The following is a 57,110-nucleotide window of genomic DNA, read 5'->3' as shown; positions in this document are numbered from 1 at the left end:
GACGGACAACTACGCCGCAGACCGACTTATCCCGAGTTTGAAGGAAAGCCTGCATAAGCTGCGCACCGACTATCTGGACTTGACGCTGATCCATTGGCCGTCACCGGGCAATGCAGTACCTGTGGTTGAATTCATGGGTGCGCTGGCGCAGGCACAGGATGAGGGGCTGACCCGCCAAGTTGGCGTATCCAACTTCACCATTGCGCTGTTGCGTCAAGCCATTGAGGCAGTAGGCGCCGGGCACATTGCCACCAACCAGATCGAATTGCATCCGTACCTGCAAAACAGGCAAGTGGTGGCGTTCGCGCGCCAAAATGATATTGCTATTACTTCCTATATGACGCTTGGCTATGGCAAGGTGTTGCATGACCCGGTGGTACACGCCATTGCGCAACGCCTGCAAGCCACCCCCGCCCAAGTGGTGCTGGCGTGGGCCATGCATAGCGGTTTTGCCGTTATCCCGTCGTCTACCAAACACGCACATCTGCAAAGCAATCTTGCTGCACAACAACTGCAGTTAGCCCAAGCAGATATGACGGCAATTGCAGCACTTGACCGCAATGAACGGATTACCAGCCCCGATAGCCTGGCGCCTGAGTGGGACGACTGAGCATATGCAAAAGGCTGGCGTTCTGATGACCAACTCCGACGATCTGCTGACGTTTGTTACCGTCATTGACAGCGGCTCCATCAGTGCGGCAGCCGAGCAACTGAACCTGACACCGTCAGCGGTCAGTCGGACCTTGTCCCGGCTTGAACAAAGCCTGGAGACCACCTTGCTTAACCGCACCACCCGTCGCATGCACCTGACCGAGGAGGGGCGTTTCCTGCTGGAGCATGCCCGGATCATTGTTGCGCGGATGCAGGCCATGCAGGAGACCCTTGCCACCAGGCGACAATCCCCGGCCGGACGGTTGCGGGTGAACGCCGCCTCGCCGTTCATGCTGCATATGATCGTGCCGTATATTGGCGCATTTCGGCAGCACTATCCGCATATCCAATTGCAGCTCAATACTCATGACCTGAATATTGATCTGCTGGAGCAAAGCACGGATGTTGCCATCCGGATTGGCACGCTGCAAAACTCGACGCTCCACGCCCGACCTCTGGGCAGCAGCGCGCTCAACCTGCTGGCCAGTCCTGATTATTTATCCCGCTGCGGAATGCCCCAGACAGTATCAGCGCTGGACGGGCACACCCTGCTGGGCTTTACTCAACCGGATAGTCTGAACCTATGGCCGGTGCGTCGTGCCGACGCTGCCGACAGACTGATGATTACACCGGACGTTGCCGCTTCCAGTGGCGAAACGTTGCGTCAATTGGCGCTGGCCGGACAGGGCATTGTCTGCCTGTCCAAATTCATGACGTATGAGGATATCCGCGATGGGCGCCTGGTACCGATTCTGCCCATGTTGACAGAAAAGCAGGTACAGCCGATTCATGCTGTGTATTACAGGAACTCGCCGCTGGCCCTGCGGATTCAAAGCTTCATCGATTTCATGCAGCAGACGCTGGCGGCACAACCCTGGAACCGCCGGTAAACGTGTCGTTATCCAATGGCAAGCGACAATTGCGCGCGCGGCCTGTCAGTGGCGAATGATCGTTCTGATACGGCCGGAACGCATACGCTGAGTCTGGCCACCTTTGATAACAGACGTTTTCTGGATACGGCCAATGCCAGCCGCACCCTGGCCGGTCAGCGGGTTGACTGCATAATTGTTATAGCGGATCTCGTAATGCAAATGTGCCCCGGTCACTTTGCCCGTATCGCCCAAATGACCAATGACTTCACCTTTGTCGACAACCCGGCCTGCAGCCAGGCGCGGGGCAAATTTCTGCAAATGCGCGTATAGCGTTGCATAACCCGAACCATGCTCCACGATCACGGTATTGCCGTAGCCGCCTTTGGCGCCCACGAACGATACCTTGCCGCCCAGCGTCGTTTTGACCTGGCTGCCTACCGGCGCCACCAGATCCACGCCAGCGTGAAAACGCAACTGGTTGTATATGGGATGCATGCGCAAGCCAAAACGTGAGGAGACATAACTCTTGTCTAGTGGCGAAGACAAAAAGCCCATGATCTTCAGGTCCAGTTTCAGGGAAGGCCCGCAACCCTTGCTGCTGCATCCCTTGGGCGGGTCCAGATCATCAGCCAGCCCACGTATGGTTTTGACATCGCCGTCTACGGTTGGTACTTCGGGCATCGTGTCCAGGTCCTCATCGGATTGGGCAAGCGAGGGCAGCGCGTGCATGGTGGCAGCAAGGCAGCCGAGCAGCACAAGCGTGTGCCTGCGGGCCCGACTCAGCGCGGCGCGCATGAAAGGAAGTGGGTGTGCATATACATGAAATTGCATTTTACTTATTTCAGCTCAATCGCAGCGCAAATCCGTGTATAGTTTTCGTTTCTACCCATTTTCCAATCGCACAGCGATGCCGGGATAGGCCTTTACTGAGAGGCGCCATTCGCTCCGAACGGCCCTTTTTTAGCCGATGCTATCCGGCAATACGCAGCGAAAACTGCCCAATGCTCAGACTTACCGTAATCCTTTCCCTGCTTGTTGGCCTGAGCGCCTGCTCGGACCGGCAGGACGACGAACGTCTGCGGTTGGCGCTGATGTCCGATTGCACGGTAACGCGTGCGTCCCTGTTGCTTAGCGCCAAGTACGTCGATAAACAAGCACTGGCGACCATACAGCAAGAATGCCGTGCTGCCTACGCCACATTGATGCAAAACGTCTCTGCGCAACGGCTGCGTGACCAGCAAACCGAGGTATATGACAGCTTTCAACGGGCATATCGCATGAAATATTCGCTGCACGATGTCTTCGATAATCTGCCGCCCACTTCCAAAACCACGTACGAGAAACTGGCAACCACGCTTTTCGGGCTGAAAAAAGAGGACATCGGCTTATGAAAGATATCCGTGATCGCATGCGCCTAATAAAATATTTGATTGCCGTCCTGTTCGTGTTGATTGCGCTGGCTTATCTGTGGACCAGCATGAGTGGACCCCACGAGACTGCTGACGACTACTCGCAGTTTGACAAGGAGCGGGCCATTATTGCCTGCATGACCGCCGAATACGCAACCAATTATATGGACGACCCGGCCGAAACCGATATGTTCCCCGAGTGTGAAGCTCGCTTCACAAAACTCAAGGCAACATTGCCTTACGCCGAATATGTTCGTATTCAGCAGACACCGGTGTCTGCCGAGACCGGCCCGGTGCACATGCAGCCCTACGAAGTGTTTCTACAGATTATGACCGGCATGGACCGCTGATTCGGCTGCCATCACGCTTATTTATAATTGTTCCAAAGGACGTGTTTAAAAAATGCAAAAGAACAAAAGAAAAACAATGATCGGTCTGGTCCTTGCTGGCCTGACCGCTGGCTCTCTGGTACTGGCCGCGCCTGCTGCTCATGCCGATGAAAGCAAATGGCCCGAACACCCGTTGAATCTGATTGTGCCTTTCGGCCCCGGTTCCACACCCGACCAGATTGCGCGCATCATTGCTCGCAGCGCCGAGAAAAAACTGGGGCAGGCTATCGTCATAGAAAATAAAGCCGGCGCCGGCGGCAATATCGGTACGAATCAGGTTGCCAAAGCCAAACCTGACGGCTATACCTTTGGTATTTCCATTACCGGCCCGCTGGTAAACAACCAGTTTATCTACAATAACTTGCCTTATGACCCTGAAAAGGATCTTGCACCGCTGACCATGGCAGTGACGCAACCAAATGTGATTGTTGTGACAAAGCAGTCGGGCATTAAGACATTGAAGGAACTGATCAGCAAGATCCAGGCCGAGCCAGACAAGCTGAATTTTGCGACATCGGGCAATGGCACCGGATCACATCTCTCCATAGAACTCATGCTGCAGGCAGTAAAAGGTAAGGCGACGGCTGTGCCGTATCCTTCTTCGCCCGCCGCGCTCAATTCACTGATTGCGGGCGATACCCAGTTTACTGCGCTGGCGCCCATTGCCGTTCTTCCCCTGGTCAAAGAAGGAAGACTGGTTGCATTGGCGCAGACCAGTGCGCAGCGCAACAGCTCCCTGCCGGATATTCCTACGGTGTCCGAGGCCGGTGCGCCTGGCATTGAAGGCGCAGCCTGGTCCGGTTTCATTATTTCGTCAAAAGTGCCGATCGCCATCCGCAATACGCTCACTGATGCGCTGTTGACCGCGCTCAGAGATCCCGATGTAGGTAAACAGCTCAAGGCGATTTATATGGATCCCGTACCAAGCACGCCGGAAACGTTTCGCGATTATATGAATCAGGAGAAAGCGCGCTGGCAACCGTTGATTGAAAAGCTGAATCTGAAAATTAATTGACCGTCAGAACAGAACGGACAGGCCGCCATCCACGGCAATGACCTGTCCATTGACATAGGCGGACAGGTCAGAGGCCAGAAACACTGCCAGTCCGGCAATTTCTTCGGGCCTGCCCCAGCGTCCGGTCGGATTGCGCGCCGCCAGCGTTTGCCCTGCCGCAGCATTGACCATCTCCAGATTCGTTTCTGTGGCAAAGGTGCCCGGCGCGATCGCGTTGCTGGTAATGCCGCTGGCTGCAAACTCCACTGCCAGCGCCCGCATCATACCGGTCAGGCCTTGCTTGGCAATGGGATAGACGCCGTCGCCGGGCCGGGCGATCTGTCCTGCCACCGATGTGATGGTAATCAGCCTGCCCCACTGCTGCTTTTGCATCAGAGCTGCCGCTTTCTGCGACAAATACATGGCGCCCAGCAAATTGACTTGCAGCATCTGCTGCATTTGTCCAAAATCAAAAGCGGCCAAGGGCTGGCGAATCCGGATTCCCATATTATTGACCAGCACGTCGCAACGGCCGTGTTGCTCTGCCAGGTAATCCATGCAGCGCTCGATATCAGACACAACGGACATATCGCCGACCAGCCCCTGTACCTTTACGCCGGTTTGCTGCAATTGGGCACAAGCCTGTTCGACAGACTGGGCGCTGCGGCCGTTGATATACACCAGCGCGCCGCTGCGCGCCATTGCCGAGGCCATTTGCAGGCCAAGCCCGCGTGTTGAGCCGCTGATAAAGACCACTTTATCGTGCAGCCCGAAGCCATCTGTGTATGAACCCTGTTGTTGCATTGCTTTCCCTGGAAATCTGCTGTGCCGCCCTTTGTAACACGGCCTGAACAATGTCAAACGTATGCAATGGGCCGGTTTACGGTTAAACTTGAATCTATTTTCACCCAATTGCCTGGAAAAAGTAAATGTTTGCCAGAAACACCCCTTTTAATTACGAGAAAATCTTAAAAGCGTGTGCAAAAGGACAGAAAAGTGCCTTGCAGACTCTGTTCAAACATGAAGCGCCGCTCATGGTTGCCCTGTCCCTGCGCGTATTGGGGAATTACAATCTTGCAGAACAGGCGGTCGTGTCTGCATTTGTGCTTATCTGGAACAATGCCGAGGCCTATGACGAAGACATGGGGCCGGCACGGGGGTGGATATTCTCCATCCTGCGCTATCGCATCAGTCAGATTTTCAAAGAACACTATGATGCCATCCAGATGGCCAGCAAGAGCCAGGATGAATCGATACTCAATGAAGTTTCCAGCAATCTGCATGCAGACGTGCGTGAAGACCTGCCGGTAACGCCGGCCTTTTATCTGCACCTGGAAGAGTTGCCCGAAGAGCCGCAAAAGGCACTGATCAATATGTATTTCAGCGGTATGTCGCAGGCGCAAACCGCGACCAAAGTCGGCATGCCGCTGGGCAGATTCAAGGAAAACCTGTTTCTTGGGCTGCAGCACCTGGCCAAGCATCTGCCTGAATTTTCTCCGCCGCATCATGCCACGGAAAAAATGGGCGAATATGTATTGGGCGGGCTGTCCGAAAATGAAGAAAAGCTGGTCTACAAATTGATGAATGACGATGCCAGCGTCTCGCGCATCGCCTTGTTATGGGAAACCCAGTTTACCCACCTGCTCAGTCAACTGCCGGCGCAAGTGGCCAGCAGCCGGGTATGGGAAAAAATAAAAAACGCTGCATTTGCCAAGCCGCCGACCAGCGTTGCGCAGGGTCCAGAGGCGGACGACGAAGACGGTGCCGAACAGCCATACGCGTCGGGCCTGAAAACCACCATGCGCAGGCTCTGGTTCATGCTCCCCTTGTGGCGCGCCCTGGCGCTGCTGCTGGCCATTGCTGCATTCACTTTCTGGTATGTGGGCACGCCTGCTTCGGATCTGCCCAGGAAAGTTGCCGTGCTGGACTCCTCAATGAGCAATGCGCAAACGGGCTGGGTGGTCCGTTTCAATGCTGCCGGCGATGCCCGCTTTTCGCCAGTGCTGCGCCAGACCGTATCGGACGGCCTGGTGCTCCAGGCATGGAAACGATCCAACGGTACCGACAGCGCCCTTGCCCTGATCCGTGACAGTAAAGCCTTTGTTCTGACCGCGGAACGGGTGGGGCCCATTGCTGCAGGCGATCAGCTGTTGATCAGCCTGGAACCCGATGGCGGTTCTCGCAATGACAGGCCTTCAGGCACCATTCTTTACAAAGGAACCGTCGCGGATCTGTAGCGCAGCGTCGCCACAGCCGGGCTTCGTGCAATACGGGCCCACCCTTAAAGGACCCAACTAAGGACCCAACTAAGGACCCAACTGCAAATTGGCACTGGCAGGTGGCACCCTGCCCTGTCTTGCGTACTTGTAATAAATTACCGCTCTGGTTATTTTCCAAACAGACATCGGTGCCGCTGTCGGTGGATCTAAGGCGAGCGCAGGCATTTTTCAGCTGAAATTCAGGGGTCGGCGAAAAATATCAGCGTCGATGTAAAAAGATAAAGTATGATTGTAATAATTCGCCATAATTCTTCATAAATAGCACTAAATGTCATTAATCCTGCTTCTAATTCTTCCATTTCTGGGTAGTATACTTGTCGGCCTGCTGCCCGTACACGCCAGATCCCCGGAAGCTTGGATGGCAGGTATTATCGCGGTCATCGGCGCCCTGATAACCTTGTCTTTTTTGCCTGATATCCTGCAGGGCAACACCATCGTCCATACCCTCGAATGGGTGCCATCCTATAAGTTGAATCTTGTCTTTCGCATGGACGGCTATGCGTGGCTGTTTTCGCTGCTGATTACGATCATGGGTGCGCTGGTGGTGCTGTATGCCCGCTACTATATGTCACCCAAAGATCCGGTTACCCGCTTCTACTCCTTCTTTCTGGCGTTCATGGGGTCGATGCTTGGTGTAGTGCTGTCTGGCAATATTATCCAGCTGGTTATCTTCTGGGAACTGACCAGTCTGTCTTCCTTCATGTTGATCGCCTACTGGAACCATCGCCAGGACGCCAAGCGAGGCGCCAGGATGGCGCTTACCATTACTGCAGCTGGCGGGTTCTGTCTGCTGGCAGCCATGCTCATGATCGGGCACATTGTGGGCAGCTATGATCTGGATGCCGTGCTGGACTCGGGCGACACCTTACGTAATCACCCATGGTATCTGGCCATCCTGATTCTGTTCGCACTCGGCGCCCTGACCAAGAGCGCACAGTTTCCGTTCCATTTCTGGCTACCCAATGCGATGGCTGCGCCCACACCTGTCTCGGCTTATCTGCATTCGGCAACCATGGTCAAGGCCGGCGTGTTCATTCTGGCACGGTTCTGGCCGGTGCTGGCCGGTACCTCGGCCTGGTTCTGGATTATCGGCATGGCCGGGCTGTGCTCGCTGTTTCTGGGGGCGTATGTGGCGACCTTCCAGAGGGATATGAAAGCGGTTCTGGCGTATTCCACGATCAGCCATCTTGGCCTGATTACGCTGCTGTTGGGCCTGAACAGCAAACTGGCGCTCATTGCTGCCCTGTTTCACATGATCAATCACGCCACTTTCAAGGCGTCGCTCTTTATGGCCACTGGCATTGTCGATCATGAAACCGGCACCCGGGACCTGGTACTGTTGTCAGGGCTGCGCAAGGCCATGCCGATAACCGCAACACTGGCCGTTGTGGCTGCGGCCGCCATGGCCGGGGTGCCCCTTCTCAACGGCTTTATTTCGAAAGAAATGTTTTTTGCCGAGACGCTGAACCTGCCGGACTATCTTGAAGTATCCACTTGGCTGCCAGTCTTTGCGGTATTGGCCAGTGCGTTCAGTGTGGCCTATTCCCTGCGGCTGATCATGCAGGTCTTCTTTGGCCCCAAGGCCACCGATCTGCCCAACCAGCCACATGAACCACCTCTGTGGATGCTCGTGCCCAGCGGCATCCTGGTATTGACCTGCCTGTTGATTGGCATCATGCCGCAAACCATCATTGGTCCAGTGTTGTCTTCGGCAGCGCACTCGATTCTCGGGCCCACTTTGCCGCAATACAGTCTTGCCATATGGCATGGTTTCAATTTACCGCTCACGATGAGCCTGATCGCCATGGGAGGCGGTATTGTGCTGGCCCTGGTTCTTCGACCCCTGCAGCGGCGTGCGCCAGGCCAAACGCCGTTGCTGTATCGGGTCGATGGACGTGTATTCTTTGATTTGCTGATGAATCTGCTTGATACCGTTGCCTATCAGGCAATGAATCTGTTTTCCACCAAGCGGCTGCAGCCTCAGGTATTGTGGATTGTCGTTATTACGGTTGTAGTCACCATTCTGCCACTACTGCTGTTTGAGGCCTGGCCGCAACTGGCCATGCGCAATATTGATCTGCCCTTTACGCTGCTCTGGATTGTCGGCTCATGTTGCGCTGTTGGCGCGGCCTACCAGGCGAAGTACAACCGTTTCCGGTCACTGGTTTTGCTTGGCGGCGCCGGCCTGTGCAGTAGTCTCACTTATCTGTGGCTGTCAGCACCGGATCTCGCCCTTACCCAATTGGTAGTGGAAATGGTAACCACGATCCTGTTGCTGTTGGGATTGCGCTGGCTGCCACGCAGGATGTCGACCGAACCGCCGTCGGACCGCGGCCGGGCCCTGGTTCGGCGTTTGCGCGATATGATGATTGCAGTGGTCGCTGGCCTGGGCATGTCCATTCTTACCTACCTGCAGTTATCGCGCCCCAGACCAGAAGGGATTTCTTCGTTCTATCTGGAAAAAGCCCTTCCCGAAGGCGGCGGCACCAATGTGGTCAATGTGCTGCTGGTAGACTTTCGCGGTTTCGATACGTATGGTGAAATTACCGTTCTCAGTATTGTCGCCCTTACCGTATACGCATTGCTGCGGCGTTTTCGTCCGCCACGAGAAAGTCTGAAGGCACTGGAAGACCGACGCTTTCGCCAGAGCGGCGATACCGCCAGCGTCGATGAGGATGCTGAACTGCCCACGGGTACAATGCTGGTGCCGACCGTGCTTTCGCGGTTTGTAATGCCGATTGCCACGCTGATTGCGTTGTTTTTCCTGTTGCGCGGCCATAATCTGCCCGGCGGCGGCTTTGTCGCAGGCCTGATTTTTGCTGCGGCCGTTATCCTGCAATATATGATGGGCGGCATCCGCTGGGTCGAAGACCGCTCGCGCATCTTTCCCCAGTACTGGATTGCGGGTGGTTTGTTGATGGCCGGCGCTGCCGGCATGTCCGCATGGCTGGCCAAACTGCCATTTTTATCTGCGATGGCCGCAGATATTGATCTTGGCCCGCTCGGACATTTGCATTTGTCCAGTGTCATCTTGTTTGACCTGGGCGTGTTCGCTGTGGTGGTTGGCTCTACTTTATTCATGCTGGTCGCGTTGAGTCACCAATCCTTGCGGTTTTACAAAAAAGTGTCGGCCGAGACAGCCGAAGAAAATACGAGCAGCGACAGCACTGCATCTGATCTGGGCAGCGATGCCGGCTTGTCGGCCAAACCCGCGCTGCCGCCGAATTCCCAGGGAGCACCATCATGGAACTGATTCTGTCTATCGCCATCGGCATTATGGTCGGTTCGGGTATTTGGCTACTGCTGCGACCGCGTACTTACCAGGTTATTATCGGCTTGACGCTGGTGTCTTATGCGGTCAACCTGTTCATTTTCGCTACCGGTAAACTGACGACCGGCGCCCCGCCGATCCTGAAAAAGGGTGTGGCGACAACGCTGGCCAATTATGCCGATCCCCTTCCCCAGGCGCTGGTACTGACCGCCATTGTGATCAGCTTTGCCACCACAGCGCTGTTTCTGGTCGTAATCCTTGCGTTGCGCGGTTTGTCCAATACTGACCACGTAGATGGAACGGAGTCGCAATGAGCCAGTGGATGAATCATCTTCCCATCCTGCCGGTTGCCATTCCGATGATCGTGGGTGCGTTCATGCTGGTGTTGCGCGATCAGTATCGGAACGCGACCATCGTCCTGGGCATCGTTTCCGTGCTTGCCCAGTTTTGCGTCGCGGTGGCGTTGTTCGGCATGACGACCGGACGTATTCCCAACGATTACGAAAACCATATTATGGTTTATCTACTGGGCAACTGGCAGGCGCCTTTTGCCATTGTGCTGGTGGCCGACCAGCTCAGCACGATCATGCTGATACTGACCGCAGTGCTGGGGCTGTGCTCACTGCTCTATTCAACCGCACTGTGGGATCGTGCCGGCGTCTTTTTCCATCCTTTGTTTCAGTTCATTCTGATGGGGTTGAATGGCGCATTTCTTACCGGTGACCTGTTCAACCTGTTTGTTTTTTTCGAAATCTTTCTGGCCGCCTCCTATGGCCTGGCACTGCATGGCTCGGGCATGGCCCGGGTCGCTGCCGGTCTGCACTACGTTACCGTCAACCTGATTGCCTCATTCTTGTTGCTGATCGCCATTTCAGTCCTGTACGGCATTACCGGTACGCTCAATATGGCAGACCTGGGATTGCGCGCCGCCACGCTAAGTGGCGACGACCGGCGATTGTTCGAGGCTGCCTGCGCCATCCTGGGTATTGCCTTTTTGATCAAGGCAGGCGCCTGGCCCTTGAACTTCTGGCTGACCAGCGCTTATTCGGCCGCAGTGGCGCCGGTAGCGGCGCTGTTCGCGATCATGAGCAAGGTAGGCATCTACGCATTGCTGCGCATTGGTTCGCTGCTGCTGCCCACAGGCGCGCCGGCGGCGTTCAGCGGCGACTGGATGTATGTCATCGGGCTGGCAACCTTGCTGTTTGGCACACTGGGCATCTTGTCGGAAAAAAACAGCGGTCGACTGGTGGGCTATTGCATCATTATGTCTTCCGGCACCCTGCTCTCTGCGCTGGGTATGCCAAGTGTCATTCTGACCGGCCCTTCCCTATTCTATATGCTCAGCTCCGTGTTGGTGACAAGTACGTTCTTTTACCTGATCGAACTGATCAAACGTACCGAATCTTTCGGGGGTAACGTGCTGGCGGTCAGTCTGGAAGCATTCAGCGCCGACGACCAGGACAGTTCCGATTATTCCGGAACCGTTGTGGGTAAACCGATACCATTCGCCCTGGCGTTTCTGGGGTTGGCCTTTTTCATCTGTGCCCTGGTCATTGCCGGTATGCCGCCATTCTCGGGCTTTATCGCCAAGTTCGCCTTGCTGTCCAAGGCGCTGGATCTGTCCCAGACCAATGCCTCTACCACCACCAGCGTATGGCTGCTGGTGGTAGCCATGCTGATTTCCGGCATGGCAACAGTCATTGCCCTGGGACGCGCTGGCATTCGAATGTTCTGGAGCAGCGAGAAATTAAAGCCGCCGGTGCTCAGTCGACGCGAAGCCTTTCCCGTTACCCTGCTGCTAATACTGTGCATTGCGCTGACCGTTTTTGCCGGTCCGGTGATGGACCAGCTCTCGCTGACTGCCAAGCAACTTGACAATCCGGGAACCTATATGAAGGCGGTGCTCAACAGCCGGCCGGCCGTCATATCGTCACATGGAGGTGCACAATGAAATCGTGGTTTTCGTGGGTACCCATGACCCTTTTTCTTGCGGTTATCTGGCTGCTGCTTGCCGATGCGCCGCTGAGCACCGGCACTCTGGCTTTTGCATTGGCGGCGTCCGTGATTATTGTCCTGATGTCGCGTCGTCTGCGGCCATTTTTGGCCAGGCCGCGACGCATTTGGGTAATATTGAAATTGACCTGTATTGTGCTGACAGATACGTTTCGCTCCAGCATGACGGCCATCAGGCTGGTTCTTCGCTATCCCAAAATCAGCATCACGCCCGGTTTTGTCACTATCCCCCTGACGCTGCGTGACCCGCATGGGCTGGCGATTCTGGCTGCTATTATCAACTATGCGCCTGGGACGCTTTGGGCTGGCTTTCCGGAGTCGGGAGATTACGTGCAATTGCATATTCTGGACCTGCCCCAGGAAAGTGATTGGGCAGCCTATATCATTGAACGCTATGAGAAACCATTGAAGGAGATTTTTGAATAATGGAAACCCTTCTTATCTGGTCCTGCTATTTCACCCTGTTCTGTTTTGCACTGGCAGGCGTTATTCTAAGTCACCCCCTGTTTGTAGGACCGACGCCTCAGGATCGGGTACTGGGCATCGATACCCTGTATCTGATTGGCATGATGATCGCTCTGACGCTAGGCATGCTATATCGCACGTCGTGGTATTTTGACATCGGCTTACTGGTCAGTCTTTTCGGTTTTCTGAGCACGGCGGCAATGGCGCGCTTTCTGTTGCGCGGCGAGGTGATCGAGCCATGATGGATACCCTGTCGCCCTGGATTGTTATCCCTGCTTCAGTCTTGATCGTGGCCAGCGGATTGCTGGTGCTGGCAGCCAGTATCGGGATGGTCAGGGTCAGCAGTTTCCTGCCCCGCACCCACACACAGGCCATCATCTACTCCACAGCGCTCTGGGCCCTGTTGCTGGCTTCGCTGCTGCTGACGTTCAGCCTCAAGGATCGCACCTTCCTGCATGAAATACTGATTGGTATTTTCATCTTCATTACTTCACCGGTCAGTACCATTTTGCTGGTGCGTTCCTTTGTATTGCGTGAAGAACGGGATAGCCCGCCCGATGATAGTGTCACGATTGCAGTCACGCCAGTTGCTGATGCTAGTGAAGAAGGAAAAGACCGTAAGGCCGCCAGCGACGTTGCCTCTATAGAGGCAGAACTGGAAATGGAACCGGACCAGGACCAGGACCAGGACCAGGACCAGAAAAACGAGCCTGATGCCCAGGCTACGCGACGTACCAGGCCGGCCCCCGATCTGCCGGACACTTGATGAAAATTGGAGGCAAGGCAACACGCTGGCGGCCTGTGGGCATAAGGCGGCAGTGATGTGGATGGATATCTGAAGTGCCCTGTGAGCGTCGCAGCGCCTTGCCCCATCGGCTTGTATAACGCCGCGCAGTTAGGTGGGTAGCAGAAGGCAGCGTTTGCTCAGCTTCCGTAACCGGTGCACGCTTGACCACCTCTCTTTGCTACCGTCTTACGCTGCAATACTGAGCAACCACCCTGCGACACCACTGCAAATGACGACCAGCCATGGTGAAAGTTTCCAGAACATCAATGCCACAAGTGCGATCAACGCCAGTCCGAAGTCCTGCGGGCGATAAATAGCGCTGGTCCATACCGGCTGATACAGTGCCGCAAGTAGCAGGCCCACGACGGCGACATTGACGCCGGCCAGCGCTGCACGGGTGCGTTGATGGTGACGCAATCGCTCCCAGAACGGCAACACGCCAATGACCAGAAGAAAAGACGGTGCAAAAATCGCCAGCAGGCAAATCAGCCCGATGATCCAGGCAGGCGCGCTGGCGTTCATGGTCGCGCCAAGGAAAGCGGCAAAGGTAAACAGTGGGCCGGGCACTGCCTGTGCAGCGCCATAGCCTGCCAGAAAGGCGTCATTGCTCACCCAGCCAGAAGGAACTACCTGCGCCTGCAGCAGCGGCAGGACAACATGACCGCCACCAAAGACCAGGGAGCCGGCACGGAAAAAAGCGTCCACCACAGCTATCACATGGGTTTGTACGAGTTGGGCCAAAACAGGCAGTCCTGCCAGTAAAACAAAGAAGAGCACAAGGCACAGGATTCCTGCCCGCCGACTTACCGCAACCGGCAATGCATCAAGCGTGGCGTCCCGAGCCGGTTTGAACAGCCACAAGCCCAGCAACGCAGCAACCATGATGATGCCTATCTGCCCCCATAGGGGCGGCGCCAGTAGTGCGACAATGGCCGCGAGGGCCATCATGGTAATGCGCATCGTATCTGTACACAACGAGCGCGCCATGCCCCATACGGCATGCGCCACGACAGCTACTGCTGCTACCTTCAGTCCCTGAAGTACACCGGCAGGCATGACCTCGGCATAGCTTGATATGCCCAGCGCAAACAGAATCAAAGCAATAGCCGAAGGCAGTGTAAAGCCGGCCCATGCCGCAATAGCACCCATATATCCAGCCCTGGATAAGCCCAGTGCAATGCCGACCTGGCTGCTGGCCGGTCCAGGCAGAAATTGGCATAGTGCGACCAGATCGGCATAACTGCGTTCAGACAGCCAGCGCCGTCGGCTGACAAACTCGTGATGAAAGTAACCCAGATGGGCGATCGGACCGCCAAAAGAGGTCAGGCCCAGGCGAAGAAAGATAAGGAAAACAGACCACGAAGCGGATTGATCGGTACGGGTTCGGAACTCGTTCATGGTGGTGCTTTCTTGATTTGATATCGAAAGCGGCCATCATAATTCAAATTTGATGACAAAGTCCTCTTTTACACTTCGATTGTGCTCGGCGCGTTTTTTTGACAGGCTGAACGCCTCGTTAGTTAAAGGTTTATGTGAAATACAAACAAACTCGCTATAGAAATGCCGCTCAGGGGTTACGCGCAGCAGCATTGTCACTGCGTGGCTGCCGCTGGTGATGGCAGGCACTGGGGAATAAGAAGTGCTGCAAGGCAGGCCTTCTTTGCGGCTATTGGCCTGGCATTGTCGAGCGCGCCACCGTTGCCGGCGCGTTCATCAGGCGGCTCTCAGCGGGAAAAACGCTGGCGCCTCTGATAGGGTTGTAATCGCAGCGCTCACCGGTGAATCAGACGTCCAGTGGTTCGGTCCATTCGTCGATGAATTGGGTGTAATGTGGACGTTTTTTCTGCGGGATGGACATTTTGGGCGTGCCGATGGCAATGAAGCCCAGGAACCGATAGTCGAGCGAATCAAAACCGAGTCCTGCTTGAAATTCATCAATGTAAGTGGCAATGCCCGTACTCCAGAATGCACCATAACCCAGCATATAAGCAGCATTCAGGATATTGGTGACGGCGGCACCGGTGGCGAGGACTCGCTCTGTCTCGCTGATGGCAGTGTTGCCATAATCGATATGGCAGGCTACAGCAATGATCATGGGTACTTCACTGAGCCAGGCACGGGTTGCCGCTTCTTTTTCGGGCGTGAACGGCGTGTCGCTCTGTTGGCGCAGCCCAATGGAAAAATCGGCGAACTTGCCGATGGCCGGGCCACGAATAATCTTGAACCGCCAGGGCTGAAGGCTACCGTGATCAGGCGCTGCCATGGCGGCCTGCAGAATCCGGGCCAGATCGCCATCATTGGGCGCAGGCGCCGTAACCAGTTTCATGGAACTGCGGGACAACAGAAAATTAATGGGTTGAGTCATGAACAATTACCTGAGTTGCAATACGAATATGATAGCGCAGCAGATCGAAAAATGGGCCGATGACCCTGACGATAAAGGAAGATCAGCAGGCCGATACACTCGTCTCAATTGCGCAGCAGCGCCTTCATATCCCGTACCGCCTTTTCCCAACCGTCAAATATCGCCTGGGCCACGATGGCATGACCAATATTGAGCTCGGAGATGCCGCCAAGTGCCACAATGGCCTGGACGTTCTGATAGTGCAGGCCATGGCCAGCATTGACTTTCAAGCCCTGCCGCAGTCCTTCCGCTATTGCCAACCGGATGCGCTCGAGTTCGAGCTGCTGCGCCTCGCCGCTGGCTTGCGCGTAGGCGCCTGTATGCAGCTCAATGACGCCGGCACCCGCTTGCACGGCAGCGCGAATCTGCTCAAGATCGGGGTCGACAAATAACGACACCCGTGCGTGTGCGTCGTGCAGTTTGCTGATGGCCTGGCTGACCGATTCGAAGTAGGTCTGGACATCGAGCCCACCCTCGGTGGTCAGTTCCTGCCGTTTCTCTGGCACCAGGCACACGTCATGAGGACGCACCTGACAGGCGATATCCAGCATCTCGTCGGTCACAGCGCATTCAAGATTCATGCGTGTCTTCAACAAGGGCCGCAAGGCATGCACGTCGCTATCCTGAATATGCCGGCGGTCTTCGCGCAAATGCAGCGTAATGACGTCGGCGCCAGCCTGCTCGGCAACCAACGCTGCACGGACCGGATCAGGATAACCACAACCGCGCTGCTGACGCAGCGTGGCCACATGATCAATATTTACACCCAGATCAATCATGATGCATCCTGCGCTATTGCTGTGTTGACGGCGTGATTTGTGTCGCGTTGCCGGAAACCGGTACTGGATTGGCTATGGGCGCATCGGGATTCGGACGCATCGAGGTATCGCGATTCCAGCCGCCACCCAGGGCCTTGTACAACTCCACTTTGTTCAGCAAGGATTCGAGTCCCACCTGGACGAAGCTCTGCTGCACGGTAAACAGATTGATCTGGGCAGTTTGAACCTGCAGGAAGCTGTCTATGCCATTTCTATAACGCAAATCCGACAGATTGAGCGACTCGTATGCAGATTTTTGTTGATCCCTCAGGGCTTGCAACTGGGCGCCGTAGGTGGCTTCCCCTGCCAGCGAGTCAGCAACTTCCTTGAATGCCGTCTGAATCGATTTCTCGTACTGCGCGACAGCAATATCCTTGCGCACTTCGCTCAGCTCAAGATTGTTGCGCAACCGCCCTGCCGTGAAAATTGGCATTGTGATCACCGGATTGAACGACCAGGAACCTTGTCCACCCGAAAAAAGCGTACTGAGACCCAGACTGGCCGATCCAATCAGTCCGGTCAGGGAAATGCTTGGGAAAAAAGCCGCTCTTGCTGCGCCGATATTGGCATTGGCAGCCAGCAACTCGTGCTCTGCGGCAATGATGTCAGGACGTCGCACCAGCAAATCGGAAGGCAATCCCGCCGGTATTTTCGTCATCAATACATCGCCTGCGAACGGGCTGGCTGCAGGCAGGCCGGCAGGAATTGGCGCGCCGATAATCAGCTGCAATGCATTTCTGGCCAGTTGCTCGCTGCGATCCAGTTCAGCCGAGCTTGCCCGCGCAGAGTCCAGCAGGGTCTTGGCCTGATTGACATCCAGCGCCGACGCTACGCCGCCGCGAAAGCGCGCCTGGACCAGGTCATAGGTAGACTGACGTGATTTGAGTGTCTTGGCAACCAGCTCTTTTTGCTGTTGCGCTGCACGCAAATTGTAGTACGCCGTAGCCAGTTGGCCGATCAGGTTGATCTGCGCCGTTTTGCGCCCTTCCACGGTTGCCAGATAGGACTGGAATGCCGCTTCGGACAAATTGCGTTGTTTGCCGAAGAAATCCAGCTCAAAGTCGGTAATACCGATGCCGGCCGTAAAGCTGCGCGAGACCGATGGACTATCCGGGCCGGCCTGACGCATATTGGGCGGCATGCGCTGGGCAGTTTCCTGCGCGGTAGCGCCAATTTGCGGGAACTGATCGCTGCGCGTAATGCCATATTGAGCACGCGCCTCATCAACCCGTTTTACCGCAATACGCATATCACGGTTGTTTTCCAGCGCCAGGCCAATCAGTGCCTTCAGGCGAGGTTCACGGAAAAACTGCTCCCAGCCCAAATCAGCTACGGATGTCTGATTGGCGTCGTCCTGCCCAGGGTAGGTCCCCGGAACCGGTGCGTCCGGCCGCGTATAGTCGGGTGACAATGAGCAGCCAGCCAACAGGACGGCCATGAAAACAGCGGAAAAACGGGGCAATGTACGTTGTGACCCTTGCATGATTATTCATTTCCTTTTGGAGGTGATCCGTCCTGACGTTTGCTGTCGCCACCGGCGGTCATGTCATCTGCCTCAGCCACATCGGTGTAGATGTGCTGAGATTCTTTTTCAGCCTCGGTGGCTTTCTCGTGTTCATCAGCCTGGCGACCCAGCAACCTTGGTTTTACCTTGAAGAAGGTCATCACAACTACAAAGAATGTTGGGACGAACAGCACGGCAAATGGTGTCGCAGCAAGCATACCACCAAACACCCCGAAACCGACGGCCTGCTGGCTTGCTGCACCTTCGGCGTTGGCCAGCATTAGTGGGATTACACCCATAATGAAGGCGAACGAGGTCATCAGAATTGGGCGGAACCGCAGTTTGGCCGCCTCAAGCGTGGACTCAACCAAGCCCTTGCCCGAAGCATAGGCGTCTTTGGCAAATTCCACAATCAGAATGGCGTTCTTTGCGGACAGACCAATAACGGTAATCATCCCCACCTGGAAGTAAATGTCATTTGACATGCCAACCAGAGTGACCAGACCGACTGTGCCCAGCATACCTAGCGGTACGATCAGAACGGCCGACAATGGAATCCACCAGCTTTCATAGAGCGCCGCGAGCACCAGGAAGACCACTGCAAAAGCCAGCGCCAGCATAATCGGAGCCTGGTTGCCTGCCTGCACCTCCTGATAGGAAAGGCCCGTCCACTCGTAGCCGATACCGGCAGGCAATTGACCTATCAGTTTAACGATCTCGTCCATCGCCTCGCCGTTGGCATAACCGGGATTGGCCTGACCCTGGATAGTGATGGAGTCATAGCTGTTGTAACGCTGGATCTGTGTCTCGCCATGCACCCAGTCAAGGGTCACGAACGAAGACATGGGAACCAGTTCACCACTGGTGTTATGCACACGCAGTTTGAGAATATCGTCCGGCGACATCCGCTGTGCGGCTTCGGACTGAATCCACACGTTTTGCATCCAGCCCTGGTTGGGGAATTGCCCCAGATAGCTGTTACCGATCGTACCTGACAGGACATTGCCCACTTCGGTCATATTCACGCCCAGCGCATAGGCCTTGATGCGATCAACCGTGACCTTCAATTGCGGACCAGGACCCAGACCCGAAATACGCACCTGGGACAGAATCTTACTCTGGCCAGACAGCTGTATCAGTTGGTTGGCCGCTTCACGCAGCTGGGTCTGACCCATGCCGCCCCGATCCTGCAAGCGCAGGTCGAAACCGGTAGCCGTACCCAGCGATGGGATGGACGGCGGCACAATAGACAGCACCATGGCATCAGGAATACCGAAAAGCAGTTGCCCCGTGGCGCGACCTGCGACCGACATAGCGCTGTGCTCTGCTCCTTTGCGTTCATCGAATTTCTTGAACGGGGTGAAGGCAATGGCCGAGTTCAGACCGGAGCCATTGAAACTGAAACCCTGCACGGTGATGATATTTTCCACCTCAGGCTGTTTCTTATAGTACTCCTCGACCTGTTTGATAACCTCTTCGGTCCGCTTGGCCGAGACGCCTGCCGGCAACTCGATGTTGGTCACGGCATAGCCCTGATCCTCTGTAGGCAGGAACGAACTGGGCAGACGCAGATACAGAAAGCCCAGCAGAATGACCAACCCCAGATAGATCAGCATCATGCGCCCGCCACGCTTGAGCAGGCTGCCCACGAAACCCGTATAGTTGTTCGTGATTTTGGCAAACGTCCGGTTAAACCAGCCGAAAAAGCCTTTTTTCTCATGATGCCCTTTGGGCACGGGTTTGAGCAGTGTGGCACACATGGCTGGCGTAAAGGTAAGTGCCAAAAATGCTGAAAAGCCGATAGAAATAATCATCGCAGCCGCGAACTGACGGTAAATCACACCCGCAGACCCACTCATAAAGAATAGCGGCGCAAAAACCACCATCAGCACAAGTGTAATACCAACGATCGCGCCAAAAATCTGTGGCATCGCTTTTATCGTGGCTTCCTTGGGTTGCAGGCCTTCTTCTGCCATGATCCTTTCGACGTTCTCGACCACCACAATGGCGTCATCCACCAGAATACCAATGGCAAGCACCATGGCGAACATCGTGAGCGTATTGATGGAGTAGTCCAGGTACAACAGGGTCGCCATGGTGCCCATGAGCGCCACCGGCACCACAATGGCCGGTATCACCGTATATCGTATGTTCTGCAGAAACAGGAACATCACCACGAACACCAGCAGCATCGCCTCAACCAGTGTGTGAACCACCTGGGTGATAGATGCATCGACATACGGAGCCGTGTTGTATGGAATCGTGTATTCAATATTATCAGGGAAATACTTGGCCAGACTTTCCATCTCGGCCTGGACCAAATTCGAGGTTTCCAGCGCATTGGCGTTGGGAGCCAGCGAGACGGCGAATGCGGCCGATGTTTGCCCGTTCAAGCGGGATCCGAACTGATAGGAATCGGCACCGACTTCGATGCGAGCCACATCGCGCAGCCTGACTGTAGAGCCGCCTGTTGTGGCGCGCAGAACAATATCGCCGAACTCCTTGACGGTGCTCAGTTGACCATTGACGATCACCGTTGCACTGGTGGTCTGGTCATCCGGCGTTGGCGGCGACCCCAGGGTGCCGCCAGTAATTTGCGCATTCTGCGTTTGCAGAGCAGTCTTGATATCGCTGGTGGTCAGACCAAACGAAGTCATTTTTGCCGAATCTACCCAGATACGCATGGCGCGTGGTGAGGCGAACAGCTGAAATTCCCCGACACCCTTGATCCGGGAGACCGAGTTCTGGATATTCCGTGTGATGTAATCGCCCAGGCCTGCATCGTCAAGCGAGCCGTCCGTAGAGGTCAGACTTACGATCATCAGGAACCCCGCCGTACTCTTGGAGTATGTAATACCTTGCTGTGTAACCGCCTGCGGCAACTTGGAATTCACGCTGGAAATACGGTTCTGGACGTCCACCTGGGCAAGATCCGGGTCGGTGCCTGGTTCAAAGGTCACGTCGATCTTGGCAGCGCCATACGAGTCGCTGGTAGAGGCATAGTAAAGCATGCCCTGGGCGCCGTTGAGCTCGTTTTCGATCAGGCTGGTAACCGAGCGTGCAACCTCTTCAGCGCCTGCGCCAGGGTATGTAGCACGTACGGTGATGGTCGGCGGTGCCACTTCAGGGTATTGCGAAATTGCCATATTGGGGATAGAAACGATACCCGCAAAAAATATGATAATCGCAATAACCCAGGCAAAAATTGGCCGGTTAATGAAAAAGTTTGACATGTTTTATACTCACTGTGCCGGCTTGTCGCCCTGCTGTTCAGGCTTGCTTTCCTGTGTCGGGGCTTTGTCACCCCCTTCTTTGGGTTGTTCCTGAGCGCCAGACTCTGGTTGCTGGTCCTTATTGCCGGCCGCCTTGTCTTTTTTCCATGGCTGAGGTTTGACCGGCGCGCCTGGACGAATTTTCTGGAATCCTTCAACAATCACTTCGTCACCGGCTTTAAGGCCCTGCGTCACGATCGTATCGCTCTTCACTTCCCCGCCTGTCTGGATGGTCACCGCAGCAACCTTGCCATCACGTACCACCATGACATTGCTCAGACCATCGGTAGAACGCTGGATGGCTTGTGTGGGAATCAGCAGTGCCTTGTCGTCCTTGCCCTGCTCCAGCTTCACAGTAACGTACATGCCAGGTAGCAGCAGCTTGTCCGAGTTGGGGAATGTGGCCCTGAGCGTAACCTGACCTGTAGACGGTTCAACGCTGACGCCGGTAAACAGCAGCTGGCCGTTTTCCGGGTACTGAGTGCCATCTTCCAGTTCAAGCTGAACCACTGCCGTGTTTTCGTCAACCTTGGTCAATTGCCCATCTGCCATGGCTTTGCGCAAACGGTAAAGTTCGGAGGTAGACTGGGTGAAATCTACATAGACCGGGTCCATTTGCTGCACATGCGCCAGTTCGGTGGCTTCGGTGCCGCTGACCAGCGCCCCTTCTGTGACCAGGGCACGGCCGATAATGCCGTCAATGGGCGACTCGACATCGGTATAAGACAAATTGATGCGTGCTGCATCCAGTGCAGCTTTGGCCGAAGCGATGGTTGCATCTGCCTGGTTTGCCTGCGCGCGCGCATCGTCATACTCCTGACGGCTCACGGCGTTAGATTTGACCAGGGTGGCATAGCGGTTGGCCAGTTGCCGGGCACTTCCCGCAGTCGCTTTGGCCTGATTCAATGCGGCTTCAGCCTGAGCGTACTGGGCTTTGTAGGTTGCCGGATCAATACGAAAGAGCACCTGTCCTTTCTTTACTTCTCGACCCTGCTCAAATTCAATTTTTTGCACGATACCGTTAACGCGGGCGCGCACCTGTGCATCGCGCACGGCGCTAACCCGGCCTGGCAGCGTTGTAAAGATGGTGGTAGGTGTCTCAGTCAATTTGACTGTGCTGACCGGTGTCGGCGGCGGGCCGCTTTGCGCGCCTGCTTGCTGATCTTCCTTACCGCAACCGCCTAGCGCAACCAGGCATGACAGCAAAACTGTTGCAACATAGCGCTTGTGTATAAAGAGTCTGTTTGTCATTGGGCTGGAAACCTTGAGAGCGAGGGCTGATCCTGACGGATAGCTGATTGAACGGTGTTGAAGAAAAGATTATAACCAGAAAATAATTGCCTAAGCAAATACTATTTAGTATAAACCCTTAAGTTCTAGGGTTTTTATCAGATCCTCGAGAATTTTGTGAGCACTCTCATCTGAGAAATGGGCTATAGATTGGCGAATCTGCGCAATGCGCTGGATCCGTCGATTATTGAAAAAGCACAGCCAAAGCGGCCCCTGCCTGCCCGGTTGGCTACGCAGGCCGCCGTATCAGCCGTGCCAATATCCAGTGCACTGTGGCTGAATCACCCACCGGCGCCGGGCTTGGTAAATAGCCCCGGTCGGCTACTGCTTGGCAAAGATGCAATAAAAATAACATGGCTGTGCCGGTTTTGGCGTCATCCGCCCGCCAGGGAGGATAAAAATCTGCTTTTGTGAGCCCGCACAGTGTCAATCGAGCAACAGGGCGTCATCGGTGATCTGTTCTCCCCTGACCTTCTCAAACATCTGCAACAGGTCGCTGACCGTCATGTCCCGGCGCTGCTCGCCGGCCACATCAAGAACGACCTGTCCCTGGTGCAGCATAATGGTTCGTTCGCCGATTTCCAGTGCCTGTTTCATACTGTGCGTCACCATCATGGTAGTCAGTTTCTGTTCCGTCACGATCTTTTCTGTGAGATTCAGGACAAATTGGGCTGTCCGTGGGTCGAGCGCGGCCGTGTGTTCGTCCAGCAGGAGTATTTTGCTGGGCTGCAGTGCCGCCATCAATAAACTTACCGCCTGGCGCTGTCCGCCCGACAACAAGCCGATGCGGTCGGTCAGCCGCGACTCCAGGCCCAGGCCCAGAATGGTCAGCCGCTCCCGGAATAACTGCCGCAGGTCACTGCGCAAAGCCGGACGAAGACCGCGTTGGCCGCCTCGACAATAGGCCAGCGACATATTCTCTTCGATCGTCAAGTCTTCACAGGTGCCCGCCATCGGGTCCTGAAACACCCGCGCCACATTGACTGCCCGCTGCCACACGCTTTTGCGGGTAACGTTCTCGTCGTTGATATGAATGGTACCCGAGTCGACCATCAGTTCGCCCGACACCGCATTCAGGAAAGTTGACTTGCCGGCCCCATTGGAACCGATCACTGTCACGAACTGCCCTTGCGGAATGCTCAGGGACAAGCCACGCAAGGCGCGGGTTTCAATGGGAGTGCCAGCATTGAAAGTAATATGCAGATTTTGTGCGTTCAACATATCAGGCGCGTCCTTTGATTCGCAGGCTACGGCGAAGCTTGGGCAGAATCAGCGCTACGGCTACCAGCAATGCAGTAATCAAATTCAGATCCTGAGCCTTCAGGCCGATGAAATCGCTGTTGAGCGCCAATGCAATGAAGAAACGATAAAGAATGGCCCCTGCAATGACGGCCAGCGTAATGAAAAGAAAACGCCTCGCAGGCAAAATGCTTTCTCCCACGATAACCGCCGCCAGACCGATCACAATGGTGCCGATTCCCATGGAAATATCAGCCCCGCCCTGAGACTGGGCAAACAGCGCACCGCCCAGACCCACCAGCGCATTCGATAGCGCCATGCCGATCAGCACCATGCGGTCTGTAGAAATGCCCTGGGCCCGCGCCATCCGCAAATTCGAACCGGTCGAACGCATGGCCAGCCCCGAACGGGTCGAAAAATAGGCATCCAGCAGGATTTTGACGACAACCACCACAATGAACAGCAATGCCGGGCGCCAGACAAAATCGTCGAGCGCTGCCGGTTGCGTGAGCGAAAACACAGTGTCGCTGGTGATCAGCGGGATATTGGGCCCGCCCATGATGCGCAGGTTGATCGAATATAGGGCTGTCATCATCAAAATACTGGCCAGCAGATCCATGATGCCCAGTTTGACGTTGAGCCAGCCGGTAATCATTCCAGCAAAGCCGCAAGCGATCATCGCCGCCGCACTGGCCACGAAGGGGTCGTAACCGCTGCTGACCAGAAGCGCAGACACCGCACCGCCCGTGGCGAAAGTACCATCAACCGTCAGATCGGGAAAGCGCAAGACGCGAAAGGAAATGAACACGCCCAGCGCAACCAGACTGTAGATAAAACCCAGCTCCAGCGCACCAAGGGAAGAAAAAAGAGACATGTTAAGAATTTGTGATCAAATAAAAAGGCCTGAGATGAGCCCAGGCCGGTGAAAATGGTGGCAACGGGTTATTTCACAACCACTTTGGCGCTTTTGACAAAGTCTTCGCTCAATGTGACCCCTTGCTTTTTGGCAGCCCCCGGGTTGACGAACAGCTCCAGCGTTTTGCTGGTCTCAGAAGCGATGCTGCCTGGCTTTTCGCCTTTCAGGATACGCGCCACGATTGTACCAGTCTGCATTCCCAGATTCTTGTAGTTTATGCCCAGGGCGGCAATGGCGCCACGCTTGACGCTATCGGTGTCCGAAGCGACCAGCGGGATCTTGGACTCATTGCCCACCTTTACCAGGGCTTCGTAGGCCGATACCACGTTGTTGTCGGTATTGGTATAGATCACATCAACCTTGCCCGCCAGACTGCGTGCGGCCGAGCCCACATCAACCGAGCGCGGCGCGGACGCTTCAACAAGCGTCATGCCAGACTTGGGCAGCAGCTCCTTCAGACGGTTGACCACCACGCTGGAATTGGCTTCGCCCGGATTGTAGACAATCCCTACGCGTTTGGCATCAGGCAATACCTGCTTGATCAATTCAATCTGCTTTTCCAGGACCAGCACATCGGAAACACCGGTCACGTTGGCGCCCGAGGCGTCCATGGACTTGACCAACTGGGCCGCAACCGGGTCGGTCACAGCAGAATACACCACCGGAATGGTCTTGGTTGCTGCAACCAGTGCCTGCGCCGACGGCGTGGCAATAGCAACGATGGCATCGGGCCTTTCACCGATGAATTGGCGTGCAATCTGGGCTGCCGTCCCGGTATTGCCCTGCGCGCTTTGATATTTCCACTTCAGATTCTTACCTTCTTCAAAGCCTTCCTTGGCCAGCGCTTGCTTGACACCATCGCGTACGGCATCCAGGGCCGGATGTTCAACGATGGATGTAACGGCCACAAACTTGTCTGCTGCCTGGGCCGCGCCAGTAAGCAGCGCAGTAGAAACCAGCGCAGCGGAAAGGCAGAAGGTAAACGTGCCCTTGATCATAACAACTCCTGAATGACATGTTCTGAACTCAGCGATTCTGTCACAGCAAACCGCTTTGTACCAGTGGTATTAACGAGAATAAGTGCGCCCGGCAACGCAATCTGTATGTGCAGCCAGGGTTGCCGGCGCTTAGAAACTGATTACTTCCCCAGCCTTGCCGTTTTCCTGGAGCAGCGTCCGAAGCCAGCCCGTCGCAGGCAGCCGGTACAGGCTCTGCACGCGCCTGGCTCGCTGCTGCAACTGCTCAACCGTTACCTGCAATGGCGGGCCGGTAAATGCAATGACGATACGGTTGCCATCAATTGTTTCCGGAAACAGGATCACGCGATCGTCAAAAGCCCGTTTGATATTGCGCATATTCTTGCGAAAACTGCCGTGATGGCCAAACAGGTTTATCGTGACTACCCCCAGATCGGCGCATACCTGCCGGCAACCCCGGTAAAACTGATCGGACGAACATACCGGTCCCTGCGCGGTGTAATCGTACAGGTCCACCATGAGCGCGCCGTAGCCGTTTTCATTGAGCGGATCCAGGACCCAGTCCTGCGCATCTTCATGGATCACCCGGCACGAGGCCGTTTGCTGCAACTCAAAAGCTGACTCGCATATGGCCGTGACCTGGGGATTGTATTCCACGGTCACGACATCGCTATCGAAATGATGCTGGCAAAACCGCGTCAGGGACCCGGCCCCCAGACCCAGAATACCGATACCCCGGTCAACCGGCGGCGCCAGAAACAACAGCCAGGACATCATCTGCTGCGTATATTCGAATTCCAGTTTTTCGGGACGGTTCACCCGCATAGCGCCCTGAATCCATTCGCTATTGAAATGCAGGTACCGTACACCCTGCGATTCGGAGATCATCGGCTCATCGTAGTCGGGGTGTGGTTCCCTTTTCTGGTGCTGCATGCGTCATCAGACCCGTTCGAAGATAGCGGCAATCCCTTGTCCGCCGCCTATGCACATGGTAACCAGTGCATAGCGTCCGCCAACACGCTGCAACTCGTGCAGGGCCTTCACGGTGATGATGGCCCCGGTTGCTCCGACCGGATGGCCCAGCCCGATGCCGCTGCCGTTGGGATTGACTTTGGCCGGATCCATTCCCAATTGCTGCGTGACTGCGCAAGCCTGGGCAGCAAACGCTTCATTGGCCTCAATCACGTCCATATCTTCAATCTTCAGCCCGGCCTTGGCCAGGGCATTGCGCGTTGCCGGAACCGGACCGATACCCATCAGCCGAGGGTCAACGCCGGCGTGGCCATATGCCACCAGACGGGCCAGTGGTTTCGCGCCGCGTTCCTTGATCATTTCACCGTTCATCAGCACCAGTGCGGCCGCGCCGTCATTAATACCTGACGCATTGCCGGCGGTGACTGTTCCAGCCTCCTTGACAAACACCGGCTTCAGGGTTGACAGCCCCTCGAGCGTGATGTCGCGTCGCACGTGCTCATCGGTATCGAACACAATATCGCCTTTGCGCGATTTCATGACCACCGGCACGATCTGGTCCTTGAAATAGCCCTGGTCAATGGCGTTCGCCGCGCGCTGATGGGAAGCGACGGCCAGTTCGTCCTGCTGCTGACGGGACACGCCATATTCCCTGGCCACATTTTCGGCCGTGACACCCATATGCATTTTTTCAAACGGATCGGACAGCGCGCCGGTCATCATATCCTGCATCGCACTGTCCCCCATTCTGGCGCCAAACCGATGTGCCGGTGCAATGTAAGGCGCGCGGCTCATGTTCTCGACGCCGCCGGCGATAGCGATTTGGGCATCTCCCAGCAGCAATGTCTGGGCGGCAGAGACAATGGCCTGCAGACCAGAGCCGCAAAGGCGGTTGACATTGAAAGCCGGCGTACCCTGTGCGACACCGGCCGTGACCGCCGCATAGCGCGACAGATACATGTCGCGCGGCTCGGTATTGATGACATGCCCCAGCGCTACGTGGCCGATATCGTCGCCCGTCACCGCAGCACGCTCCATGGCTGCCCGGATGACCGTTGCTCCCAGCTCGCCAGGGCTTGCATTTTTCAGACTTCCGCCAAAGCCGCCAATGGCAGTACGAACACCGGATACCACGAAAACGTCAGGCATGATAATTCCTTTTTTTGTGTGAAGAGAAGCGAATCATAACGCATCCGGCATACAATGAAAGCCCGCTGTTTGTGTTCAACGGAAAATCAGGACCGCTATGAAAATCGCTACTTGGAATGTCAATTCGCTCACTGTACGTCTGCCGCAGGTGCTGGCCTGGCTGGATCAGCACAGTATCGATATCTTGTGTATTCAGGAGCTCAAGCAGGTCAATGAAAAATTCCCCAAAGATGCTTTCCAGGAACTGGGCTACGACGCTGTCTGGACCGGTCAGAAAACCTATAATGGGGTGGCCATTTTGTCGCGTTCGTCACTGGAAGACGTGATCGTCAACAACCCGCTCTACCCCGATACCCAGCAGCGCCTGATCACGGCGACCTGCCAGACCAGCGAAGGCCCGATGCGGGTCATTTGCGCCTATTGCCCCAATGGCAGTGCGCTGGACAGCGACAAATACAACTACAAACTGGAATGGTATGCTGCGCTTAACCAGTTCGTTGAAGCGCAGATGAAATTATTTCCGAATCTGGCCATTTGCGGCGACTACAACATTGCGCCAGAAGACCGCGATGTACACGCCAAATATACCGGCGATATTCTGATCTCTCCCAAGGAACGCGCCGCCATGCAGGCGCTCAGCGGCCTTGGGCTCACCGATTCATTTCGTCTGTTTGACCAGGAAGAAAAACTGTTCAGCTGGTGGGATTACCGGATGATGGGATTTCGCCGCAACGCCGGGCTTCGCATTGACCATGTCCTGCTGACCCCGTCGCTGGCGCAGCATTGCACAGCCTGCGTTATTGACAAGGCGCCCCGTGGCAATGAACAACCGTCGGATCATGCGCCGGTTGTCGCCACGCTCTCCTTGTCATTTGCCTGACAAGGTCCTGACGGGCTGCGATTGCCTGATGACTGCAGAATGACAAAAGGCCGGAAGATTTCCGGCCTTTACTGTTTAAGGGGCATCGCTGACACTGGCAATGTACTGCGCAAGACCCTAGTGGCGCTCGGTGTATCGCTGGCTTTACGTGTCGTCAGCTTTACTACTCACCATCCAGAATCTGATCTTCAAAGCTGGTGGCTGCCTGTTCGCTGGACATGGGCACATACAGCACGCCCGAAGTAATGGGCTTGCCGATATTGATGATCGATATCAGACGGTTTTTCTGCGTGACCGCAAAGCTCTTGCCGATATTGTTGCTGGTCAGGCTGGCCAATCGTTGGCTGCCGGAAGGGGAAAATTCAAGTTTCACAAAAGCCTTGCCCGCACTGTTGCGGGTAGCCACAGCGTTCTGCAAATCGTTGCGGGTCAATGTCTGGGTCGGGTCGACATGCACAAGCACGCCGTTCTGGCGCACGGCCGTGTAACCCTGCGTTGGCGTGCGGGACGCGATGTACATGATGAGCGACGATGTAGCGACCGAGCTCGACGGCGCCGGCGGGGTTGACGTGGCCGGGGCCGGGGCCTGACCGGACGAAGGCGGTGGCGCTGTCGGCACATCACTGACTCGCGTGCCGCCGCTTGAGCGATTCTTGAGCAAGTGATCCATAGTGTCGCAGCCTGCCAGGGTCAGCGTGGCAGCGATTGCAACAAAAAGTACCCCTCTTTTGATGTGCATGGTCGGTTTCCTTGATTCTGGTAAAAGACTTATGGCGCCATTATAAGATATTGTTGGAAATTCGCATGGACACTTTTCCCACCCGATCACAAAAAGCGTTCATGGCTTTTGAGGTAACGCCATTTGCCCGGGGGCAGGTCCGCCAGCGACACATTGCCCATGCGAACCCGTTTTAAGCCGATCACATTAAGGCCCACCATTTGACACATACGGCGAATCTGCCGTTTCTTGCCTTCCTGCAAAATAAACTTGAGTTGGTCGTCATTTTGCCAGCTCACCTGCGCCGGACGCAGCACATCACCATCTAGGGACAGTCCGTTATTGAGCAATTGCAGCCCATTGCCGCTGATCCTGCCTTCGACGCGGACCAGATACTCCTTTTCCACTTCTGAGTCTTCGCCGATCAGCTGTCGGGCAATACGCCCATCCTGAGTGAGAACCAGCAAGCCTTGTGAATCGATATCCAGCCTGCCGGCCGGCGCCAGCCCTCTTAAATGTGACGGACTGAAGGTATGTTTGTCACGATCGTACTGCCGATCAGGCGTGATCAGCGTTACCGCAGGCCGATAACCCTCTTCGGCCTGACCCGAGACGTAGCCCACCGGCTTGTTCATGATGATGGTGACCCGGGCCGTCTGTCGCGCCTGGGCTGACTTGTCCAGCGTAATGGACTGATCGGGAAACGCCTTCTCGCCCAGCGTGGCGACCTTTCCGTCTACGCGCACCCAGCCGCGTTCAATGTAAGCGTCGGCTTCACGCCGGGAACACAGTCCGCGCTCGGCAAGCAGTTTAGATATTCTTGTCTTTTCCATTTGATTCCGTTTGCTTACGCAAATTTGCTATAGTGTGTTTCTTTGTCCGGACGCACCGGACGTTTCTGTTTGAGCGTGGTTATTACAAGACCACGATTTATCTGCAGGCTCTCACACCCCGCGACCCATGAAGCATGAACCTTATTCACCCGGCTGGCTGAGCCGGCCGCCACCTAAACTTGATCCTGTCCAGAAATACTGGCTGTCTCGCCCGGGCCCGCTTACTCAGGGTTTACGCAGACAAGGCGAGGTACGCATCCAGGTGATCGGTGAATTTGCCGAGGTGGTCAGCACGGATGAAGCGCGGACCATCAGAAAGGCAGCCAATACGATTGTCTGGGTACGGGAGATCTGCATGTCTATTGACGGCACGCCTGCGGTAATCGCCCGCAGCATAACGCCGCTGGATGCTGCCCAATCGGTATGGCAGGCAGTACGTCGGCTACGCACACGGCCACTGGCCGATATTCTGTATCATGATCCGGCTATTGTACGATCTGTGTTCGAGTCCTGCATAGCAAAATCGCCAATGCCAATATTTAAAGCCGTCGTGCGTGCAGGCCAACTGCCCTCGCCTGCACAGCCCAGACTGCCCACCCGTCGCTCGGTTTTCTGGAAAAACGGCCAGCCGCTGCAGGTGACCGAATGCTTTTTACCTGCCTTCTGGTCGCAATTGCTTAAGCATCCCAGGGTTTAACACGGCCGGCGGCGAGGAGTCAGACTGACTTTTTTTAAAGTAGATATGACTCTGGATTTTGCAACGGAATGCGTAATACAGCGCGATGCAGGAACGTTGGGGCCACCTGCGGCGGGTGGCTCTTACTTCAAAAACATTGCGTTCAAAATCGTTGCGTTTGTCGCTGCTGTGTCATAGAGATCTGATCGTATGAGGGTTACAGTGCGTTGTCGTCCTGCTCACCGGTACGGATACGAATTGCGCGTTCGACCGGTGTAACGAAAATTTTCCCGTCGCCTATTTTGCCAGTACGCGCCGCTTTGATAATGGCTTCAATGGCCGATTCAACCAGACTGTCTGCAATGACCACTTCTACCCTGACTTTGGGAAGAAAGTCCACCACATATTCGGCGCCACGATATAGCTCTGTGTGCCCTTTCTGACGGCCAAACCCTTTTACTTCCGCAACGGTCAGACCGCTGACGCCGATATCTGCCAAAGATTCACGAACTTCGTCCAACTTGAAGGGTTTAATGATGGCTGTTATTAATTTCACGTGGTTTCCTTTACTTTACGGGGCCAGGCCGCGCTTTTATTACTGGAAAAGAATAGCATATTTTTTAATAATGCAGCCTAGAATCGATAGCCGTTCGTTATTGGGAATCGCCAATCGCGACCAAACGCCCGGGTGGTGATTTTGGGCCCGGGAGAGCCCTGGCGCCGTTTGTATTCATTGATTCGCAGCAGTCTGGCAACCTTTTCCACATCCTCACGGGCCAAGCCGGTATTGACGATGGCTTCCACCGAATCATTGTGTTCCATCAGATGTTCCAGGATGGTGTCCAGCACCTCATATTCGGGCAGGCTATCCTGGTCAGTCTGGTCTTCGCGCAACTCTGCAGAAGGCGCTCGCGTGATGATCCGCTCCGGAATGATCGCAGACTGCGTATTGCGCCAGCTGGCCAGTCGATATACCAGCGTTTTGGGGATATCCTTCAGGGGAGCATAGCCACCCACCATGTCGCCATACAGCGTGCAATAACCCGTAGCCAATTCAGACTTATTGCCCGTGGTCAGCACGATGGCATTGAATTTATTGGACAACGCCATCAGCAATGCGCCGCGAATTCGTGCCTGCAAGTTCTCTTCGGTCGTGTCCTGGGGTAAGTCGCCGAAAATGGGCGCCAACGCCTGCAGGTAACTGTTGAACATAGGGGAAATGGCGATTTCGTCGTAGCGCACGGCCAGGCGTTGAGCCATGTCCTGTGCGTCATTGACCGAGATGTCGGCGGTAAAGCGCGACGGCATCATGACGGCATGCAGGTTCTCTGCACCAATGGCGTCAACAGCAATGGCCAGCACCACAGCAGAATCAATGCCGCCGGATAAGCCGATCACGGCCTTTTCAAAGAAATTCTTGCTCAGATAGTCCCGCGTACCCATGACCAGCGCACGCCAGATTTCGGCTTCGACCGCCTCATTTTCCTGGGATTGCAGAGGCACCGACTGATCTGCCCCGAAAGGTAACGGGGCCAGGGCCTCAAACTGTCCCAACGAGATCTGAACGCCCCCCAAGGCATGGCAAAAACCATTGAGCTCAGCCACGACTGCGCCGTGTCGGTCTACTACGAAGGAGTGGCCATCGAAAACCAGTTCGTCCTGCCCGCCCACCAGATTGCAGTAGATGGCTCCCATGCCGGCATCACAGACGTTTCGACGTAACACGGCAAGTCGGGTCTCGTGCTTGCGCACCATATAGGGCGAGGCGTTCAGGATCAGCAGCGTATCTGCCCCTGCCTGCCGTGCGGCCGTGGCAGCGCTGGCAAACCACACGTCTTCGCAGATGGTCACACCGAAGGTATGTTCCCTGACGGTGAAGACCAGCGGCTTGCGCCCCGCTGTGAAATAGCGCTTTTCATCAAATACGGAATAATTGGGCAACTCCTGCTTGAGGTACGTGCCCAGGTTGTCGCCATTGAGAAAAACACTGGCGGCATTGAAGGTGCCCTTGTCCGTGCTGACAACATGCCCCAGCACCACATGCAAGTTCTGGAAACGCGATAGTGTTTCCTGCAGGGACTGCAAGGCAGCCTGCTGGTCCGCGAGAAACTGGCAGCGCAGCAACAAGTCTTCAGGCGCATAACCGGTAAGCGCCAGCTCGGGCAATAACAGGACGTCGTGCCCCTGCTCGTGAGCCAATGCTGCTGCCTGGACAATGCGTGCGGCATTGCCGGCCAGATCACCGACCTTCTGATTGATTTGTGCAAATGCGACACTGACCGATGGTTCCATTATCCCGCTCTGTTTCTTTTGCAAACCACCGATTATCACACAAGCATCTGAGATGAGCGTCTAAAATACCACTGATTAATGCAAAATACCGACATTGGACAGATCAGCACACACTATGACAGACAGCCCTAACCAAACCAATCAATTCGACAAAAAAGCTCAGGCCTGGTCGGCCCGTTTCTCTGAACCCGTATCCGAACTGGTCAAGCGCTACACCGCCTCGGTCGATTTTGACAAGCGACTGGCCCGTTTTGACATTCAGGGGTCGCTGGCCCACGCCACCATGCTGGCCGCAACAGGCGTCATCTCCGCCGACGATCTGGCCGCCATCGACAAGGGCATGCAGCAGATTCTTCAGGAAATCGACGCCGGCACGTTTACCTGGCTGCTGGACCTGGAAGATGTGCATCTTAATATCGAAAAACGCCTGGTTGAGCTCATCGGCGATGCCGGCAAACGCCTGCACACCGGCCGCTCGCGCAACGACCAGGTGGCAACGGACATTCGCTTGTGGCTGCGTTCGGAAATTGACGTATCACTGGAACTGATTACCTCGCTGCGTCGCGCCCTGGCGCAGGTGGCGCTGGAACATCATGACACGATCATGCCCGGCTTTACGCATTTGCAGGTGGCCCAGCCGGTTACTTTCGGCCATCATCTGCTGGCCTATGCTGAAATGTTTGCCCGGGACGCAGAACGCCTGGTCGATTGCCGCAAGCGCTGCAACCGCCTGCCATTGGGCGCGGCCGCGCTGGCGGGCACCTCATATCCCATTGATCGTGAACAGGTTGCTACGCTGCTGGGCTTTGACAGCATCTGCCGCAACTCACTGGATGCCGTATCCGATCGCGATTTTGCCATCGAATTTTGCGCCGCTGTTTCCCTGGTCATGACGCATATTTCCAGGCTTTCGGAAGAGTTGATCCTGTGGATGAGCCCGCGCATCGGCTTTATTGATCTGGCAGATCGTTTCTGCACTGGCAGCTCCATCATGCCGCAAAAGAAAAATCCCGATGTGCCGGAACTGGCGCGAGGCAAGACCGGCAGAGTCAACGGCAATCTGATTGCCTTGCTGACGCTGATGAAAGGCCAGCCCCTGGCCTACAACAAGGATAACCAGGAAGATAAAGAAGGCCTGTTCGACTCGGCCGATACCTTGCGCGACACATTGACAATATTTGCCGACATGATCGGCGGCATCCGGGTACGTAAACAGGCCATGCGCGACGCTGCCCTGCTTGGTTTCTCCACTGCCACCGACCTGGCTGACTATCTAGTCAAGAAAGGACTGCCCTTTCGTGACGCGCATGAGACCGTTGCCTTGGCCGTGCGCCATTGCGAAGAGCAACAGTGCGATCTGGCCGATCTGACGCTGGAAGAAATGCGCAAGTTCAATCCATCGATTGATAGCGATGTATTCAGCGTGCTCACCCTGGAAGGCTCGGTTTCGTCACGTGCACATATCGGTGGCACTGCGCCGACCCGTGTCAAGGCCGAAGCCGAGCGCGTTCTGGCCGAACTGGCCTGACCTGCATTAGATCCTAACTAAAAAAAGACGGCGCACCGGTTTGTGACGGGCGCCGTCTTTTTCATTGCTGCGCGCTGCTGGCCGACAGGGTTACAGCTGCTGCGGCTGTCGTCTTGCAGTGACAATGCGTCCATTGACCTGCATCTTGACCACCGTCGCGATCTAATCGTCCCGACGCTATCTGCCTTGACCCTATTTGGTCAGGCCGACTGTCTTGTCCTCCAGCCTGGCCTTGCGCCAGACTCTGCCGTTCATGCAGTAGCAGCAGTAGCCACCGCAACGTCGCCCGAGCCGCTTTCGAATACCGCAATGGATTCGACATGCCCGGTATGCGGAAACATATTCACGACACCAGCGGCACTTAATTTGTAGCCGCCGTCGTGCACCAGAATGCCTGCATCGCGTGCCAGGGTCGCCGGATTACAGGACACGTAGACGATTCTTGTTGGACGCTCTTGCGGTTCAAGTTGCGCCAGTGCAAGCGCGACTGCCTGCGCACCCTCTCTGGGCGGATCGATCAGCATGCGGTCAAAGTGGCCCAGGTCGCGCAGCCAGGCCACGTCTACCTCAAACAGATTCAACGTGGCAAAGCGGGTTTTCTCCTGCAGATTATGCTGGCTGGCCGCCTGCAGGGCGCGGTCTGTAAGTATGCTGCTGCCTTCGATGCCGACCACCTCACGTGCCAAGGTGGCCAGGGGCAAGGTAAAGTTGCCCAGTCCACAGAACAGGTCTGCCACCCGCTCATCGGCCTGAACATCCAGCAGATTGAGTGCCTTGGCAATCAGGGAACGGTTGATGAAATAATTGACCTGGGTAAAATCCGTTGGTTTGTATGGCATTTTCAGCCCAAACTGAGGCAACAGATAATACAGCGAATCAGCCTGTTCCTCATGCAACGGCCTGACGGTATCGGGTCCCTTCGATTGCAGCCACCACACCACGTTATGGCGCGTTGAGAAAGCGTCCAGCTGTTCGATATCGGCAGCATTCAACGGTGCCAGGTGTCGCAACAGCAGCGCAGTCGTGGCTTGCCCGACAGCCACCTCGATCTGCGGGATTTTATCATCAATGCTCAGGCTGCCAATCAGTTCACGCAAGGGAACCAGCATGGCGGACACATAGGGCGGCAGTACATGGCATTCAGTCATATCGGTCACATACCGGCTCTTGCGTTCGTGAAACCCGACTAGCACTTTGCCCTTCTTGATCACCTTGCGCACCGACAAACGTGCACGATAACGGTAGCCCCAGGCAGGTCCCTGCAACGGCGGCAAGACTCTGGGTATTGTCATTTTGGCAATATGCCTGAAACCGTCTTCCAGTGCCCGCTGCTTGATCGCTACCTGGGCGGTGATATCCAGATGCTGCATGATGCACCCGCCACAGGTGCCAAAACTGGGGCAGCGGGGTGTGACCCGCTGGTTCGATTCCTTGACGATCGATGTCATGCGGGCGATTTCGTATGAGGACTTGCGGCGGACAATGTCAGCCCTTACTTTTTCTGCAGGCAGCGCGCCTTCAACGAAAATGGCCTTGCCCTCGCGCCGGGCGATGCCGCGCGCTTCCAGATCAAGGGATTCGATGGTAAATGTTTCCTGCATGGCTGACCTCTGTATTCTGAAGGCGTTATTTTAATGACCCAGCCAGACAAGTTGGCGCGAAAAGGCAACATTGCAAAACAATTGTCGGCAAAACCACTGGTCCGGTCGGCTTAACACGACCTCTGGCGACACGATCCAGACTGAATGCTGCCCGGTCCACACGCCGCGCTACCTGTAAAACAGTCATTTTGGCAGGCTGCATCGTTGTGCATTACGAAAACACAGAGGCGCAATTTCCTGTAGTAACAGCATGGCTCGATACCGGATTGTCGTCAGGTCATCCCTGTATCGGAGCCTGTGCAGGCGCTATTACTGACCATAAAAGTATCGCTTGATATCACAAGCGGGGTTTTGCCAAAACCACCTGACATGGCGCCGCCGGTCGCGCCCAGCTCAGTCATCGCGCCCGCTGGCCACAAAAAAGCCCGCCAGCGCTTGCTGACGGGCCCACAAAACAGTGACGTCTTGCTGCCCTGCTCTGCCTTCACTTCCCGAAAAAGGCAGGCCAAACAGGCGCAACGTTTACTGTTTTAGTGCTGCTGGTGCCGGTTTGCTATCACTGGCTGGGACGTTCTTCTCAGGCTTTGGCGCTTCGGTCATTTTTGCGTGTTCCTGTTGAAATTTCTTGCGATGTTCTTCCCATTTGGCAGAACGGTCCTTGAAATATTTAACGACAGTTGCTTTCTGCTCGGCACTGAATGTGTCCCACAGATCAAGCCATTTGGCCTGATCATCTGCCATTTTTTTCTCAAAGCCCTCATGCATGTCTTTCTGTGCTTCGAGCAGCGCCTTCGGATCGACATTGCCGGAATCCAGTTGCTTGCGACGCTCTTCCAGGTATTTACGGAATGCCTCGTGATTAGGTTCGCGGGCAGCCTTATGTTCGTCCTTAATCGTTTTAAGCGTGGCTTTTTGTTCGTCGGTCAGCTGCAGGTCATCAAGCAGTGTCTGACTGCCTGCGCCCAGGCCCGGAATCACAATTGCCCCGTGACGCATATTGCCCTTGCGATGATGATAGCCATGTTTGTGACCGTCGCCTTTATGGTGCTTTCTGACGCCGTCCTGTGGTTTGGTTTCACCAATGCGATGGTATTCCATCGGGGTATTTTCACTTTGCACGGAAGGACTGATAGGGTTGGATTCCGTATCGGCCTTTACCGCCTGCGCAAATGCAGTGGTGGCTACCGCTGCGGACAGCGCGCTGGCCAGAAGGGATTTTACGAGGAAAGAACCTGAGAATTGAACAGCCATTTTATACTCCTTGTTTAGTCTGTCGGTGACGTCATAAGCCAGTCAGTGACGTGCCTATTCTGTGTCACAAGCGATTACAAGTGTGTTTCAATAGCGATGCAGATCTTTCAATGCATTTCCTGGCGGCAGGGCCCGATTCTTCCATGGCCCGTTTTGCCAGCCATGTGCTGCGGCAACGGCGCGCTAGCGATAATCCCAGGCCGCCAGGTACTCCTGCCATTGTGGTTTGTCCAGGGCAGTCAGGCTGCTGTGCACCAGGGCAACTTCTTCTTCATAGGCAGTCTTGTCCAGCTCGCCCTTCATAAGGCGGAAACGGCAATAGACCAGCCATGTATTGACCACATCCGTTTCACAGTATGCACGGACCTCATCGGCCTTGCCGTCGCGCCACGCATCCCACACCTGGCTGCCATCCATGCCCAACTTTCCGGGAAAGCCACAAAGTTTGGCCAGTTGATCCAGCGGCGCATTAGCGCGGCCATTGAACTTGGCAAGCAAATCCATCAGGTCAGTGTGACGGGTGTGATAACGGCTGATGTAGTTGTTATATTTGAATTCGCGGTCATCTTCACCCATATCCCAGTATCGCGGTGCAGACAGGCCGTGGATCAGGCAGCGATAATGCAGCACAGGCAGATCAAAGCCCGACCCGTTCCAGCTAACCAGCCTGGGCGTGTATCGTTCAATGGTCTTGAAGAAACCCGCGATGAGTACGGCCTCATCATCGTCCGGCTCACCCAGCGTACGCACACGAAAGCCATTATCATCGCGAAAGACACAACCGATGACGGCAATTTTCTGCAGATGCAAGGGAAAGAAGTCATTGCCGGTCTGTTCAATTCGAAGCGCCCTGGCCCGCTCAACCACTTCAGCATCGGAGAGCGTGTCATCCCAGTCATTCAACGCGCGTAGGCCCTTGGCATCGGGAATGGTTTCAAGATCGAAAACAAGCGTTGGAGTCATGGCGCGCGATATTTCCAGACGGGTTTTGCCACTTAGCGGCGTGGCAGGTAAGACAACGGATTGACAGGCTTGCCGCGACGGCGAATTTCAAAATGCAGGCGTGGTGACGAGGTATCCGATTGACCGATTTCGGCAATTTTCTGACCCTTGGACACTTTCTGCCCATTCTTGACCAGCAGTTTGCTGTTGTGGGCATAGGCCGAGATAAAGCCATTGCTGTGGGAAATCAGGATCAGGTTACCCAGCCCACGCAGGCCATTGCCCACGTAAGAGACTGAACCTGATGCCGCGGCGGACACCGGATCGCCAAGCTTGCCTTCGATGTCAATACCGCGTGTGCTTGCCGAGAACTGGGTAATGATCTTGGTGGTGGCCACTGGCCAGCCCCAGGACACGGCAGTGGCGTCGCTGGCAGGCGTGGCTGAGGTGCTACCTGAAGCAGTGGGCGTCGCGCTGCCTGCGACGGCCGAATCTGTGCCGGCCGAACTCGAAGATGCGCTTGCAGATACACGCAGCCGTTGACCTACTTCAAGTGAAGGAGAAGAAAGTTTGTTCATTGACATCAGCTGGGAAACGCTGACGTTATTTGCGCGGGAAATTTTATAAAGCGTATCGCCGCGCTGTACGATATATTCTCCTGGACCCGCAGGGCCGCCGGCTGAACGGCCGGAACCGAGCTCGGAGACCGGCGCACGTGAAGAGGTTCCGCAACCGGCCAGCGTTGCCGCCAATACCAGGGATCCAATTAAAACGGGGAATTTTCTTTTCATTGAGTGAATCTGCATATGTTTTACCTACCTGTTCAATGGATGCGTAACATGTACGCAAAACGGGTATTTTCTCCTGTCACAATTGTATGCCTGCACGCAGTGGAACAAAGCGTACAGGTTCAAGTTCCTTACGATCCCAGCTGTTTACGCCGGTTCTTTCGATCAGCACCAGTTTCTGCTGATCCGAACCTTCGGGCGCAATCAGGCGGGCACCTATGTCCAGCTGGTGCAGCAATGCGGTCGGAATCTGCAATCCGGCCGCGGCGATAACGATGGCGTCAAACGGGGCGACCGAGGGCATACCCAGCATGCCGTCACCATGAACCAGACGTATGCGGGACACCAGTTTGAGCTCACGCAGCGTACCTCTGGCCATTTCATACAACGGCTTGATTCGTTCAATTGTATACACTTCGTGGCACATTGCCGCCATCACGGCAGCCTGGTAGCCACAACCGGTACCGATTTCCAGCATTTTTTGTGGCTTTCGGCTCTCCGCGACAGCTGAAAGCATACGTGAAATGACCCACGGCTGCGAGATGGTTTGGGAAAAACCGATGGGCAGCGCCGCGTCATCGTATGCCCTGCTGGCCAGCCCCTGGTCAATAAATACATGCCTGGGTACAGAGCGCATGGCGTCCAGGACTCGCTCATCGGTAATGCCTTTTTGTCGGAGCCGCTCGACCATGAGTGCGCGCAGCCGATCAGAATTCAAGCCGATATTCTGGCCGGTCCGCCCCTCTGTGGCAGGTACGGCCGAGGCCGTGCGTGCCGTGTTTCCGGCAACAATAATACGGGTGTTGCTATTGGTTGGCGTAATTTTAATTTTGTTGGACGGAAAAGAAAGGCGTGTTCGGCTTTCGTTAACATCATTTACATTTCCGAAGTGCGGACCGGTGCCAAAGGGAGGTTTACGCATTACTCAACTCCACCCAGCTGCGCGCCTGGTTCAATTGCTTGTAGTGTGTCAAATCCAGTTGCAGCGGCGTCATGGAAATCAGACCCTGACTGGTTGCACCAAAATCAGTATCTTCGGCAAAGTCTGCAACCTCGCCCACCATGCCGATCCAGTAAATAGGCTCGCCTGCAGGATTGGCGCTTTTGATAACTGGCTGCGACGGATGGCGCCGGCCCAATCGTGTCACGCGCAGTGAACTCCAATGATGTTCCGGCAATGGCGGAATATTGACGCTGAGCAGAACAGGGGCTGGAAATGGATTGGCCAATTGATGCCGCACGATTTGCACGGCGATTTTCGTGGCCGCTTCCAGTTCTGGCCAGTTCTTTTCAGTCAAGGAAAAGGCAATTGACGGGATACCGAACAGAAAGCCTTCTGTCGCAGCTGCTACAGTGCCGGAATACAAGGTGTCTTCGCCAAGATTGGCACCGTTATTGATGCCGGAGACAACCAGATCGGGCCGGTAGTCGAGCAGGCCTGTCAGCGCCACGTGCACGCAGTCTGACGGGGTGCCGTTCAGGTAATAATCGCCCGATGGGGTACGCCGCACCGACAGTGGCCTGTTCAGCGTAAGCGAATTGGAGGCGCCACTGTGATTAACTTCGGGCGCAACAACCGTGACCTGGGCAATATCGCGTAGCGCCTCGGCCAGGGCCTGCACACCTTCGGCATTGTAACCATCATCGTTCGACACCAATATTCGTTTCATTCAGATCGCAACCAGACATTATTCCCCCTGTATTGTACATGGATCAACCGATACGCGGGACGCGATATCCTGTTCGGCATTACGAAAGGGAACTGTATATAATCGTGTCTTCTGGTAATGACAACGACGACGATGAACAACCTGCTCTGGACCATTCTTGCCCTGCTTGCCGCCTACCTGATAGGCTCGGTCTCTTTTGCCATGGTGGCCAGTCGCCTGTTCGGCTTGCAGGACCCCCGCACCTTCGGTTCCGGCAATCCCGGCGCCACCAATATGCTGCGCACAGGCAACCGCAAAGCCGCCCTGTTCACCTTGCTGGGAGATGCCTTCAAGGGGTGGCTGGCAGTTGCCCTGGCAATCTGTCTTGCCCCCATGGCCGGGTTTACGGACACCACCATTGCGTTGGTGGCCGTCGCTGTCTTTCTTGGCCACATCTATTCGTTTTTTCTCAATTTCAAAGGTGGTAAAGGCGTAGCCACAGCAGTTGGCGTGCTGTTCGCGCTGCAGCCGTGGCTGGCTGTTGCCACCATTGCGACCTGGCTCATTATGGCCATTTTCTTTCGCTACTCTTCCCTGGCAGCTCTGGTCGGAGCGGTCTTTGCGCCGTTTTATTATTATGTTGGCGGCATGGCGGCCTGGCCGTTTTCCATGCCCTGGTTTCTGGCCATTTGCTTTCTGGCGCTCGTGCTGATCGCCAAGCACAAGAAAAATATTGCGAATCTGCTGGCGGGCACCGAATCGCGAATTGGCCAGAAGAAAAAAAGCAGTAGCACACTCAGGCGCTGATATCTGCCAGATCCCAGCGCGGGTGAACGGCGGCATTGTCCGGGCGGCGCATTTTGTCCACCAGACCCGCCTTGACCCGTTCCGCTGCAGCATGGGCGATCATTGCGCCATTATCGGTGCATAGCGCCAGCGGCGGGAAAAACACCTCACCGTTTTGCTTTTGCATCTGGCGCGTCAGATATTCGCGCAGTTGCCGGTTTGCACCTACGCCCCCGGCCACCACCAGGCGGTTGCTGCCGCTGGCCTTGACGGCCTTGATTGCCTTATAGCCCAGCACTTGCACAATCGCGGCCTGTACTGAAGCGGCCAGATCCTGCCGTTGCTGGTCATTTAACGGCCCCTGCTGCTCCAGCTTGCGAAGCATGGTCAGAACCGCGGTTTTGAGGCCGGAAAAACTGAAATCCAGATCGCCGCTATGCATCATCGGTCGGGGCAGATCGTAGGCCTTTGGATTTCCCTTGTCGGCAAGCGCAGCCAACGCCGGCCCTCCCGGGTAAGGCAGGCCCATCAACTTGGCCGATTTATCAAAGGCTTCGCCGGCCGCATCATCCAGCGTTTCACCCAGTAATTCGTATTGGCCGATGGCCTTCACATGCATCAGCTGGGTATGTCCGCCGGACACCAGCAGCGCTACGTACGGAAAATCGGGAACGGCCTGCGCCAGCATGGGTGACAACAAATGGCCCTCCAGATGATGGATCGGGATTGTGGGTATATTCAGACTCCACGCCAGGGATCGGGCAACCGAGGCGCCAACCAGCAGCGCACCGGCCAGGCCAGGCCCTGCAGTATAGGCCACGGCATCGATGTCTTTGAGGGTCAGGTCTGCATGACGCAGCACTTCGCGGGTAAGCGGCAGGACACGCCGGATATGGTCGCGCGAAGCCAGCTCGGGCACGACGCCGCCATAGGCCTGATGCATGGCAATCTGACTGTGCAGCGCGTGCGCCAGCAGACCCGATTCGGTACTGACCAGCGCGACGCCGGTCTCGTCACAGGAGCTTTCAATGCCGAGAATGATCATAAATTACCTGTTCGAAGGCGCTGACTCGTGCCCGCTCGCCCCGTCACTAGCGCAAGGCAGAACCGCCGTCGGTGTGATTACATTACCTTTGTAGCAGGATAAAATGTTGCAGATTAAAGACGATACCGGATTATTTGCCGATAGGGCACGATGCGCGTTCGTCATTAACTATAAAGAATACGCTACAGTTGCAATTGTACACATGTATCTGTTTATTAGGAGTTATGTTCATGCTGGAATCACTGTTCAAGCTCAGAGAGCATGGCACGAATGCCCGTACGGAAATTCTTGCCGGTCTGACGACCTTTCTGACGATGTCTTACATCATATTCGTGAACCCTGAGATTCTGGGCACCACGGGCATGGACAAAGGCGCTGTTTTCGTAGCAACCTGCCTGGCTGCAGCACTGGGCTGCCTAATCATGGCCTTTCTGGCCAACTGGCCCATTGGGATGGCGCCGGGCATGGGCTTGAATGCCTTCTTTGCGTTCGGCGTGGTCGGGGCCATGGGCTATTCGTGGCAACAGGCGCTAGGCGCCGTTTTTGTTTCCGGCGTCATATTCCTGATTCTGTCGGCGACCGGTATACGCAAATGGCTGATCGAGGGGATCCCCAAATCGCTGCGGTCCGCCATTGTCGCCGGCATCGGTCTGTTCCTGGCGTTGATTGCGCTCAAATCGGCCGGCATTGTCGTGGGCAACGAGGCAACCCTTGTGGCGCAGGGCGATCTCAAATCGCCCACTGTCCTGCTGGCAATCCTGGGCTTTTTCATCATTGTGTGCCTGGACAGCCTGCGCGTCAAAGGCGCCATTCTGATCGGTATTCTGGCGGTCACCGTTTTGTCAGCGCTCCTCGGATTTAGCGCGCCCATCACCAGCATCGTTTCGGCGCCACCTAGTATTGCCCCCACTTTTATGCAACTGGATATTGCTGGCGTGTTGAATCAGGGCTTCCTGCATATTATTCTGGTTTTTGTGCTGGTAGAGATCTTTGATGCAACCGGAACACTGATCGGTGTTGCGCGCCGCGCCAACCTGCTGCCTGAGGGCAAACCCAATCGTCTCGGGCGCGCCCTGTTCGCCGACAGCACCGCCATCCTGGCCGGCTCTGCATTGGGCACCAGCAGCACCACCGCGTTTGTCGAAAGCGCAGCAGGTGTACAGGCGGGTGGGCGCACCGGCATGACCGCTCTGGTCGTGGGCTTGCTGTTTCTGCTGTGTTTGTTTTTCGCGCCGCTGGCCGGCGTCGTACCTCCTTACGCCACCGCTCCTGCCCTGCTCTACGTTGCCGGGCTGATGGTGCGCGAGCTGGTTGAAGTGGAGTGGAACGATATCACCAACGCCATTCCAGCCGCACTCACTGCGATTATCATGCCCTTTACGTACTCCATTGCCGAAGGGATTGCATTCGGTTTTATCAGTTATGTGATTATCAAAGCATTCACCGGTCGTTTTCGTGAGATTCACATTGCAACACTGATCATTGCCCTGCTATTTGTATTGCGCTTCGCGCTGGAATAGCCCAGTCACGCTTGCGGCGTTGGCCTGCCGGCGCAGCCGCAGCAAGTTTCGCTGTGAAATGGCACGCGGTTGCAAAAACCGCGCGAATGCCTCTGGAGCCGCAAGCCAATGGCTTGCGGTTTTATTTTACGTTCAGGTTTATATCGTTAACAATTGAATTACACTTGGACTTAATAGGCATTCATAATGAAAGCAATAAAAATATTCAACTAGTAATTCATGGTTGCCGCCCCTATATTCATTGAAGTACATCGGTCTGCAACTTAAACTGGAGAAAGAATTATGCCCATTACCGAACTGACCAAAGACACCTTCCAGCAAGCCATTAAAGAAGACAATACATTGATCATTGACTTCTGGGCGCCTTGGTGCGGTCCCTGCCGCCAGTTTGCCCCAACATTCGAGAAAGCGGCAGAGGCCCACCCGGATATCGAATTTGCCAAAGTCGATACCGAAGATCAGCAGGAACTGGCCGGTGCCCTGGGCATCCGTTCCATTCCTACATTAATGGTCTTTCGTGAACGCGTGATGTTGTTTTCACAGGCCGGTGCGCTCAGCCCCGGTCAACTGGACGAATTGCTTGAGAAAGTCCAGGCCGTTGACATGGAAAAAGTGCATCAGGAAATTGCCACGGCTGAAGCCAAGGCTGCTGAAGAAAACGCGTGATATCAGGCGGCTGGCCGATGATGCACAAATGAATCGGATCAGGCCGTCAACCGGGCTAGCAGGCACCCGCCAGCGTGCCCGCCCGGGTAGTTAACGATCCTGCGTTCTGAACTTTGTGCCCAACTGTGTCTGACCAGTCACCAGACGCCAACCGGACCGATGGCGCGGTGACACCAGCATACAATAGTCATAACGGGATCAAGGGACAGTCCACTGTCCCTTTCCTTTTGTCTGATCAGTATAAACTTCCTGCACCAGGTGCAGATCGCTCACCGGGATGACTAGCGTCCAGGTTACGCCCAGGGCACCGAAAGTTTCATTTGAAATAACGGCGCCGGCCTGCGTCAGGCGAACCCTGACTCTCTCGGCATCAGAGTAATTACATGTGCAATAGACGGTCGTTGAAGGCACGATGACCTTCTTTGGTGCCGCGTCCAGACACTTGGCGGCGCAACCTCCGTAGGCCCTTACCAGACCGCCGGTACCCAGCTTGGTGCCGCCAAAGTAACGGATTACCAGTACAGCGACATCGGTCAACCCCTTGCCTTCAATCGCCTGCAGAATCGGCCTGCCGGCCGTGCCGCCTGGTTCGCCATCATCATTAAAGCGATAACCTTCTGCCGTTCTGTAAGCCCAGCAATTATGCGTCGCCGTCGGGTCGCCCACCTCAGAAAAAAAAGCCAGCGCCGCTGCCGCATTGGCGGCGTGTGCGGCGTGCGCGATGAAGCGGCTCTTTTTTATTTCTTCTTCAAAACTGCACGCGGCCGTCAGTGTTGACAATAATTCGGCCATCGACTTGCGGATCTCCTACTGCTCAATACCGCGCGAATTGAGGTAATCATCGTAACCGCCCTGATAGTCGTTCAATGTTCCATCAGGCATGATTTCGATGATCCGCGTGGCCAGACCGGAAACAAATTCCCGGTCATGTGACACGAAAACCAGGGTCCCGGCATATTTTTCCAACGCAAACTGTAGCGACTCGATCGATTCCATATCCAGGTGGTTGGTCGGCTCGTCCATCAGCAAGACGTTATGGCGCCCCAGCATCAGTCGTCCAAATGTCATGCGATTCTTTTCGCCGCCAGACAGTACTGGGACATCTTTAACGATATCGTCTGCAGAAAACAGCAACCGGCCCAGTACTGAACGTATCGCCTGGTCTTCGTCGCCCTGTTTACGGTGCTCGCCCATCCAGTCAAACACATTGACGTGTTTTTTGAAATCCTCTGACACGTCCTGTGGCATATAACCAATATCGGCATTTTCGGACCATTTGACCGAACCGCTATCCGGTTCCAGATCCTGGGAGAACAACCGTAATAGCGTGGTTTTACCTACTCCGTTCGCACCAATAATGGCAATTTTCTGTCCGGCCTCTATCATCGCCGAAAAGCTTGTGATCACCGGCTTGTCATACGCCTTGCTTACCTTGTCCAGGGTGACGGCCAGGCGGTGTAACGGCTTGGTCTGTTCAAAGCGAATATACGGGTTCTGGCGCGACGAAGGCTTGACTTCAACCGTTTCGGCTTTGATGCGATCAATCTGTTTCAGGCGCGAGGTGGCCTGACGGGACTTGGACTTGTTGGCCGAGAACCGGCGGACAAAATCCTGCAGCTCGACAACCCGTTCCTTAGCCTTGGCGTTGTCCGATACCAGACGCTGGCGCGCCTGTGTTGAAGCCAGCATGTAGTCATCATAGGTGCCGGGATACAGGCGGATTTCACCATAATCCAGATCTGCCATATGGGTACATACCTGATTCAGGAAATGCCGGTCGTGACTGATAATAATCATGGTGCTCTGATAGCCATTGAGCACCCCTTCGAGCCAGCGGATTGTATTGATGTCCAGGTTATTGGTCGGTTCGTCCAGCAGCAATACATCAGGATTGGAAAACAGCGCCTGCGCCAGCAGCACGCGCAGCTTCCAGCCTGGCGCAATCTCGCGCATCGGCTGGTTATGCTGCTCTACCGGTATATCCAGGCCAAGCAGTAATTCGCCGGCGCGGGCTTCAGCCGTGTATCCATCATATTCGGCAAACTTGGCTTCAAGTTCGGCCGCGCGCATGTAGTCATCATCGGTCGCTTCCAGATTGGCATAAATGGCATCACGCTCGTGCATGGCCTGCCACATTTCCTCATGCCCCATCATCACCACGTCCAGCACCCGCATATCTTCGAACGCAAACTGATCCTGGCGCAACTTGCCCAGGCGAACGCCTGGGTCCAGCGAGACATTGCCCGAAGATGGTTCCAGATCGCCACCGATGATTTTCATGAAAGTGGACTTGCCCGATCCGTTCGCACCGATCAGGCCGTAGCGATTGCCTCCTCCAAACTTGACGCTGACATTTTCGAAAAGAGGCTTGGGGCCAAACTGAATGGTTAAATTAGCGGTAGAAATCACGACTGTATTTGATGCCTTGAATGGGGTTATAAAAAATGCCAAACGCGTTCATAACAGCAGAACGCGTTGTTCGTATCTTGCACGCACCGCCGTGTGCGGTGCCGGTAATCATCAATATTAATGATGATCGTGGTGGTGATCGTCAATCACCAGATAGGCCATATCTGCCTCGGTGGCCAGACCGACCTTTTTGCCAATTGGCAGCGTAACACGCACGTCGCCGTGGCCGTAAGGCAGTCCGCCCACGACGGGCAGGCCTGTATTGGCGCGCAGCCATCGCACGACCTCGGGCATATCAAAACCCTTGTCCTGAGCACTGAGTTTGTACTCGGTAAAATGCCCTAGCACAATCGCCTTTTGCCGGGCCAGTACGCCGGCATGCAGCAGCTGTGTCAGCATGCGTTCAACCCGGAAGGGGTATTCGCCGACATCCTCCAGGAACAAAATGCCGTTCTTGATTTTGGGAAGATAAGGCGTACCCACCAAAGACGCAACCATGGCCAGATTGCCGCCCCATAACGTGCCGCGGGTGTCGACCGCATCCGAGCCTTCGGACTCGAAACTGAGAATTTCCAACTCACCGTGCATGACCTCAAGAAAGATGTCATAAGTAAGTTCGTCTACCGTTTCCTTGCCGAAATCCAGCATATTGGGACCGGTATAACTGCTCATGCCGGTTTTTGCCAGCAAGGCAAGGTTGAAGGCGGTAAAGTCACTGAACCCGACATACCGCTTTGGATTGCGTTCGAGCAGTTTCCAGTCTATACGATGCAGTATTCGGCTTAGCCCATAGCCGCCGCGGGTGGGCATGACAATATCGCTCGAATGTTTTGCAGCACGGGCGATGGCAGCAAGCCGATTCTCATCGTCGCCACCAAACCGCATATCCCGCGACAGCGCAGCCTTGTCCACCGTGACTTTGACTCTGGATCTTTTCAGGTTCTTGACAGCGCGCTTCAATACTTCAGGGTCCTGCACATACCCTGACGGCGACATGGTATAGACCTGCAGTTTTTTCGTGTAGCGCGTCGGCTGATACGCAACATCATCGGCCTCATCGAACAGAATCTGGGCGTCATTCAACTGTTCTTTAATACTTTCCTTTTTGCCAAGGGAAGAAGCATTGTTCATGGTCACGATTTCCTGCGTTCCTGAAAAAAGCGGCGAAGCAACTGGCCGCACTCGGTTTTCAACACCCCCGACACAATGACGGTATGATGATTGATTTGTTTGTTGTCCTGCACCGCGATCACGCTGCCGCAGGCGCCGGTCTTCGGGTCTGCTGCACCGTATACCACCCTGCTTACTCTGGCGTGCGTTATGGCGCCCATACACATAATGCATGGTTCCAGCGTAACGTACAGGGTAATACCGGGAAGCCGGTGATTGTCCAGATCCCGGCCACACTGGCGCAAGGCGATGATTTCGGCATGCGCAGTAGGATCACGGTCTGTAATCGTTCTATTGTACCCTTTTCCCAGCACATTCCCTGATGAATCGACGGCAACAGCGCCAACCGGCACCTCGCCCAGTGCGTAGGCCATGTGGGCCTGATCCAGCGCCAGCGCCATGAACTGCGCGTGATTCAACGGGGTAATTTGCATATTTTCGCGACGGTTGCGACGATGATCGACATGCATGCATTTTATCCGGGTATGGACCCAAACATAAAGCAAAAGCCGACAGGCTGCGCGATAAGCCCTTTTATGAGGGCTCGCACAACAGGGATGGCGGCGCCGGCACGATGTGGCTTGTCAGTGTGCCGGTGTTGTGCCCGCACGCCGTCACGGCAGCCTCGGCTTTCGCGCCCGCAGCCCAGGCACAGGGCCGCCAGGCACGCTGTCCTTGCCCGTCAGGCTACCAGCGATGGGTATAGCTGACATTCAATACCGCCCCTGCCGCCGGCAGCCGACTGGTGTTGTTGCTATTGCGCATCAGTTGACTATACAAGGGATAGTAGTGGCGGTTCAGCGCGTTCTGGATGCCAAATGTCACTTTGTTTTTATCATCAATCGTCCATCGGCTGATCAGATCGACCGTTGTGTAGCCCGAGGTTTCCCAGCGGCCGAAACTGGTTTTTTCGTCCAGTCGATAGTCTTTCGACGCAAAATGCGTCGCCTGTATCCGGTGACTCCATTTCGCAGAGGGTGTGTATTCCACATAGGCGGTCAATTTCAATGGTGGAATGCGATACCCGGTCATGTTCTGGTAACTGCCCTTGCCTTCCGGTTTTTCTTCACCTTTCATCCATGTGAACGTACCACCCAGTGCCCACTGATTATCATCGCTGTAATAATCCAGTCCGCCTTCGATCCCATAAATGCGCTCTTTGGTTCGCAGCAGCGTCAGGCCATTATTGAAACTTTGCAGCGCGCCCAGATCCGATTTCGACTGAAATACGGTCAGGTTTGCAGCGACGTTGGAAAATGTCCCGCGCCAACCCAGCTCAAAGGTATCGGTTTTTACAGGCTCCAGATTTGAAGCGCCAAAATTGAAGGCCGGCGTGGCATTTCGCACCTGGACGCCCACGTCGGGAAGTTCAAAACCCTGGCTGAAGGACGCATAGAACTCCTGACCTTTGACTGGTGTATAAACGACACCAGCGTTATAGCTCCAGGCGCCATAATGGACCGTTCCACCGGATACCCGCCCCGGATTGGCCACACGCGATTGCGACAATGGGGTAAAGTCGTCAAAACGTACACTGGCGCGATCATACCGTGCCCCGCCCTGCACCGCCCAGTGTTCGTTAAAACGATGCTCCAGCTGGGCAAACGCGCCGATGCTGCGTGTCGTGATCGGCGGCATGTAGGTCAGCGAGTCGATTTTGCGAAAATGCAAACCGCCGCTTCTGTCATATTCGTAGGGATCAAACACGTCCAGCGGCATTTCACTGCGCTCTTCGTTGAAATCCAGACCCCAGGTCAACTGTGTCTTCTTGTCGGACGTCAATGGCGTCTTGATGGTCAGGCGACCGCCGAATACGCTTGATTTTTGCGTTACCTGGTCCACGTTGGCACCCCTGACAGATACGCCGCGTGCATCAAAGGGGGCAAAGCGTGTGAAAAAGTCGCGATAGTAAATTTGTGCGGCCAGGGTGCTGCCAGCAATGTCACGGTTTTGATACTCAAGGCTGGCCATCGTATTGCGGATGCGATTCTGCTGGTCCAGCTCCAGTCCCCGGATACTTCGCGCGCCGGTGCTGCCGGGCGGCTGCCGGGCGACACTTGGGTCGGACGCGTAGTCGGTATTCTGTTTTGCGTCATAGTGGCTCAGAGACAACTGCAGGCGTTGATTCTCATCAATTTGCAGACCTACTTTGCCGGACATATTGTAGATATTCGAATCAAAAAGATCGCCCTGGCTCGGTTCCGGAGCCAGGCGTGTACCGCGTGCATCGTACGACCCACCTGTATGGCTGGCGCCCAGACTAAGCGAATAATCGATTTTGTCATTGCCACCGGAAAAATAATGCTGCACGCCGCCGCCCAGGCCTGCTGCGCCCAGGCGGGACAATGGTGTCGTCGCCGAAACCGTGGTCTCGGCACGAGGCTCGCCGTCGTATCCCCTGGTGCGTATGGACACAATACCACCGGCCGCACCGCTGCCGTAGATAGCGCTACTGCCACGCAGTACTTCGATTTGCTCAATATCGGCAGGATTGATATTGGCAAGGTTACGCGAAGAATCACGGTTGGTATTCAAGGGGATACCGTCAACCAGGATCAGCATATTGCGACCGCGCAGGGTTTGGCCATAATCGGTAATGGTATGACTGGAGTCAGCCATGCCTGGCAGCACTTTACTCAATACGGTGGCCACACTGTCGGATCCGGCACGCAATGTATCCAGCTGCTCCCGGTCAATGACGGCAACCTGTCGGGTGGGCGACATCAAATCACTTTGTGTACGCGCGGTCACGGTAATGGCAGACAATTCGGTCACAGGCGCTGTTGTCTGCTGCACTGCAGACACGACCGGCGTGGCAGCAACAGGCGCCACAGCAGTGTCCAGCGTATAGTTGCCATCTCCTACCTTTCGTATGCGTAGGCCGGTACCGGCCAGCAGTCGCTCAAAGCCACCCTGTACAGAATGCTGGCCAGTCAGCCCTTGCGTTTTCAGGCCGCGGGTGGCATCCATATCGATGCTCAAATTGACGCCGGCCTGCCCCGCATAACTGAGCAACGCGGGTCCCAGTTCACCGCGAGCAATATTGTACGTGTTACGCGCCTGCGCCGTGCTGGGTTCGGCGGCCCAGACCGGTGCAGGCGCCAGCGTGGCGGCCAGGCCCAGCGCAGACAAGGCGCCCAGCACAGCAGCGCTAATGCGACGCCGTGCGCCACACGCACGTTCAAGCAAATTGGAATCTGAAGTCAGATCAGCCATGAAAAAAGTTCCTGTCACAAAGTCAGTAAATTGAGGTTCTTATAGACATGACAGGCCAGTTGTAAAAACAGGACAAAATAATTGAAATTTTTTTCTTTTCCGCAAAAACTACCGCTACCGTGCTGCAACGGTTACCCAGTAACGGGTGCGAAACTGGATCTGCACCGGCAGAGTCTGGGCAAGCGCCTCAAGAATTCGGTCCGTATTATTCAGTTGGAAGGCGCCCGATACTGGAATATCGGCCACAGACGAATCACATCGCAAAATACCCGGGCGATACCGTGCGAGTTCGGCCACAAAATCGGCAAGCCTCATTTGCTCGGCATACAGTACACCTTGCACCCATTGTCCGGCGCCGGGCAATGCGGGCACCTTGGCGCCCAAGCGATCTGCGCTGAAATCCAGTTCCTGCCCCGCCGGGACGATATGAGTCTCGGACCAATGCAGTGGCTGCACCTGAACGGCACCGTCCAGCACAGTCAACCGGGTACGGTCAGGCGTACAGCGCACGACGAAGCGGGTACCCAATGCCTGCAGGCTGCCTTGCTGCGTTTTGACCACAAAGGGACGCGCACCAGCCTGAGGGCCGTGTGCCGTCTGGATATGAATTTCTCCCGAGCGTTGCAACACCAGCCGCTGCCTGGCATCGAAGACGACGTCCACAGCGCTTGACGTATTAAGGCTGAGCTGGCTTCCGTCCGCCAGCGCCACGTCCCGGCGTTCGCCCGTGCCGGTGCGGTACTGGGCATTGAGGGAATCCCAGGGGATGGCCCGGTAACCGATCCACATCGCCGAAGGCGCTGTAATGGCCAGCGCAATAGTTTTGAGCATCATGCGACGATTTTCGGAAACGCGGGGCCGGTTCAATACTGGCATGGCCAGCGAGCCAGGCACGGAATCGAATTGTCGGTTCAGTTTCTCTACGCTTTCCCAGACCCGTTGATGTTCGGGGCTTTGCCCACGCCAGTGAGCGCAGCGCTGCGCATCGGCCTCATTGAAACGCCCGGAATGCATCAACACGAGCCATTTGACCGCCTCGTCCACCAATTGCGTTTGCTGAGGTTCGGCCATTCTTGTGGACTTCACGCCGCTTGCGCCAGCATCAAGGTGAGACATTGTTTGAAGCCCTGCGCCATGTAACGCGTGACTGTGCGCACACTCACCTGCAGATGCGCCGCAATTTGCTCGTAGCTCATGCCCTCGAGCTGACAAAGTAGAAACGCCGTGCGCACGCGAGCCGGTAATGCGTCCAGCAGCGTATCGAGCTCCTGCAGCGTTTCCAGAAGAATCGCCCGCTCTTCCACGGATGGCATGTGCTGCTGTGGCAGCTGCAATAACGACGCCTCGTAGGCGCGTTCCAGAGACTGCCGTTCATAGAAATTGATTAGCAGTCGCTTGGCAACGGTCGTCAGGTAGGCGCGCGGCTCATCCAATACCGGAATCGAACTCTGTCGATACCCTGCCAGTACTCGCGTAAACGTGTCATGAGCAAGGTCGGCCGCATCAAATCGGTTACCCAGTTTTCTGTGCAGCCATTGGTACAGCCATCCATGATGATCCTGATAAAGGATATGGATTTGCCGCTGCAAAACTGACTGGCTACCGCTCATGAGCCCCTCTTTCGGTAAAGTGCCGCCCCAACACAAAAAACAACGATAATGACATTCGTTCTCATTATATATAACAATTGACGATTATTGCCCATCAAATACCAGTCATCAACACAGAAAACCTCAGGATCGCTGCGCGCAGGCAATGCGCAGCAAGTCGCACGCCACGGACACCGTACGCCGCTGAAACTGGCCTGCGTTCGTCGTATTTTCAAGCATTGGCGCCGGACGGCGCTTATACCCCCGAGCCTTTTTCGCAAAAGCCAATGCGCTCAATGCAGGGTAAGCGTAGTCCGTGGGCGTAACAGATTCCGGTACAGACAAGGCCTATTGTGTAGCGGGACTTTCAAATACTTATTGTGGCTGCTGTTGGCGTCTGTTGCTCATTCTCTTGAACTGCCTTGGTGGATCTTTATTGCTCATTTTTTACTTGTTTTAAGGGTAAACCCGTAGTAATATACTTTGCATGCAAACTAAATATTCAGCGAACCGTCCTTCCTCGCATGAACCCTTCCAGGCTCGTAGCCGTTTTGGTTTTCTACTTGGTAGCGTATATAGACAGTGGCGCCGCCAGATCGATTTGAATTTCAAAGACCTGGGACTATCGGATGCCACGCGCATGCCGCTACTGGTGCTATACGTGCAAGACAAAGCCCTGCGCCAGAAAGACCTGGCCCAGGCTTTGTATCTGGACTCTTCATCCCTGGTACGCGTGCTGGCGCAACTGCAAAAGGCGCAACTGGTGCAATGGGATAACGACCCGGCCGACCGTCGCACCAAGTGCATTGCCCTGACACCGGCCGGTCGCAAGGTGGCGGCGCTGATCCTGGAGAAAAGCATGGAAATCGAGCAAACCATACTGGCCGATCTTTCTGCAAATGAAATACAAATCACCCGCCGGGCCCTGGAAAAAATTTCGGAGCGGCTCGAGTCCGGGGACAAATAAACAAATGACGCTGCACTTGCTTTCCCCCTGCACCAGAAAATATACGGTTGAAAAATGAAATTGAAAGTATCGCCCTTCGCCTGGGTGAGTTTTGCCATGATTGTTGGCGTGATGGGCACCGCACTCATCAGTCCCCTGTATGCGCTCTATAAAGAGGCCTGGCAACTGCAAACGAGCGATATCTCGCTCATATACGTCATGTACATGGGCGGTGCGTTGTGTGGTTTGTTGTTTTTGGGGCGCCTGCCTGACCGTGTCGGCTTTCGCCCGATGATGCAGTGGGGCCTGGCGCTGGTCCTGCTCGGAACAGCCATCAGCCTGATCGCATGGAACATGACCAGCCTGAATATCGGACGGTTCATCGTGGGGGTGGCCTCAAGCATGGTGACCACCAGTGCGACCCAGGGTTTATCCAAACTGTCCCGCCATGGCAGCGTACAGCGCGTGGCCATGATGACTGGTTTCTTGATGGCATTTGGCTTCGGCCTGGGACCTTTGGTGGGTGGCATCATTGGGCAATGGGCCCCCGTGCCATTGACACTCGCCTATGTTCCGACCCTGATCCTGGGCAGCCTGGGTTTAACGGTATTGTGCTGCCTGACCCTGCCCGACACCATTAAACCCAAGGCCGGTCCACGCCTGGCATTGAACGATATTTTGCCAAAGTTGACCTGGCCCGACGCAAACGGTTCGGGGGCATTTGTGCTTACCTGCTGCCTGCCTTTTCTTGCATTTGGCGTTTTCGGCCTGTATGCCTCCATGGCGCCACTGTTTCTGGGCAAACTGGTACCCTGGGACGGCCCAGTCGTCAGCGGTACCTCTATTGCATTGATCCTGTTTACTTCGGCAGCCGTTCAGGTGATTGCCGGGCGTATGTCTATTGACTGGTGCGGCGCTACAGGCACAATCGCATTGGCGCTAAGCAACGCGATTCTCATGCTGAACTTACACGCCAGCTCAGCCATTTTGTTTGCGCTGGGCGTATTGCTCACGGCAATCGGGCACGGCATGACCATGCTTGCCGGCATGAGCATGATCACCCGCCTGGCCGGACCTGGCAATCGCTCAGGACTGTTGGCTACTTACCTGGTCGCCGGTTACGTCGGCAGCATGATTCCCATGATGGGCATAGGCTGGATTGCCGACCATTGGGGCATTGAAGTAGCCATCTATTCGTTCTGCACGATGGTCATCGCCATTGGCGTGCCGGTGGCGGTACTATTTCAGCGCCATCCGCGCATTCGGCCAGCAGTGGCCCAGCCAGCGCATTAAGGGAAGAAGGCAGCACCCACTGCCCTTCTCCTTCAGATATGTGATGTTGCTTCACTTAGAAGTTGAAGCCAAGGTCAGTCTAGCCCTCGACAACGGTCGTCTGGTAATAAAACCGCAAGCACGGCCTCACTACGCCCTCGATAAGTTGTTGACTCAATGCAACACAGCGGTCGATTTCGCCCTTAAAGATCGGAAATGGCTTGATGCCAAGCCGGTCGGCGGAGAACTGTTTTAATGGAGCAAGGCAACATTTGGTGGCGAACAACAAGATTGCGATGTTCATTCTTGCTGGCCAGAAAAATGGCCCAGACATCGTTACACGATAGATTTCGCGCGCCCAAATCAATGGAGTCAGCGTCAGCCTTGCATCATTGAAAAAAATGTAGTAACGTTACAACATACAATCACGTAAAGATAAATGGGGAATCCCATGAGCATTACAACCATCTCCAGCAGAGAGTTGAATCAAGATATTGGTCGAGCAAAAAAGGCGGCGCTAAAAGGCCCTGTCTTCATCACTGATCGTGGCAAGCCAGCCCACGTATTACTTAGTATTGACGAGTACCAACGTATCACCGGGAAGCGCCGTAATATCGTTGACGTACTTTCTGTGCCGGGACTATCCGATATTGAGTTCGATCCACCACGGGCCAACATCCAAAGCCGGACGGCAGACCTGTCTTGATGTATCTTCTCGATACCAACGTTATTTCCGAGCTTCGCAAGGCAGGAGATGGAAAAGCTGACGCTAACGTAATCGAGTGGCTAACCACCGTGGATGCCGCGAAACTCTACATTTCCGCCATGACCGTGATGGAGATTGAAATTGGCATCCTGCGGATCGAACGGCGCGACTCAGCCCAAGGCGCGAAGCTCAGGGCTTGGCTTGAAGCTTATGTCATGCCGGAATTTGCCGAACGCTCATTACCGATAGATACCGCAGTTGCATTGCAGTGTGCTCGTTTGTATGTGCCAGATCCCCGCTCTGAACGGGACGCCCTTATAGCAGCCACGGCGCTTGTGCACGGAATGACCGTTGTCACGCGAAACTCGGCTGATTTTGAGGCTACAGGTGCGCCACTACTCAACCCGTGGACACTGTCAAACTCTCGTTAGGAACACCCGGAAGCGGCCCGTACGGGCCGTTTGCCAGGGCGCATATGACTAAGCCCGCAATGCGGGCTTGGTGGCTTTTTATGGCATCAGATGCCTGGCGGCGCCAGACGCGCAATCACTCTCACTCAGTTATAAACAAGAAGAAAAACAACTTTCAAATCAATACAACAATACAATAAATTCTGCTGATACCGCGAGAAATACCATGCTATCCCAATGGGCCCCCGCCAGGAGCATGCCACTGTCGAGGTCCACATGGCGTCGTGTTGGGCCGCTCATTAGGTCATCAGTCAGATTTTCTTCACGAACTCCGACTTCAAGCTCATTGCGCCGAATCCATCGATCTTGCAGTCAATGTCATGATCCCCATCGACCAGGCGGATATTCTTGACCTTGGTCCCCATCTTCACGACCCCGCCCGATCCCTTGAGTTTTAGGTCTTTGACGACGGTGATGCTATCTCCATCTTGCAGCACGTTTCCGGCGGCGTCACGGTGAACACGTTCGTCCGACTCAGCCACGGAC

The 57,110-nt window shown here is 55.3% G+C and carries 54 protein-coding genes (2 of these 54 cut by a window edge); 22 read left to right on the top strand and 32 right to left on the bottom strand.

Going from position 1 to position 57,110, the window contains the following annotated elements; all coding sequences use genetic code 11:
* On the top strand, positions 1–610 hold the 3' portion of the coding sequence (gene dkgB / locus INT32_RS00760) for a 2,5-didehydrogluconate reductase DkgB (RefSeq protein WP_193086826.1). Its footprint begins 197 nt before the window's first position; the window shows 610 of its 807 coding nt (coding positions 198–807); its start codon lies off the left edge, out of view; it ends in the stop codon at positions 608–610.
* Positions 611–632: 22 nt separating this feature from the next.
* A complete protein-coding gene (locus INT32_RS00755; protein ID WP_193087226.1) occupies positions 633–1,541 on the top strand; it encodes a LysR family transcriptional regulator in 909 nt (302 codons plus the stop codon).
* Between the two features lie 45 nt (positions 1,542–1,586).
* Here INT32_RS00755 and INT32_RS00750 read toward each other — a convergent pair whose 3' ends face one another.
* Positions 1,587–2,354 carry a M23 family metallopeptidase gene (locus INT32_RS00750; RefSeq protein WP_193086825.1) on the bottom strand — a complete coding sequence of 256 codons (768 nt, stop codon included), beginning with the start codon at positions 2,352–2,354 and terminating at the stop codon, positions 1,587–1,589.
* A gap of 170 nt (positions 2,355–2,524) precedes the next feature.
* Between INT32_RS00750 and INT32_RS00745 the strand changes: the two genes are divergently transcribed.
* From INT32_RS00745 to INT32_RS00735, 3 genes are read left to right on the top strand one after another with little or no spacing between them, the layout of a single operon-like run.
* Positions 2,525–2,914, top strand: a complete 390-nt coding sequence (locus tag INT32_RS00745; protein ID WP_193086824.1) for a hypothetical protein — start codon at positions 2,525–2,527, stop codon at positions 2,912–2,914.
* Positions 2,911–3,282, top strand: coding sequence for a hypothetical protein (locus INT32_RS00740; RefSeq protein WP_193086823.1), 372 nt, complete (start codon positions 2,911–2,913; stop codon positions 3,280–3,282). The genes INT32_RS00745 and INT32_RS00740 overlap by 4 nt, the downstream gene beginning before the upstream one ends.
* A gap of 52 nt (positions 3,283–3,334) precedes the next feature.
* Entirely contained in the window at positions 3,335–4,336 is a 1,002-nt protein-coding gene (locus INT32_RS00735; RefSeq protein ID WP_193086822.1) for a tripartite tricarboxylate transporter substrate binding protein, read from the top strand.
* A 3-nt stretch (positions 4,337–4,339) separates the two neighbouring features.
* On the opposite strand, the gene INT32_RS00730 is transcribed toward INT32_RS00735, so the two are convergent.
* Positions 4,340–5,119, bottom strand: coding sequence for an SDR family oxidoreductase (locus INT32_RS00730; protein ID WP_193086821.1), 780 nt, complete (start codon positions 5,117–5,119; stop codon positions 4,340–4,342).
* A gap of 125 nt (positions 5,120–5,244) precedes the next feature.
* Here INT32_RS00730 and INT32_RS00725 point away from each other — a divergent pair, with 125 nt between their 5' ends.
* From INT32_RS00725 to INT32_RS00695, 7 genes are all read left to right on the top strand, one after another.
* Entirely contained in the window at positions 5,245–6,552 is a 1,308-nt protein-coding gene (locus INT32_RS00725) for an anti-sigma factor domain-containing protein (protein WP_193086820.1), read from the top strand.
* Between the two features lie 310 nt (positions 6,553–6,862).
* Positions 6,863–9,847, top strand: coding sequence for a monovalent cation/H+ antiporter subunit A (locus INT32_RS00720; RefSeq protein ID WP_193086819.1), 2,985 nt, complete (start codon positions 6,863–6,865; stop codon positions 9,845–9,847).
* Positions 9,838–10,179 (top strand): Na+/H+ antiporter subunit C, encoded by a 342-nt coding sequence (locus tag INT32_RS00715; protein WP_128394148.1) that lies wholly within the window; start codon positions 9,838–9,840, stop codon positions 10,177–10,179. The genes INT32_RS00720 and INT32_RS00715 overlap by 10 nt, the downstream gene beginning before the upstream one ends.
* On the top strand, positions 10,176–11,816 hold the full coding sequence (locus INT32_RS00710; protein WP_193086818.1) for a monovalent cation/H+ antiporter subunit D: 1,641 nt from the start codon (positions 10,176–10,178) through the stop codon (positions 11,814–11,816). The genes INT32_RS00715 and INT32_RS00710 overlap by 4 nt, the downstream gene beginning before the upstream one ends.
* Positions 11,813–12,304: a Na+/H+ antiporter subunit E gene (locus INT32_RS00705; RefSeq protein WP_193086817.1), complete on the top strand. Its 492-nt coding sequence runs from the start codon at positions 11,813–11,815 to the stop codon at positions 12,302–12,304. Before INT32_RS00710 ends, INT32_RS00705 begins: the two co-directional genes overlap by 4 nt.
* Positions 12,304–12,585 (top strand): K+/H+ antiporter subunit F, encoded by a 282-nt coding sequence (locus INT32_RS00700; RefSeq protein WP_100696923.1) that lies wholly within the window; start codon positions 12,304–12,306, stop codon positions 12,583–12,585. The genes INT32_RS00705 and INT32_RS00700 overlap by 1 nt, the downstream gene beginning before the upstream one ends.
* The gene (locus INT32_RS00695; protein ID WP_193086816.1) at positions 12,582–13,109 is read left to right on the top strand and encodes a monovalent cation/H(+) antiporter subunit G; all 528 of its coding nucleotides are present in this window, start codon (positions 12,582–12,584) and stop codon (positions 13,107–13,109) included. Before INT32_RS00700 ends, INT32_RS00695 begins: the two co-directional genes overlap by 4 nt.
* 207 nt (positions 13,110–13,316) lie before the next feature.
* Here INT32_RS00695 and chrA read toward each other — a convergent pair whose 3' ends face one another.
* The 11 genes from chrA to INT32_RS00640 all read right to left on the bottom strand — a co-directional run bounded on the left by chrA (position 13,317) and on the right by INT32_RS00640 (position 27,671).
* Complete coding sequence (gene chrA / locus INT32_RS00690) at positions 13,317–14,528, bottom strand: chromate efflux transporter (protein WP_193086815.1); 1,212 nt, start codon at positions 14,526–14,528, stop codon at positions 13,317–13,319.
* A 385-nt stretch (positions 14,529–14,913) separates the two neighbouring features.
* Positions 14,914–15,495 (bottom strand): nitroreductase, encoded by a 582-nt coding sequence (locus tag INT32_RS00685; protein WP_193086814.1) that lies wholly within the window; start codon positions 15,493–15,495, stop codon positions 14,914–14,916.
* 104 nt (positions 15,496–15,599) lie between these two features.
* Positions 15,600–16,313: a pyridoxine 5'-phosphate synthase gene (gene pdxJ, locus INT32_RS00680; RefSeq protein WP_193086813.1), complete on the bottom strand. Its 714-nt coding sequence runs from the start codon at positions 16,311–16,313 to the stop codon at positions 15,600–15,602.
* 13 nt (positions 16,314–16,326) lie between these two features.
* Positions 16,327–17,835 carry an efflux transporter outer membrane subunit gene (locus INT32_RS00675; protein WP_193086812.1) on the bottom strand — a complete coding sequence of 503 codons (1,509 nt, stop codon included), beginning with the start codon at positions 17,833–17,835 and terminating at the stop codon, positions 16,327–16,329.
* Between the two features lie 2 nt (positions 17,836–17,837).
* Complete coding sequence (locus tag INT32_RS00670; RefSeq protein ID WP_193086811.1) at positions 17,838–21,089, bottom strand: efflux RND transporter permease subunit; 3,252 nt, start codon at positions 21,087–21,089, stop codon at positions 17,838–17,840.
* A gap of 9 nt (positions 21,090–21,098) precedes the next feature.
* The gene (locus INT32_RS00665; RefSeq protein WP_226816362.1) at positions 21,099–22,379 is read right to left on the bottom strand and encodes an efflux RND transporter periplasmic adaptor subunit; all 1,281 of its coding nucleotides are present in this window, start codon (positions 22,377–22,379) and stop codon (positions 21,099–21,101) included.
* Positions 22,380–22,844: 465 nt separating this feature from the next.
* Positions 22,845–23,639: an ABC transporter ATP-binding protein gene (locus tag INT32_RS00660; protein ID WP_193086810.1), complete on the bottom strand. Its 795-nt coding sequence runs from the start codon at positions 23,637–23,639 to the stop codon at positions 22,845–22,847.
* Position 23,640: 1 nt separating this feature from the next.
* Positions 23,641–24,531 (bottom strand): ABC transporter permease, encoded by an 891-nt coding sequence (locus tag INT32_RS00655; RefSeq protein ID WP_193086809.1) that lies wholly within the window; start codon positions 24,529–24,531, stop codon positions 23,641–23,643.
* Between the two features lie 68 nt (positions 24,532–24,599).
* Positions 24,600–25,571: an ABC transporter substrate-binding protein gene (locus INT32_RS00650; RefSeq protein WP_193086808.1), complete on the bottom strand. Its 972-nt coding sequence runs from the start codon at positions 25,569–25,571 to the stop codon at positions 24,600–24,602.
* Between the two features lie 129 nt (positions 25,572–25,700).
* On the bottom strand, positions 25,701–26,483 hold the full coding sequence (locus tag INT32_RS00645; protein WP_226816361.1) for a spermidine synthase: 783 nt from the start codon (positions 26,481–26,483) through the stop codon (positions 25,701–25,703).
* A gap of 6 nt (positions 26,484–26,489) precedes the next feature.
* The gene (locus INT32_RS00640; protein WP_193086807.1) at positions 26,490–27,671 is read right to left on the bottom strand and encodes an acetyl-CoA C-acyltransferase family protein; all 1,182 of its coding nucleotides are present in this window, start codon (positions 27,669–27,671) and stop codon (positions 26,490–26,492) included.
* 97 nt (positions 27,672–27,768) lie between these two features.
* Between INT32_RS00640 and xth the strand changes: the two genes are divergently transcribed.
* Positions 27,769–28,551, top strand: a complete 783-nt coding sequence (gene xth / locus INT32_RS00635) for an exodeoxyribonuclease III (RefSeq protein ID WP_193086806.1) — start codon at positions 27,769–27,771, stop codon at positions 28,549–28,551.
* Between the two features lie 163 nt (positions 28,552–28,714).
* Here the strand turns inward: xth and INT32_RS00630 are convergent, their stop codons facing one another.
* Together INT32_RS00630 and INT32_RS00625 are read right to left on the bottom strand one after the other, a co-directional pair.
* The gene (locus INT32_RS00630; RefSeq protein WP_193086805.1) at positions 28,715–29,290 is read right to left on the bottom strand and encodes a hypothetical protein; all 576 of its coding nucleotides are present in this window, start codon (positions 29,288–29,290) and stop codon (positions 28,715–28,717) included.
* An 86-nt stretch (positions 29,291–29,376) separates the two neighbouring features.
* Positions 29,377–30,102 (bottom strand): pseudouridine synthase, encoded by a 726-nt coding sequence (locus INT32_RS00625; RefSeq protein WP_193086804.1) that lies wholly within the window; start codon positions 30,100–30,102, stop codon positions 29,377–29,379.
* A 127-nt stretch (positions 30,103–30,229) separates the two neighbouring features.
* Here INT32_RS00625 and INT32_RS00620 point away from each other — a divergent pair, with 127 nt between their 5' ends.
* Positions 30,230–30,799 carry a chorismate lyase gene (locus INT32_RS00620; RefSeq protein WP_193086803.1) on the top strand — a complete coding sequence of 190 codons (570 nt, stop codon included), beginning with the start codon at positions 30,230–30,232 and terminating at the stop codon, positions 30,797–30,799.
* Positions 30,800–30,995: 196 nt separating this feature from the next.
* On the opposite strand, the gene INT32_RS00615 is transcribed toward INT32_RS00620, so the two are convergent.
* Both INT32_RS00615 and INT32_RS00610 read right to left on the bottom strand, forming a co-directional pair.
* The gene (locus INT32_RS00615; RefSeq protein ID WP_100696950.1) at positions 30,996–31,334 is read right to left on the bottom strand and encodes a P-II family nitrogen regulator; all 339 of its coding nucleotides are present in this window, start codon (positions 31,332–31,334) and stop codon (positions 30,996–30,998) included.
* Positions 31,335–31,411: 77 nt separating this feature from the next.
* Positions 31,412–33,070, bottom strand: coding sequence for an NAD+ synthase (locus tag INT32_RS00610; RefSeq protein ID WP_193086802.1), 1,659 nt, complete (start codon positions 33,068–33,070; stop codon positions 31,412–31,414).
* Positions 33,071–33,185: 115 nt separating this feature from the next.
* Here INT32_RS00610 and argH point away from each other — a divergent pair, with 115 nt between their 5' ends.
* On the top strand, positions 33,186–34,598 hold the full coding sequence (gene argH / locus INT32_RS00605) for an argininosuccinate lyase (protein WP_193086801.1): 1,413 nt from the start codon (positions 33,186–33,188) through the stop codon (positions 34,596–34,598).
* Positions 34,599–34,849: 251 nt separating this feature from the next.
* Here argH and rlmD read toward each other — a convergent pair whose 3' ends face one another.
* From rlmD to surE, 6 genes are all read right to left on the bottom strand, one after another.
* Positions 34,850–36,199 (bottom strand): 23S rRNA (uracil(1939)-C(5))-methyltransferase RlmD, encoded by a 1,350-nt coding sequence (gene rlmD / locus INT32_RS00600; protein WP_193086800.1) that lies wholly within the window; start codon positions 36,197–36,199, stop codon positions 34,850–34,852.
* A 522-nt stretch (positions 36,200–36,721) separates the two neighbouring features.
* On the bottom strand, positions 36,722–37,450 hold the full coding sequence (locus INT32_RS00595; RefSeq protein WP_193086799.1) for a Spy/CpxP family protein refolding chaperone: 729 nt from the start codon (positions 37,448–37,450) through the stop codon (positions 36,722–36,724).
* A gap of 183 nt (positions 37,451–37,633) precedes the next feature.
* Positions 37,634–38,413, bottom strand: coding sequence for a 3'-5' exonuclease (locus INT32_RS00590; protein ID WP_193086798.1), 780 nt, complete (start codon positions 38,411–38,413; stop codon positions 37,634–37,636).
* Between the two features lie 32 nt (positions 38,414–38,445).
* Positions 38,446–39,183: a peptidoglycan DD-metalloendopeptidase family protein gene (locus INT32_RS00585; RefSeq protein WP_193086797.1), complete on the bottom strand. Its 738-nt coding sequence runs from the start codon at positions 39,181–39,183 to the stop codon at positions 38,446–38,448.
* A gap of 76 nt (positions 39,184–39,259) precedes the next feature.
* Complete coding sequence (locus INT32_RS00580) at positions 39,260–40,102, bottom strand: protein-L-isoaspartate(D-aspartate) O-methyltransferase (RefSeq protein WP_226816360.1); 843 nt, start codon at positions 40,100–40,102, stop codon at positions 39,260–39,262.
* Positions 40,095–40,850 carry a 5'/3'-nucleotidase SurE gene (gene surE / locus INT32_RS00575; RefSeq protein ID WP_193086796.1) on the bottom strand — a complete coding sequence of 252 codons (756 nt, stop codon included), beginning with the start codon at positions 40,848–40,850 and terminating at the stop codon, positions 40,095–40,097. The genes INT32_RS00580 and surE overlap by 8 nt, the downstream gene beginning before the upstream one ends.
* Before the next feature lie 132 nt (positions 40,851–40,982).
* Here surE and plsY point away from each other — a divergent pair, with 132 nt between their 5' ends.
* The gene (plsY, locus tag INT32_RS00570) at positions 40,983–41,636 is read left to right on the top strand and encodes a glycerol-3-phosphate 1-O-acyltransferase PlsY (RefSeq protein WP_193086795.1); all 654 of its coding nucleotides are present in this window, start codon (positions 40,983–40,985) and stop codon (positions 41,634–41,636) included.
* On the opposite strand, the gene tsaD is transcribed toward plsY, so the two are convergent.
* The gene (gene tsaD / locus INT32_RS00565) at positions 41,626–42,660 is read right to left on the bottom strand and encodes a tRNA (adenosine(37)-N6)-threonylcarbamoyltransferase complex transferase subunit TsaD (protein WP_193086794.1); all 1,035 of its coding nucleotides are present in this window, start codon (positions 42,658–42,660) and stop codon (positions 41,626–41,628) included. The two genes, plsY and tsaD, sit on opposite strands and share 11 nt — an antisense overlap.
* Positions 42,661–42,890: 230 nt before the next feature.
* On the opposite strand from tsaD, the gene INT32_RS00560 reads away from it, so the two are divergent.
* Both INT32_RS00560 and trxA read left to right on the top strand, forming a co-directional pair.
* A complete protein-coding gene (locus INT32_RS00560) occupies positions 42,891–44,180 on the top strand; it encodes an NCS2 family permease (protein ID WP_193086793.1) in 1,290 nt (429 codons plus the stop codon).
* 282 nt (positions 44,181–44,462) lie between these two features.
* The gene (gene trxA / locus INT32_RS00555; protein ID WP_193086792.1) at positions 44,463–44,846 is read left to right on the top strand and encodes a thioredoxin; all 384 of its coding nucleotides are present in this window, start codon (positions 44,463–44,465) and stop codon (positions 44,844–44,846) included.
* 198 nt (positions 44,847–45,044) lie between these two features.
* Here trxA and INT32_RS00550 read toward each other — a convergent pair whose 3' ends face one another.
* From INT32_RS00550 to INT32_RS00520, 7 genes are all read right to left on the bottom strand, one after another.
* On the bottom strand, positions 45,045–45,638 hold the full coding sequence (locus INT32_RS00550) for a YigZ family protein (protein ID WP_193086791.1): 594 nt from the start codon (positions 45,636–45,638) through the stop codon (positions 45,045–45,047).
* 15 nt (positions 45,639–45,653) lie between these two features.
* Positions 45,654–47,255: an ABC-F family ATPase gene (locus INT32_RS00545; protein ID WP_193086790.1), complete on the bottom strand. Its 1,602-nt coding sequence runs from the start codon at positions 47,253–47,255 to the stop codon at positions 45,654–45,656.
* A gap of 117 nt (positions 47,256–47,372) precedes the next feature.
* Complete coding sequence (locus tag INT32_RS00540; protein WP_193086789.1) at positions 47,373–48,386, bottom strand: LD-carboxypeptidase; 1,014 nt, start codon at positions 48,384–48,386, stop codon at positions 47,373–47,375.
* A 2-nt stretch (positions 48,387–48,388) separates the two neighbouring features.
* Positions 48,389–48,859: a tRNA adenosine(34) deaminase TadA gene (gene tadA / locus INT32_RS00535; RefSeq protein ID WP_193087222.1), complete on the bottom strand. Its 471-nt coding sequence runs from the start codon at positions 48,857–48,859 to the stop codon at positions 48,389–48,391.
* A 253-nt stretch (positions 48,860–49,112) separates the two neighbouring features.
* On the bottom strand, positions 49,113–51,641 hold the full coding sequence (locus tag INT32_RS00530) for a TonB-dependent receptor (protein ID WP_193086788.1): 2,529 nt from the start codon (positions 51,639–51,641) through the stop codon (positions 49,113–49,115).
* Between the two features lie 114 nt (positions 51,642–51,755).
* Positions 51,756–52,757 carry a FecR domain-containing protein gene (locus tag INT32_RS00525; protein WP_193086787.1) on the bottom strand — a complete coding sequence of 334 codons (1,002 nt, stop codon included), beginning with the start codon at positions 52,755–52,757 and terminating at the stop codon, positions 51,756–51,758.
* Positions 52,724–53,251, bottom strand: coding sequence for a sigma-70 family RNA polymerase sigma factor (locus tag INT32_RS00520; RefSeq protein ID WP_193086786.1), 528 nt, complete (start codon positions 53,249–53,251; stop codon positions 52,724–52,726). The genes INT32_RS00525 and INT32_RS00520 overlap by 34 nt, the downstream gene beginning before the upstream one ends.
* Before the next feature lie 466 nt (positions 53,252–53,717).
* On the opposite strand from INT32_RS00520, the gene INT32_RS00515 reads away from it, so the two are divergent.
* From INT32_RS00515 to INT32_RS00500, 4 genes are all read left to right on the top strand, one after another.
* Entirely contained in the window at positions 53,718–54,197 is a 480-nt protein-coding gene (locus tag INT32_RS00515) for a MarR family winged helix-turn-helix transcriptional regulator (protein ID WP_193086785.1), read from the top strand.
* A 54-nt stretch (positions 54,198–54,251) separates the two neighbouring features.
* Positions 54,252–55,469 (top strand): MFS transporter, encoded by a 1,218-nt coding sequence (locus INT32_RS00510; RefSeq protein ID WP_193086784.1) that lies wholly within the window; start codon positions 54,252–54,254, stop codon positions 55,467–55,469.
* A 430-nt stretch (positions 55,470–55,899) separates the two neighbouring features.
* On the top strand, positions 55,900–56,154 hold the full coding sequence (locus tag INT32_RS00505; protein ID WP_193086783.1) for a type II toxin-antitoxin system Phd/YefM family antitoxin: 255 nt from the start codon (positions 55,900–55,902) through the stop codon (positions 56,152–56,154).
* The gene (locus INT32_RS00500) at positions 56,151–56,585 is read left to right on the top strand and encodes a type II toxin-antitoxin system VapC family toxin (RefSeq protein WP_226816359.1); all 435 of its coding nucleotides are present in this window, start codon (positions 56,151–56,153) and stop codon (positions 56,583–56,585) included. The genes INT32_RS00505 and INT32_RS00500 overlap by 4 nt, the downstream gene beginning before the upstream one ends.
* 290 nt (positions 56,586–56,875) lie before the next feature.
* Here INT32_RS00500 and INT32_RS00495 read toward each other — a convergent pair whose 3' ends face one another.
* Positions 56,876–57,110, bottom strand: partial view of a zinc ribbon domain-containing protein YjdM gene (locus tag INT32_RS00495; protein WP_193086782.1) — the 3' portion only. 110 nt of this gene lie beyond the right edge of the window; only the last 235 of its 345 coding nucleotides appear in the window; its start codon lies beyond the right edge, outside the window; it ends in the stop codon at positions 56,876–56,878.

This window comes from Advenella sp. FME57 (genome assembly GCF_014897675.1).
Lineage (GTDB): Bacteria > Pseudomonadota > Gammaproteobacteria > Burkholderiales > Burkholderiaceae_B > Advenella.
Note: the sequence above shows the minus strand (reverse complement) of the source record. Positions and strands in the feature narration are given on the sequence as shown.

What these genes read in the sequence shown, in the direction of transcription:
- INT32_RS00750 (WP_193086825.1), bottom strand. Translation starts at nt 2,354, where the DNA reads ATGCAATTTCATGTATATGCACACCCACTTCCTTTCATGCGCGCCGCG.
- INT32_RS00745 (WP_193086824.1), top strand. Translation starts at nt 2,525, where the DNA reads ATGCTCAGACTTACCGTAATCCTTTCCCTGCTTGTTGGCCTGAGCGCC.
- INT32_RS00740 (WP_193086823.1), top strand. Translation starts at nt 2,911, where the DNA reads ATGAAAGATATCCGTGATCGCATGCGCCTAATAAAATATTTGATTGCC.
- INT32_RS00735 (WP_193086822.1), top strand. Translation starts at nt 3,335, where the DNA reads ATGCAAAAGAACAAAAGAAAAACAATGATCGGTCTGGTCCTTGCTGGC.
- INT32_RS00730 (WP_193086821.1), bottom strand. Translation starts at nt 5,119, where the DNA reads ATGCAACAACAGGGTTCATACACAGATGGCTTCGGGCTGCACGATAAA.
- INT32_RS00725 (WP_193086820.1), top strand. Translation starts at nt 5,245, where the DNA reads ATGTTTGCCAGAAACACCCCTTTTAATTACGAGAAAATCTTAAAAGCG.
- INT32_RS00720 (WP_193086819.1), top strand. Translation starts at nt 6,863, where the DNA reads ATGTCATTAATCCTGCTTCTAATTCTTCCATTTCTGGGTAGTATACTT.
- INT32_RS00715 (WP_128394148.1), top strand. Translation starts at nt 9,838, where the DNA reads ATGGAACTGATTCTGTCTATCGCCATCGGCATTATGGTCGGTTCGGGT.
- INT32_RS00710 (WP_193086818.1), top strand. Translation starts at nt 10,176, where the DNA reads ATGAGCCAGTGGATGAATCATCTTCCCATCCTGCCGGTTGCCATTCCG.
- INT32_RS00705 (WP_193086817.1), top strand. Translation starts at nt 11,813, where the DNA reads ATGAAATCGTGGTTTTCGTGGGTACCCATGACCCTTTTTCTTGCGGTT.
- INT32_RS00700 (WP_100696923.1), top strand. Translation starts at nt 12,304, where the DNA reads ATGGAAACCCTTCTTATCTGGTCCTGCTATTTCACCCTGTTCTGTTTT.
- INT32_RS00695 (WP_193086816.1), top strand. Translation starts at nt 12,582, where the DNA reads ATGATGGATACCCTGTCGCCCTGGATTGTTATCCCTGCTTCAGTCTTG.
- chrA (WP_193086815.1), bottom strand. Translation starts at nt 14,528, where the DNA reads ATGAACGAGTTCCGAACCCGTACCGATCAATCCGCTTCGTGGTCTGTT.
- INT32_RS00685 (WP_193086814.1), bottom strand. Translation starts at nt 15,495, where the DNA reads ATGACTCAACCCATTAATTTTCTGTTGTCCCGCAGTTCCATGAAACTG.
- pdxJ (WP_193086813.1), bottom strand. Translation starts at nt 16,313, where the DNA reads ATGATTGATCTGGGTGTAAATATTGATCATGTGGCCACGCTGCGTCAG.
- INT32_RS00675 (WP_193086812.1), bottom strand. Translation starts at nt 17,835, where the DNA reads ATGCAAGGGTCACAACGTACATTGCCCCGTTTTTCCGCTGTTTTCATG.
- INT32_RS00670 (WP_193086811.1), bottom strand. Translation starts at nt 21,089, where the DNA reads ATGTCAAACTTTTTCATTAACCGGCCAATTTTTGCCTGGGTTATTGCG.
- INT32_RS00665 (WP_226816362.1), bottom strand. Translation starts at nt 22,379, where the DNA reads ATGACAAACAGACTCTTTATACACAAGCGCTATGTTGCAACAGTTTTG.
- INT32_RS00660 (WP_193086810.1), bottom strand. Translation starts at nt 23,639, where the DNA reads ATGTTGAACGCACAAAATCTGCATATTACTTTCAATGCTGGCACTCCC.
- INT32_RS00655 (WP_193086809.1), bottom strand. Translation starts at nt 24,531, where the DNA reads ATGTCTCTTTTTTCTTCCCTTGGTGCGCTGGAGCTGGGTTTTATCTAC.
- INT32_RS00650 (WP_193086808.1), bottom strand. Translation starts at nt 25,571, where the DNA reads ATGATCAAGGGCACGTTTACCTTCTGCCTTTCCGCTGCGCTGGTTTCT.
- INT32_RS00645 (WP_226816361.1), bottom strand. Translation starts at nt 26,483, where the DNA reads ATGCAGCACCAGAAAAGGGAACCACACCCCGACTACGATGAGCCGATG.
- INT32_RS00640 (WP_193086807.1), bottom strand. Translation starts at nt 27,671, where the DNA reads ATGCCTGACGTTTTCGTGGTATCCGGTGTTCGTACTGCCATTGGCGGC.
- xth (WP_193086806.1), top strand. Translation starts at nt 27,769, where the DNA reads ATGAAAATCGCTACTTGGAATGTCAATTCGCTCACTGTACGTCTGCCG.
- INT32_RS00630 (WP_193086805.1), bottom strand. Translation starts at nt 29,290, where the DNA reads ATGCACATCAAAAGAGGGGTACTTTTTGTTGCAATCGCTGCCACGCTG.
- INT32_RS00625 (WP_193086804.1), bottom strand. Translation starts at nt 30,102, where the DNA reads ATGGAAAAGACAAGAATATCTAAACTGCTTGCCGAGCGCGGACTGTGT.
- INT32_RS00620 (WP_193086803.1), top strand. Translation starts at nt 30,230, where the DNA reads ATGAAGCATGAACCTTATTCACCCGGCTGGCTGAGCCGGCCGCCACCT.
- INT32_RS00610 (WP_193086802.1), bottom strand. Translation starts at nt 33,070, where the DNA reads ATGGAACCATCGGTCAGTGTCGCATTTGCACAAATCAATCAGAAGGTC.
- argH (WP_193086801.1), top strand. Translation starts at nt 33,186, where the DNA reads ATGACAGACAGCCCTAACCAAACCAATCAATTCGACAAAAAAGCTCAG.
- rlmD (WP_193086800.1), bottom strand. Translation starts at nt 36,199, where the DNA reads ATGCAGGAAACATTTACCATCGAATCCCTTGATCTGGAAGCGCGCGGC.
- INT32_RS00595 (WP_193086799.1), bottom strand. Translation starts at nt 37,450, where the DNA reads ATGGCTGTTCAATTCTCAGGTTCTTTCCTCGTAAAATCCCTTCTGGCC.
- INT32_RS00590 (WP_193086798.1), bottom strand. Translation starts at nt 38,413, where the DNA reads ATGACTCCAACGCTTGTTTTCGATCTTGAAACCATTCCCGATGCCAAG.
- INT32_RS00585 (WP_193086797.1), bottom strand. Translation starts at nt 39,183, where the DNA reads ATGAAAAGAAAATTCCCCGTTTTAATTGGATCCCTGGTATTGGCGGCA.
- INT32_RS00580 (WP_226816360.1), bottom strand. Translation starts at nt 40,102, where the DNA reads ATGCGTAAACCTCCCTTTGGCACCGGTCCGCACTTCGGAAATGTAAAT.
- surE (WP_193086796.1), bottom strand. Translation starts at nt 40,850, where the DNA reads ATGAAACGAATATTGGTGTCGAACGATGATGGTTACAATGCCGAAGGT.
- plsY (WP_193086795.1), top strand. Translation starts at nt 40,983, where the DNA reads ATGAACAACCTGCTCTGGACCATTCTTGCCCTGCTTGCCGCCTACCTG.
- tsaD (WP_193086794.1), bottom strand. Translation starts at nt 42,660, where the DNA reads ATGATCATTCTCGGCATTGAAAGCTCCTGTGACGAGACCGGCGTCGCG.
- INT32_RS00560 (WP_193086793.1), top strand. Translation starts at nt 42,891, where the DNA reads ATGCTGGAATCACTGTTCAAGCTCAGAGAGCATGGCACGAATGCCCGT.
- trxA (WP_193086792.1), top strand. Translation starts at nt 44,463, where the DNA reads ATGCCCATTACCGAACTGACCAAAGACACCTTCCAGCAAGCCATTAAA.
- INT32_RS00550 (WP_193086791.1), bottom strand. Translation starts at nt 45,638, where the DNA reads ATGGCCGAATTATTGTCAACACTGACGGCCGCGTGCAGTTTTGAAGAA.
- INT32_RS00540 (WP_193086789.1), bottom strand. Translation starts at nt 48,386, where the DNA reads ATGAACAATGCTTCTTCCCTTGGCAAAAAGGAAAGTATTAAAGAACAG.
- tadA (WP_193087222.1), bottom strand. Translation starts at nt 48,859, where the DNA reads ATGCAAATTACCCCGTTGAATCACGCGCAGTTCATGGCGCTGGCGCTG.
- INT32_RS00530 (WP_193086788.1), bottom strand. Translation starts at nt 51,641, where the DNA reads ATGGCTGATCTGACTTCAGATTCCAATTTGCTTGAACGTGCGTGTGGC.
- INT32_RS00525 (WP_193086787.1), bottom strand. Translation starts at nt 52,757, where the DNA reads ATGTCTCACCTTGATGCTGGCGCAAGCGGCGTGAAGTCCACAAGAATG.
- INT32_RS00520 (WP_193086786.1), bottom strand. Translation starts at nt 53,251, where the DNA reads ATGAGCGGTAGCCAGTCAGTTTTGCAGCGGCAAATCCATATCCTTTAT.
- INT32_RS00515 (WP_193086785.1), top strand. Translation starts at nt 53,718, where the DNA reads ATGCAAACTAAATATTCAGCGAACCGTCCTTCCTCGCATGAACCCTTC.
- INT32_RS00510 (WP_193086784.1), top strand. Translation starts at nt 54,252, where the DNA reads ATGAAATTGAAAGTATCGCCCTTCGCCTGGGTGAGTTTTGCCATGATT.
- INT32_RS00505 (WP_193086783.1), top strand. Translation starts at nt 55,900, where the DNA reads ATGAGCATTACAACCATCTCCAGCAGAGAGTTGAATCAAGATATTGGT.